General features: G+C 66.6%; 54 protein-coding genes (2 of these 54 cut by a window edge). 28 read left to right on the forward strand and 26 right to left on the reverse strand.

Features of this window, described 5'->3' with window-relative positions; translation table 11 throughout:
• Both EAE28_RS15895 and EAE28_RS15900 read right to left on the reverse strand, forming a co-directional pair.
• A protein-coding gene (locus EAE28_RS15895; protein ID WP_246022386.1) for a propanediol utilization protein crosses the window boundary here: on the reverse strand, positions 1-388 show its 5' end (the start). 419 nt of this gene lie to the left of the window's left edge; the window shows 388 of its 807 coding nt (coding positions 1-388); the start codon lies at positions 386-388; the stop codon falls past the left edge of the window.
• Positions 389-668: 280 nt separating this feature from the next.
• Entirely contained in the window at positions 669-1,823 is a 1,155-nt protein-coding gene (locus tag EAE28_RS15900) for a polysaccharide biosynthesis/export family protein (RefSeq protein WP_164736661.1), read from the reverse strand.
• A 280-nt stretch (positions 1,824-2,103) separates the two neighbouring features.
• On the opposite strand from EAE28_RS15900, the gene EAE28_RS15905 reads away from it, so the two are divergent.
• From EAE28_RS15905 to EAE28_RS15915, 3 genes are all read left to right on the forward strand, one after another.
• Complete coding sequence (locus tag EAE28_RS15905) at positions 2,104-3,777, forward strand: FAD-binding dehydrogenase (protein WP_127108027.1); 1,674 nt, start codon at positions 2,104-2,106, stop codon at positions 3,775-3,777.
• Positions 3,778-3,849: 72 nt separating this feature from the next.
• Positions 3,850-4,533, forward strand: coding sequence for a haloacid dehalogenase type II (locus EAE28_RS15910; protein WP_127108029.1), 684 nt, complete (start codon positions 3,850-3,852; stop codon positions 4,531-4,533).
• A gap of 51 nt (positions 4,534-4,584) precedes the next feature.
• Entirely contained in the window at positions 4,585-5,805 is a 1,221-nt protein-coding gene (locus EAE28_RS15915; protein WP_127108031.1) for an MFS transporter, read from the forward strand.
• Positions 5,806-5,916: 111 nt separating this feature from the next.
• Here the strand turns inward: EAE28_RS15915 and EAE28_RS15920 are convergent, their stop codons facing one another.
• Positions 5,917-6,642, reverse strand: coding sequence for a helix-turn-helix transcriptional regulator (locus EAE28_RS15920; RefSeq protein WP_164736662.1), 726 nt, complete (start codon positions 6,640-6,642; stop codon positions 5,917-5,919).
• A 143-nt stretch (positions 6,643-6,785) separates the two neighbouring features.
• On the opposite strand from EAE28_RS15920, the gene nthA reads away from it, so the two are divergent.
• From nthA to EAE28_RS15940, 4 genes are read left to right on the forward strand one after another with little or no spacing between them, the layout of a single operon-like run.
• A complete protein-coding gene (gene nthA, locus EAE28_RS15925; RefSeq protein ID WP_127108227.1) occupies positions 6,786-7,394 on the forward strand; it encodes a nitrile hydratase subunit alpha in 609 nt (202 codons plus the stop codon).
• A complete protein-coding gene (gene nthB / locus EAE28_RS15930) occupies positions 7,391-8,047 on the forward strand; it encodes a nitrile hydratase subunit beta (protein WP_127108035.1) in 657 nt (218 codons plus the stop codon). The genes nthA and nthB overlap by 4 nt, the downstream gene beginning before the upstream one ends.
• Positions 8,034-8,330 carry a nitrile hydratase accessory protein gene (locus EAE28_RS15935; protein ID WP_220443948.1) on the forward strand — a complete coding sequence of 99 codons (297 nt, stop codon included), beginning with the start codon at positions 8,034-8,036 and terminating at the stop codon, positions 8,328-8,330. Before nthB ends, EAE28_RS15935 begins: the two co-directional genes overlap by 14 nt.
• 46 nt (positions 8,331-8,376) lie before the next feature.
• Positions 8,377-9,279: a DMT family transporter gene (locus tag EAE28_RS15940; RefSeq protein WP_127108039.1), complete on the forward strand. Its 903-nt coding sequence runs from the start codon at positions 8,377-8,379 to the stop codon at positions 9,277-9,279.
• Here the strand turns inward: EAE28_RS15940 and EAE28_RS15945 are convergent.
• Positions 9,276-10,412 (reverse strand): WD40/YVTN/BNR-like repeat-containing protein, encoded by a 1,137-nt coding sequence (locus EAE28_RS15945; protein ID WP_127108041.1) that lies wholly within the window; start codon positions 10,410-10,412, stop codon positions 9,276-9,278. The two genes, EAE28_RS15940 and EAE28_RS15945, sit on opposite strands and share 4 nt — an antisense overlap.
• A gap of 127 nt (positions 10,413-10,539) precedes the next feature.
• Between EAE28_RS15945 and EAE28_RS15950 the strand changes: the two genes are divergently transcribed.
• The 4 genes from EAE28_RS15950 to EAE28_RS15965 are packed head-to-tail and all read left to right on the forward strand — an operon-like array spanning position 10,540 to position 13,328.
• Complete coding sequence (locus tag EAE28_RS15950) at positions 10,540-11,166, forward strand: TetR/AcrR family transcriptional regulator (RefSeq protein ID WP_127108043.1); 627 nt, start codon at positions 10,540-10,542, stop codon at positions 11,164-11,166.
• 19 nt (positions 11,167-11,185) lie between these two features.
• Positions 11,186-12,634, forward strand: coding sequence for a class I adenylate-forming enzyme family protein (locus tag EAE28_RS15955; protein ID WP_127108045.1), 1,449 nt, complete (start codon positions 11,186-11,188; stop codon positions 12,632-12,634).
• Positions 12,631-12,975, forward strand: a complete 345-nt coding sequence (locus EAE28_RS15960) for a MaoC family dehydratase (protein WP_127108047.1) — start codon at positions 12,631-12,633, stop codon at positions 12,973-12,975. Before EAE28_RS15955 ends, EAE28_RS15960 begins: the two co-directional genes overlap by 4 nt.
• Positions 12,972-13,328 carry a hotdog family protein gene (locus EAE28_RS15965; RefSeq protein ID WP_127108049.1) on the forward strand — a complete coding sequence of 119 codons (357 nt, stop codon included), beginning with the start codon at positions 12,972-12,974 and terminating at the stop codon, positions 13,326-13,328. The genes EAE28_RS15960 and EAE28_RS15965 overlap by 4 nt, the downstream gene beginning before the upstream one ends.
• 221 nt (positions 13,329-13,549) lie before the next feature.
• On the opposite strand, the gene EAE28_RS15970 is transcribed toward EAE28_RS15965, so the two are convergent.
• The 6 genes from EAE28_RS15970 to EAE28_RS15995 all read right to left on the reverse strand — a co-directional run bounded on the left by EAE28_RS15970 (position 13,550) and on the right by EAE28_RS15995 (position 19,200).
• Positions 13,550-14,329, reverse strand: coding sequence for an alpha/beta fold hydrolase (locus EAE28_RS15970; RefSeq protein WP_127108051.1), 780 nt, complete (start codon positions 14,327-14,329; stop codon positions 13,550-13,552).
• Positions 14,326-15,372, reverse strand: a complete 1,047-nt coding sequence (locus tag EAE28_RS15975; protein ID WP_127108053.1) for a branched-chain amino acid ABC transporter permease — start codon at positions 15,370-15,372, stop codon at positions 14,326-14,328. The genes EAE28_RS15970 and EAE28_RS15975 overlap by 4 nt, the downstream gene beginning before the upstream one ends.
• Positions 15,373-15,375: 3 nt before the next feature.
• A complete protein-coding gene (locus EAE28_RS15980; RefSeq protein ID WP_127108054.1) occupies positions 15,376-16,422 on the reverse strand; it encodes a branched-chain amino acid ABC transporter permease in 1,047 nt (348 codons plus the stop codon).
• Positions 16,419-17,141 (reverse strand): ABC transporter ATP-binding protein, encoded by a 723-nt coding sequence (locus tag EAE28_RS15985; protein ID WP_127108056.1) that lies wholly within the window; start codon positions 17,139-17,141, stop codon positions 16,419-16,421. Before EAE28_RS15985 ends, EAE28_RS15980 begins: the two co-directional genes overlap by 4 nt.
• A complete protein-coding gene (locus EAE28_RS15990) occupies positions 17,134-17,895 on the reverse strand; it encodes an ABC transporter ATP-binding protein (protein ID WP_127108058.1) in 762 nt (253 codons plus the stop codon). Before EAE28_RS15990 ends, EAE28_RS15985 begins: the two co-directional genes overlap by 8 nt.
• Positions 17,896-18,024: 129 nt before the next feature.
• Positions 18,025-19,200: a substrate-binding domain-containing protein gene (locus tag EAE28_RS15995; protein WP_127108060.1), complete on the reverse strand. Its 1,176-nt coding sequence runs from the start codon at positions 19,198-19,200 to the stop codon at positions 18,025-18,027.
• 208 nt (positions 19,201-19,408) lie between these two features.
• Here EAE28_RS15995 and EAE28_RS16000 point away from each other — a divergent pair, with 208 nt between their 5' ends.
• On the forward strand, positions 19,409-20,983 hold the full coding sequence (locus EAE28_RS16000; RefSeq protein WP_127108229.1) for an ABC-F family ATP-binding cassette domain-containing protein: 1,575 nt from the start codon (positions 19,409-19,411) through the stop codon (positions 20,981-20,983).
• Here the strand turns inward: EAE28_RS16000 and EAE28_RS16005 are convergent.
• Positions 20,980-21,441, reverse strand: coding sequence for a MarR family winged helix-turn-helix transcriptional regulator (locus tag EAE28_RS16005; protein WP_127108062.1), 462 nt, complete (start codon positions 21,439-21,441; stop codon positions 20,980-20,982). The two genes, EAE28_RS16000 and EAE28_RS16005, sit on opposite strands and share 4 nt — an antisense overlap.
• 263 nt (positions 21,442-21,704) lie before the next feature.
• Here EAE28_RS16005 and EAE28_RS16010 point away from each other — a divergent pair, with 263 nt between their 5' ends.
• The 12 genes from EAE28_RS16010 to lpxK all read left to right on the forward strand — a co-directional run bounded on the left by EAE28_RS16010 (position 21,705) and on the right by lpxK (position 33,812).
• Entirely contained in the window at positions 21,705-22,403 is a 699-nt protein-coding gene (locus EAE28_RS16010; RefSeq protein WP_127108064.1) for a fumarylacetoacetate hydrolase family protein, read from the forward strand.
• Positions 22,400-23,044: a maleylacetoacetate isomerase gene (maiA, locus tag EAE28_RS16015; RefSeq protein ID WP_220443949.1), complete on the forward strand. Its 645-nt coding sequence runs from the start codon at positions 22,400-22,402 to the stop codon at positions 23,042-23,044. The genes EAE28_RS16010 and maiA overlap by 4 nt, the downstream gene beginning before the upstream one ends.
• 163 nt (positions 23,045-23,207) lie before the next feature.
• Positions 23,208-24,245, forward strand: coding sequence for a TRAP transporter substrate-binding protein (locus EAE28_RS16020; RefSeq protein ID WP_127108066.1), 1,038 nt, complete (start codon positions 23,208-23,210; stop codon positions 24,243-24,245).
• A 148-nt stretch (positions 24,246-24,393) separates the two neighbouring features.
• Complete coding sequence (locus tag EAE28_RS16025; RefSeq protein WP_127108068.1) at positions 24,394-24,987, forward strand: TRAP transporter small permease; 594 nt, start codon at positions 24,394-24,396, stop codon at positions 24,985-24,987.
• The gene (locus EAE28_RS16030; RefSeq protein WP_127108070.1) at positions 24,984-26,297 is read left to right on the forward strand and encodes a TRAP transporter large permease; all 1,314 of its coding nucleotides are present in this window, start codon (positions 24,984-24,986) and stop codon (positions 26,295-26,297) included. The genes EAE28_RS16025 and EAE28_RS16030 overlap by 4 nt, the downstream gene beginning before the upstream one ends.
• Before the next feature lie 134 nt (positions 26,298-26,431).
• Complete coding sequence (locus EAE28_RS16035; protein ID WP_127108071.1) at positions 26,432-27,196, forward strand: SDR family NAD(P)-dependent oxidoreductase; 765 nt, start codon at positions 26,432-26,434, stop codon at positions 27,194-27,196.
• 3 nt (positions 27,197-27,199) lie between these two features.
• Positions 27,200-27,667, forward strand: coding sequence for a MarR family winged helix-turn-helix transcriptional regulator (locus tag EAE28_RS16040; RefSeq protein WP_127108073.1), 468 nt, complete (start codon positions 27,200-27,202; stop codon positions 27,665-27,667).
• Positions 27,639-29,426: a feruloyl-CoA synthase gene (locus EAE28_RS16045; protein WP_127108075.1), complete on the forward strand. Its 1,788-nt coding sequence runs from the start codon at positions 27,639-27,641 to the stop codon at positions 29,424-29,426. The genes EAE28_RS16040 and EAE28_RS16045 overlap by 29 nt, the downstream gene beginning before the upstream one ends.
• A gap of 163 nt (positions 29,427-29,589) precedes the next feature.
• Positions 29,590-30,927, forward strand: coding sequence for a TldD/PmbA family protein (locus tag EAE28_RS16050; protein ID WP_127108077.1), 1,338 nt, complete (start codon positions 29,590-29,592; stop codon positions 30,925-30,927).
• Positions 30,914-31,726 (forward strand): inositol monophosphatase family protein, encoded by an 813-nt coding sequence (locus EAE28_RS16055; protein ID WP_127108079.1) that lies wholly within the window; start codon positions 30,914-30,916, stop codon positions 31,724-31,726. The genes EAE28_RS16050 and EAE28_RS16055 overlap by 14 nt, the downstream gene beginning before the upstream one ends.
• Positions 31,726-32,832: a 3-deoxy-D-manno-octulosonic acid transferase gene (locus tag EAE28_RS16060; protein ID WP_127108081.1), complete on the forward strand. Its 1,107-nt coding sequence runs from the start codon at positions 31,726-31,728 to the stop codon at positions 32,830-32,832. The genes EAE28_RS16055 and EAE28_RS16060 overlap by 1 nt, the downstream gene beginning before the upstream one ends.
• Entirely contained in the window at positions 32,829-33,812 is a 984-nt protein-coding gene (gene lpxK, locus EAE28_RS16065; RefSeq protein ID WP_127108233.1) for a tetraacyldisaccharide 4'-kinase, read from the forward strand. The genes EAE28_RS16060 and lpxK overlap by 4 nt, the downstream gene beginning before the upstream one ends.
• Before the next feature lie 95 nt (positions 33,813-33,907).
• On the opposite strand, the gene EAE28_RS16070 is transcribed toward lpxK, so the two are convergent.
• The 11 genes from EAE28_RS16070 to EAE28_RS16120 form a co-directional block, all read right to left on the reverse strand.
• Positions 33,908-35,365, reverse strand: coding sequence for a cobyric acid synthase (locus tag EAE28_RS16070; protein WP_127108083.1), 1,458 nt, complete (start codon positions 35,363-35,365; stop codon positions 33,908-33,910).
• Positions 35,366-35,597: 232 nt separating this feature from the next.
• On the reverse strand, positions 35,598-36,740 hold the full coding sequence (locus EAE28_RS16075) for an amidohydrolase (RefSeq protein WP_127108085.1): 1,143 nt from the start codon (positions 36,738-36,740) through the stop codon (positions 35,598-35,600).
• Positions 36,741-36,764: 24 nt separating this feature from the next.
• Entirely contained in the window at positions 36,765-37,787 is a 1,023-nt protein-coding gene (locus EAE28_RS16080; protein ID WP_127108086.1) for a 3-hydroxyacyl-CoA dehydrogenase family protein, read from the reverse strand.
• Positions 37,784-38,701, reverse strand: coding sequence for a helix-turn-helix transcriptional regulator (locus tag EAE28_RS16085; RefSeq protein WP_127108088.1), 918 nt, complete (start codon positions 38,699-38,701; stop codon positions 37,784-37,786). Before EAE28_RS16085 ends, EAE28_RS16080 begins: the two co-directional genes overlap by 4 nt.
• A 105-nt stretch (positions 38,702-38,806) precedes the next feature.
• Positions 38,807-39,226, reverse strand: a complete 420-nt coding sequence (locus EAE28_RS16090; RefSeq protein ID WP_127108090.1) for an acyl-CoA thioesterase — start codon at positions 39,224-39,226, stop codon at positions 38,807-38,809.
• Complete coding sequence (boxA, locus tag EAE28_RS16095; RefSeq protein ID WP_127108092.1) at positions 39,226-40,419, reverse strand: benzoyl-CoA 2,3-epoxidase subunit BoxA; 1,194 nt, start codon at positions 40,417-40,419, stop codon at positions 39,226-39,228. The genes EAE28_RS16090 and boxA overlap by 1 nt, the downstream gene beginning before the upstream one ends.
• A 243-nt stretch (positions 40,420-40,662) precedes the next feature.
• Positions 40,663-42,114: a benzoyl-CoA 2,3-epoxidase subunit BoxB gene (boxB, locus tag EAE28_RS16100; protein ID WP_127108094.1), complete on the reverse strand. Its 1,452-nt coding sequence runs from the start codon at positions 42,112-42,114 to the stop codon at positions 40,663-40,665.
• 116 nt (positions 42,115-42,230) lie between these two features.
• Positions 42,231-43,889, reverse strand: a complete 1,659-nt coding sequence (gene boxC / locus EAE28_RS16105) for a 2,3-epoxybenzoyl-CoA dihydrolase (RefSeq protein ID WP_127108096.1) — start codon at positions 43,887-43,889, stop codon at positions 42,231-42,233.
• A gap of 142 nt (positions 43,890-44,031) precedes the next feature.
• Complete coding sequence (locus EAE28_RS16110; RefSeq protein WP_127108098.1) at positions 44,032-44,463, reverse strand: DUF309 domain-containing protein; 432 nt, start codon at positions 44,461-44,463, stop codon at positions 44,032-44,034.
• Positions 44,460-45,275, reverse strand: a complete 816-nt coding sequence (locus EAE28_RS16115; RefSeq protein ID WP_127108100.1) for an alpha/beta fold hydrolase — start codon at positions 45,273-45,275, stop codon at positions 44,460-44,462. Before EAE28_RS16115 ends, EAE28_RS16110 begins: the two co-directional genes overlap by 4 nt.
• A complete protein-coding gene (locus EAE28_RS16120) occupies positions 45,272-46,822 on the reverse strand; it encodes a benzoate-CoA ligase family protein (RefSeq protein WP_127108102.1) in 1,551 nt (516 codons plus the stop codon). Before EAE28_RS16120 ends, EAE28_RS16115 begins: the two co-directional genes overlap by 4 nt.
• Before the next feature lie 226 nt (positions 46,823-47,048).
• Between EAE28_RS16120 and EAE28_RS16125 the strand changes: the two genes are divergently transcribed.
• The 3 genes from EAE28_RS16125 to EAE28_RS16135 are packed head-to-tail and all read left to right on the forward strand — an operon-like array spanning position 47,049 to position 50,120.
• On the forward strand, positions 47,049-47,642 hold the full coding sequence (locus EAE28_RS16125) for an NAD(P)H-dependent oxidoreductase (RefSeq protein WP_127108104.1): 594 nt from the start codon (positions 47,049-47,051) through the stop codon (positions 47,640-47,642).
• Between the two features lie 3 nt (positions 47,643-47,645).
• Positions 47,646-49,559 carry a cation:proton antiporter domain-containing protein gene (locus EAE28_RS16130; RefSeq protein ID WP_127108106.1) on the forward strand — a complete coding sequence of 638 codons (1,914 nt, stop codon included), beginning with the start codon at positions 47,646-47,648 and terminating at the stop codon, positions 49,557-49,559.
• Between the two features lie 60 nt (positions 49,560-49,619).
• Positions 49,620-50,120, forward strand: a complete 501-nt coding sequence (locus tag EAE28_RS16135) for a pyridoxamine 5'-phosphate oxidase family protein (protein WP_127108108.1) — start codon at positions 49,620-49,622, stop codon at positions 50,118-50,120.
• Between the two features lie 4 nt (positions 50,121-50,124).
• On the opposite strand, the gene EAE28_RS16140 is transcribed toward EAE28_RS16135, so the two are convergent.
• The 3 genes from EAE28_RS16140 to EAE28_RS16150 are packed head-to-tail and all read right to left on the reverse strand — an operon-like array spanning position 50,125 to position 54,088.
• The gene (locus tag EAE28_RS16140) at positions 50,125-51,042 is read right to left on the reverse strand and encodes a YihY/virulence factor BrkB family protein (RefSeq protein ID WP_127108110.1); all 918 of its coding nucleotides are present in this window, start codon (positions 51,040-51,042) and stop codon (positions 50,125-50,127) included.
• Positions 51,039-51,710, reverse strand: a complete 672-nt coding sequence (gene pdeM, locus EAE28_RS16145; RefSeq protein ID WP_127108112.1) for a ligase-associated DNA damage response endonuclease PdeM — start codon at positions 51,708-51,710, stop codon at positions 51,039-51,041. The genes EAE28_RS16140 and pdeM overlap by 4 nt, the downstream gene beginning before the upstream one ends.
• Positions 51,707-54,088 (reverse strand): ligase-associated DNA damage response DEXH box helicase, encoded by a 2,382-nt coding sequence (locus EAE28_RS16150; RefSeq protein ID WP_127108114.1) that lies wholly within the window; start codon positions 54,086-54,088, stop codon positions 51,707-51,709. The genes pdeM and EAE28_RS16150 overlap by 4 nt, the downstream gene beginning before the upstream one ends.
• Before the next feature lie 126 nt (positions 54,089-54,214).
• Between EAE28_RS16150 and EAE28_RS16155 the strand changes: the two genes are divergently transcribed.
• On the forward strand, positions 54,215-55,201 hold the full coding sequence (locus EAE28_RS16155; RefSeq protein WP_127108116.1) for a zinc-binding metallopeptidase family protein: 987 nt from the start codon (positions 54,215-54,217) through the stop codon (positions 55,199-55,201).
• Positions 55,202-55,206: 5 nt separating this feature from the next.
• Here the strand turns inward: EAE28_RS16155 and EAE28_RS16160 are convergent, their stop codons facing one another.
• Positions 55,207-56,136, reverse strand: the 3' portion of a protein-coding gene (locus EAE28_RS16160; RefSeq protein WP_127108118.1) for a PQQ-dependent sugar dehydrogenase. Its footprint extends 201 nt past the window's final position; 930 of the gene's 1,131 nt are visible here — the last part of the coding sequence; its start codon lies off the right edge, out of view — the gene reads right to left on this strand; it ends in the stop codon at positions 55,207-55,209.

Below are 56,136 nucleotides of genomic sequence, written 5' to 3' on the forward strand. Positions count from 1 at the left end.
GGGGCAGCATCAGCGGATCGCTGGCGCCTTCAGCGGCGACACAGGCGCGGGCCAGATCCTCAACGGCACCCGAGAACCCCAACCACCGCGCCAACGCCACCAGCGCAGCGGTGGATGACCCCGCCCCGCCCCCCTGTGGCATCAGGGCGCGGATCGGCGGCAGCGCTTCGGGCACCGCCAGCCCCAACGCTGCGCAGAGCGCGCGTACCCGGCGCGGGCCGAGAAGGGTGTCATCGCCGGTGCTGCCAATCTCGACCCACAGCGCCGGGCAGGGCAGCGAAATCAGCACGACCGGCCCGTCGCTGCCCAGACGGCCCTGCATCAGTTCGCCAAAATGCCCGGCCACACGCAGCGGCGCGGTCTGAGCGCTGGGCAGAGGGTTGGTCATCACGTCTCGCATCGCGCTGCCTGAGGTTCGGATGCCTTACTGCGGTCTTTCCGACCATACGGCAAGGGCTGGCAGGGTGTGCCGGACGCGCACCATGGTTCCGCTCTGCTTGAACCGCCTGCGCTTAGGCGGCATGCCCGAAAGCGACCTCTCCCTGACCATCGCCGCCTTTGGTCGGGCTGGCGTCGGGTGACCGGTTCGGACGGCGGCGTGTCGTACCAAAAGCAAAGACCCGCCGGTTCCCCGGCGGGTCTGTCTGAGCGATCAGGCGTTGACGCCGTCAGTTCAGGTTGTTCACGGTGGCCGCAGCGGCACGCAGGACAGACATCGACTGCGTGATCAGCGGCAGCGAGGATTCTGTCGCCAGCACCACGTCGCCGGGCTGGATCTCGAATTGCTCGGCGGCAAAGAGGCCATCAGCCGAGGTCAGGTCGAGCGTGAAGATCACCTCTTGCTGACGCGGGAAAGGCCCCGTCGGGCGCACGGCCTCGGGCGGGTACTGACGCATGACCATGACGCCCTCGAGGTTGGCCCGTGACGTGGACAGGCCGCCAATCGTGGACAAAGCATCCAGAGCGCTGATCGTCTCGCGCTCGAAATAAACGACACGCTGGGTGCCCGCCGCGCCAAGCGCGATGTAGCTGCGATGATCCTCTTCGACCAGAATGCGGTCGCCGCCACGTAGCTGGATGTCATGGGCAGGGTCCGAGAACAGCTCACGGGCCGGGATCGCATAGGCGGTTCCGGCGCGGTTCAGCCGCACCAGCGGATTGCGCAGGGAAGACGCGATGCCGCCCGATTCAGCCAGCGCGCTCAAGATGGTCGGGCTGATTTCGGGCAGGGCCAGACGACCGGGGCGGGCAACGCCGGTCACCATGTCGATGGTGTTGCCTGCGCCGGGGGTGACGGTCAGTTGCACCTGACCGTCGGGGACGATCGGTGCCATCTGCTCCTGAATGTCGCGGCGCGCCATTTCGGCGGATTGCCCGGCAACGCGCACTTCGCCGACATAGGGCACAAAGACACGGCCTGCGGCGGATACGGGCACGTTTTCCATCCGCACGACCCGTTGCTCTGTCGTGGTCAGCAACGAATCCGGCTGGCTGTCCCAGACCGCGATGCTCAGCAAATCGCCAGCGCGGATGATGCGCGCGGTCGCTGACGCGCCCGTCGTGGTCCAGTTGTGGCGCAGTTCGGGATGGGCCAGCGGCCAGCTGTTGAGTTCATCCAGCGCGGCACGGCTGACGGCAAAGACCTGAACCTCGTTCGCAGGGTCATCGGTTCCGCGCAGAATCTCGCTTTGCAGCGCAGCGCCGCGCGGCATCGAGCAGCCCGCAACCAGTGCCGGGATCATCAGCGCGGCGATGGCGATGCGCGCAAAATGCAGCCCGTGTCGCCCATTCCCCGGCTCAAATCGAAGGGTGGTGTTGGTCATTGTCATCGCCACTGTCGCCTGCCTATTCCCTCAAGCAGCCCCGACCCTTTCCGGGTCTCTTTCCCTTCGGGTGAACGAAGGACGGGCGTGCGTAGGCGAGACGCTACTGCGGTTCGACGTCTGCGACAAGCGCTCTGGCGGCAAACACCCCGCAGCGGGGAGTTGGTGCAACAGTTTGCCGCCGACGGCCACGGGCGCGCAGGGCGGGCGTTGCATGGGCTAGGCAGAGGCGTTTGGGCGCATTAGCGTTGCATCAACGCATCGCCAGGGGGGGCGTCGCATGGGGGATCAACGCTATCAGGCGGATGTAGCCGTCGTCGGGGGAGGTCTGGCCGGCTTGACGGCAGCCTGCGAGTTGGCCGCGCGTGGCAAGCGGGTGCTGGTGCTGGATCAGGAGGGGCCGCAAAATCTGGGCGGGCAGGCGTTCTGGTCGCTGGGCGGGCTGTTCATGGTCGATACGCCCGAGCAACGACGGCTCAGGATCCGCGATTCTCACGCGTTGGCGCTGAATGACTGGCTGGGATCGGCACAGTTCGACGGCCCGCAGGACTACTGGCCGCGCAGGGTTGCCGAGGCCTATGTCGAGTTCGCCGCCGGTGGCATGCGCGACTGGCTGGCGGGGATCGGTATGCGCTGGTTCCCGGTCGTCGGCTGGGCCGAGCGTGGCGGCGCGCAGGCCGGGGGGCACGGCAATTCGGTGCCGCGTTTCCACATCACCTGGGGCACGGGACCGGGGGTGCTGGCACCCTTCGTGCGGATGGCGCGCGCGTATGAGGCGGCGGGCACGCTGGTCTTTGCCTTTCGCCACCGCGTCACCGCGATCACCCGCAAGGCCGGGTTGATCGCCGGGGTTGGTGGTGAGGTGCTGGAGGACACGCAGGTCGAACGCGGTCAGAAATCGAGCCGCGTGGTCACCGCGTCGTTCGAGGTCGAGGCCGATGCCGTCATCGTCACGTCGGGCGGGATCGGTGGCGATTTCGAAAAGGTGCGGCGGGCATGGCCGGTTGATCGCCTCGGCCCGGCACCTGCGCGCATGGTTGCCGGGGTGCCCGCGCATGTCGATGGCGCGATGATCGATGTCACCGCACAGGCGGGCGCGGGGCTGATCAATACCGACCGGATGTGGCATTATTGCGAAGGCATCCGCAACTGGGCGCCGATCTGGCCCGAGCACGGCATCCGCATCCTGCCTGGCCCCTCGTCGCTGTGGTTTGACGCGCTGGGCACGCGGATGGAAGCGCCGTTCCTGCCGGGGTTCGACACGCTGGGAACGCTGAAGCGCATCCTGTCGACGGGGCATGCGCATTCGTGGTTCGTGCTGACGCAGGGCATCATCAAGAAAGAATTCGCGCTGTCGGGGAGCGAGCAGAACCCCGATCTGAGCTCGGGCAAATGGCGCGAGGTGCTGAAGGCGCGGCTGGGGTCCGGCGGCAAGGCGGCAGCGCCGGTCGAGGCGTTCAAGGAACACGGGGCGGATTTCGTCGTGGCGCAGACGTTTGACGAGCTGGTCGCGGGCATGAACCGGCTGGCAGGCGAAATGGGCGATCCCTTGCTCGACGGCGCCACGGTGCGCGCGCAGATCGAAGCCCGCGACGCGCAGGTCGCCAACCCGTTCTCGAAGGACGCGCAGATCACCGCGATCAACGGCGCGCGGCGCTATCTGGGCGACAAGCTGATCCGCACCGCCAAACCACATCGCGTCCTTGACCCTGCCCACGGCCCGTTGATCGCCGTGCGCCTGTCGGTGCTGACCCGCAAGACGCTGGGGGGCATCCACACCGATCTGGACGGCGCGGTGCTGGACGACGCGGGCGACCGGATCGAGGGGCTGTTCGCCGCGGGGGAATGCGCCGGGTTCGGCGGCGGCGGGTATCACGGGTTCAACGCGTTGGAGGGGACGTTTCTGGGCGGCTGCCTGTTTTCAGGCCGCAGCGCGGGGCGGGCGGCGGGGTAGGGGGGCTAGCCCCCCTCGGCCCGTGCCGGGCCTCACCTCCCAGCGTATTTTTAGCAAGATGAAAGGGCGACGATGATCAAGGCCTGTGTGTTTGATGCCTATGGCACGCTGTTTGATGTGGGCGCGGCGGCGCGGATCGCAGCGGGCGAGCCGGGGGCTGAGGGGTGGGCCGGGAAGTGGCCGCAGATCGCGGCTGACTGGCGGCGCAAGCAATTGGAGTACACCTGGCTGCGCGCGGTGGCCGGGGCGCATGCGGATTTCTGGCGCGTGACGCAGGACGGGCTGGACTGGGCGCTGGAGAATGCCGGGCTCAGCGATACAGGCCTGCGCTCGCGGCTGTTGCAGCTGTACTGGGATCTGGCCGCGTTTCCCGAGGTTCCGGCGATGCTGGCCGCGCTGGCGGCGCAGGGGCAGCGGCTGGCGATCCTGTCGAATGGCTCGCCGGGGATGCTGGACGGGGCGGTGCGCTCGGCCGGGTTGGGCGGGGTGTTCGAGGCGCTGTTCTCGGTCGAGAGCGTGGGGGTCTTCAAGCCGGACCGCCGGGTTTATGAACTGGTTGGTGCGGGGCTGAAACTGGCACCCCAAGAGGTGCTCTTTGTGTCATCGAACGGCTGGGATGCCTGCGCGGGTGCGGCGTACGGCTTTGCGACGGTGTGGGTAAACCGCGATGGCGCGCCTCGCGACCGGCTGTTCGGCAGCCCGCAGCATTTGCTGTCGGATCTGGCCGCGCTGCCGGGGTTGGTGGAAACCCTTTAACCTGTAAAGTTTGCGCTGGCAGCATCGGTTTGCGCTGCCTAAGGTGCGGGCATGAGCCAGATTTTCGACACCCGCTATTCATGGTCCCGCCTCGCCCTGTCGCTGGGGATTGCCACCGTCGGCAACGTCGGCATGTGGTCGATCATCGCCTTGTTGCCCGCCGTTCAGGCCGAATTCGGCGGCGGTCGCGGCGATGCCTCGGTGCCCTATACGCTGACGATGGCGGGGTTTGCGTTGGGCAATCTGGTGCTGGGCCGGGTGGTGGACCGCTTCGGTGTCAGCGTAGCGCTGTCGCTGGCGGCGCTGCTGTCGAGCTTTGGTTACGTGCTGGCCGCGCTCAGCCCGACGATATGGTTGCTGTCGGGCGCGCAGTTCCTGATCGGGCTGGGGACGGCGTGTTTCTTTGGGCCCTTGCTGGCTGATATTTCCCTGTGGTTCCGCAAGCGACGCGGCATCGCTGTCGCCATCGCGGCCAGCGGCAACTATCTGGCCGGGGCGATCTGGCCGCTGGCGCTGTCCGGTGTGCTTGCGGCGAGCGGCTGGCGTGCCGTCTGTTGGGTGCTGGCCGCCCTGGTCCCCGTCGTGGTCATCCCCGCCGCGCAGTTCCTGCGCCGCCGGGTGCCTGCCGAAAGCATGACCGCCACCGCGCAGGCGACCAGCCTGATCCCGCGCCGCGCCCCCTACTCGCCGCGCACGCTGGCGTGGATGCTGGCACTGGCCGGGATCGGCTGTTGCGTGGCGATGTCGATGCCGCAGGTGCATCTGGTCGCCTTCTGCGTGGACCTTGGCTATGGCCCTGCCGTCGGGGCCGAGATGCTCAGCGTGATGCTGATGGGCGGCGTGGTGTCGCGGCTGATCTCGGGATTCATCACCGACCGGCTGGGCGGCATCCCGACGTTGCTGATCGGCTCGGTCGGGCAGATGATCGGGCTGTTCTTGTACCTGCCGTTCGACGGGCTGGTCTCGCTTTACGTCGTCAGCCTGATCTTTGGCCTCAGCCAGGGCGGCATCGTGCCCGCCTATGCGATCATCGTGCGCGAGTACATGCCGGCGCGCGAAGCCGGTGCGCGGGTGGGCTTTGTCATCATGGCAACCATCGTCGGCATGGCGCTGGGCGGCTGGATGTCGGGCTGGATCTATGACGTCAGCGGGTCGTACACGATGGCCTTCGTGAACGGCATCGCATGGAACCTGCTGAACATCGTGGTGATCCTCACCATCCTGCTGCGCAGCAGGCCGGGACGGGCCACGGGGGCGCTGGCCACAGCGTGAACGACAAAAAAAGGGACGGTCCAAAGGACCGCCCCGACTTTGAAAAAAACTATATCAATGTGTCAAAGCTTAACTCTGCCGCCGCCGCACGCAACTGTGACTTCTGACAGGTCAGGTCGGTAAAAGGTGCTGTGCGACCGCAATGGCGATCGCCTCCGCGCGCGAGCGGGCAGCAAGCTTGCGCCGCGCATTGTCGAAGTGAAACCGCACGGTGCGCACGCTGATCGCGGCCGATTGGGCAATTCCCGCGTCGCTCAGACCCTGTCGCGCCAGAACCAGAATCTGGGTTTCGCGCGGGCTGAGCGTCTCGGTCACCTCGCCGACGCTCTGCGCGGCACTGAGCGCGCGCAGGCGGTCATGGGTATGCTCGGCGATAAACTGTAGCCGGGCGCGGATCTCGGGCGTGGGTTCGGGGGCGTTGCCGACAAGACAGCAGACCCCGGTATAGCCCCGCGCGCGAAACACCGGCACGATCAGGCCGCTGGGCAACCCGAGTCCGGCGGCGAAATCGAGCACCTCCAGCTCTTCTTCCGTGGGCGCGAAACCCATGCGGCCCTGTCGCAGCTCTGTCACCGTAAAGGTCTGGCTGGTCTGCGCCAGCGCGCGCAGCGTCGGGTCGCGGCGGCCGAACTGCCGGTCGAAATAGGCGGCGCGCCATTCCTCGGGCCAATTGGTGACCATGAAGCTTGACGGATAGGGATCCTGCGGATGCGGCACCGCGCCAATGGCATAGACCGAGTAGCCCAGCGGCGTGATCAGCGCGAGCATCTCGGCACAGACCGCGCCGATGCTGTGCATTGCGCAGATCCGTGCGGGATACTGGAAGATATCGGTCACGCCCTGTGGCATCCTAATGCTGTCCTTTGCCTGCGAGCCTGCCACAGCAAGGCCTGAACGCCTAGCACCCAGAGGTCGCATATCCCGGCTTTTCCGGGCTGGCACGATGGCCTAGCATGAAGGTTCACAACCGGGTGCCCGCCATGCCGCATGACCACCACGACCATGACAATCACCTTGATCCGATGGACGCCCGCGTTCGCGCGCTAGAGACGATCCTTGTGCAAAAGGGCCTCGTTGATCCCGCCGCCGTGGACGCGATCATCGAAACTTACGCGCACAAAGTCGGCCCGCAGAACGGGGCGGCGGTGGTTGCGCGGGCGTGGAGCGAACCTGCGTTCGCCGACTGGCTGGCGCGCGATGCGACGGCGGCAGTGGGCGCGATGGGGTTCACCGGACGGCAGGGCGAGCATGTGAAGGCGGTGTTCAACGCGCCCGGTCTGCATCACGTCATCGTCTGCACCCTGTGCTCGTGCTATCCGTGGAGCCTGCTGGGCCTGCCGCCCGTGTGGTACAAATCGCCCGCCTATCGCTCACGCGTGGTGATCGAGCCGCGCGCGGTGCTGGCCGAGTTCGGGCTGGTTCTGCCCGAGGCCACGCAGCTGCGCGTCTGGGATTCCACCGCCGAGCTGCGCTATCTGGTGGTGCCGATGCGCCCTGAAGGAACCGAGGGCTGGACGCCCGAGCAACTGGCCGAGCTGGTCACGCGCGAGAGCATGATCGGCACCGGGCTGGCACGGGTGCCGGCATGAACGGGCCGCATGATCTGGGCGGCAAGATGGGCTTCGGTGCGGTCGCGCCCGAGGCAAACGAGCTGCTGTTTCACGCCGATTGGGAAGCCCGCGCACTGGGCGTGGTGCTGGCCTGTGGCGCGCTGGGGAAGTGGACGCTGGATGAAAGCCGACATGCGCGCGAGAGTCTGCCGCCGGTGGTTTATTATGCTTCGAGTTATTACGAAATTTGGACCCGTGCGTTGGAAGTCCTGTTGCAGCGTCACGATCTGCTGACGGCTGAGGAACTGGCCGACGGTCAGGCGCAAACGCAAGATCCCCACCCCAAGCGCCTCTCGCCGCAGGCGGTGCCCGGCGCTCTGGCGCGCGGTGGCCCCTGTGACCGGCCGGTCGCAACCGCGCCGCTCTTTGCGCCCGGCGACCGGGTGCGCTGCCGCAACGCGCATCCGCGCGGCCACACGCGGGTGCCGACCTATCTGGCCGGGCATACGGGCGTGGTGGAGTCCGAGCACGGCGGTTTCGTGCTGCCCGACACCAACGCGCATGGGCAAGGCGAGCAGCCGCAACGCCTGTACACCGTCGTGTTTGATGGGGCCGAGGTGTGGGGACCGGACAGCGAGCCCGGCCTGACGATCAGCGCCGATCTGTGGGAGGGGTATCTTGAGCGCGCCTGACCAGCCCTTTCTGGCGCCGTGGCAGGCGCAGGTCTTTGGCCTGACCGTCGCGCTTAGCGAGGCGGGACTGTTCAACTGGCCCGACTGGACGCAGGCGCTGGGCGCGCAGCTTGCGACGGGGGCCGAGTATTGGGACGCCTGGCTGCAGGCGCTTGAGGTCATCCTGACGCAAAAGGGCGTCGCCGTGCCCGATGAGATCGCCGCTTTGGCGCACCGCTGGCAGGACGCCGCGCATGCCACGCCGCATGGCCAGCCGATCCTGCTTGAAAACGCATCCGGCTAGTCTGTACAGGACTGTTCATAATGCGGATCGCGTGGTAGCGAGGGCTATGCAGAACCGTAATCTTCCCACGCCCGGCCTGGGCCTTGCCACCCTCGGCGTCGTCTTCGCGTCGGTGTGTTTCGGCCTTGTGCCGCTGTTCGCCCGCTCGCTGACCGACGCCGGGATGCCGCCCCACGCCGTCGCCTTTGCGCGCTACCTGCTGGCCAGCGCGCTTCTGGCACCGCTGGCGTGGCGGGTGCGCGATCAGGGGCGCACGCTGTTCTGGGCGCTGGGGGTCGGTGTGCTGATGGGGCTGGGGTGGACCTCGTATGTCAGCGCGGTGCAGGTGGTGCCAGTGTCGACGGCGGGCGTGCTCTACATGACCTATCCCGCCTTTGCGCTGCTGTTCGCGTGGCTGCTGTTCGGCGAGCGTCCCGGCGGTCGCGCGATCTTTGGCGCGGCGATGATCGTTGCCGCTGCTGCGCTGGTCACCACCCCCGGCGCGGTTGCGCCCGAGTTGCTGCCCGCCTTGCTGCTCTCGCTCGCCGCGCCCGCCGGGTTCGGGCTGGGCATCGCCGTGCTGGTGCACCGGCTGAACGCGATCCCGGTGCTGGTGCGCATCGGTGTTATCTCGCTGGGGTCGGTGCTGGGCCTGCTGCCGCTGGTGCTGGCGACGCCCATCGCGCAATTGCTGCCGGTCGATGGCTATGGCTGGCTGATGGTGCTGGGAATCGGGCTGGGAACGGCGCTGGTGCCGCAGCTTGTCTATACCGTCTGCTCGCCCATCGTCGGCACCGCACGCACCGCCATGGCGGGCAGTATCGAGCTGCCGGTGATGTTCGCTGTCGGCTGGCTGGGCTTTGGCGAAGCGCTGCACCCGGCGCAGGCAGTGGCCTGCGTGCTGGTGCTGGCGGCGATCCTGCTGACCCCGGCGCGCCAGCCGCGCAGCATCGCCGCCGAACACGATTAGGCGCGGTGCATCACCTCGACGCCCAGCACGGTCGGCAGGTGGCGCGCGATCTCGCTCCAGCTGTCGCCATCGTCGGTTGACGCGAACACGCTGCCCGAGTTGGTGCCGAAATAGATCCCGGCCTTGTCCGCCTTGTCCGTCGCCATGGCCTGCCGCAGCACGGTGAAATAGGCGTCGTCGGGCAGGCCGTCTCGCATCGGCTCCCAGCTGTCGCCCGCGTTGCGAGAGCGCCAGATGGTCGCCTTGCCCTCTGGCGGCGTGCGCCCGCCCCATTCGCTGAGCGGCAGCACATAGAGCGTGTCAGGATCGCTTGGGTGGGCCGCAACGGGGAAGCCGAATTTTGACGGCAACCCGTCGCTGATCTCATCCCAGCTGCGCCCCTCATCCCTGCTGCGGAACACGCCGGTGTGGTTTTGCATATAGAGCGTCTGGGCGTCCGCGCTGCGCGTGATGTTATGCACGCACAGGCCAATATCGGACTCGCATTGGCCGGTGACCGGGTGCGGCGTGGCGGACAGGTTGGTGCGCCGGTTGCGCCGTTCCCATGTCGCGCCGCCATCCTCGCTGGCAAAGACCCCGGCGGACGAGATGCCAACCAGCAGCTTCTCGCCCTCGCCCAGAATGGTGTGCAGCACCAGCCCGGCGCCGCCCGGCTCCCAGCTGTCGGCCGAGGGATGATCGGACAACCCCTGCACCCGCTGCCAGCTGTCGCCATTGTCATGGCTGGCGTACAGCGCCGCCGGCTTTGCCCCCGCATAAAGCGTGTCGCCCACCCGGCCCAAGGCCCAGAGCGCGGTGATCTCACCCTTGAACGGCGCGTCCGGTCCCGGACCGCGTCCCAGCATTTTGCGGAAGTCTTCGTTCTGCGCCAGCATCACGTCCATATGGCCATTCGCCAGCATCATATGCGTCCAGCTGGCCCCGTGATCATGGGATCGGAAAACCGCCGAGCCTTGCCATTCTCCGCCCGCTGCGGCCCAGATCGTGCCGGTCTGGGGATCGCCAAGCGCATGGGCGACCGGCCAGCCGTCGCAGAACGGCCCGGACAGCGTCCAGTCCTTGCGGGCTTCGTCCGAGTCGACCAGAAACAATCCCTTGCTGGTGGCTACAAGCACCGTCACCTGTCCGCCCATTACCCTCTCCCGTGCAGAATCGGCGAGAGGAAGCGTAACATGGGTTTTGGCGCGGGCAGGGGGAAATTTCTTGACAGTTTCCCGGCCGCCTTCAATATGACGAATGATTCATGTTTCAGGAGCGCCCATGCCCGAGGCCAGCCCCAACCGCCCGGCACCTGCCCGCCCGCGTACCCCCAAACCCCGCACGCGGCGCGGACAGGACACGCGCGACTCGCTGATCAAGGCGGCCGAGGCGGTGATCGGCGAGGTCGGCTTCGCTGCCGCCTCGATCGCGGACATCACCCGCCGTGCCGGGATCGCACAGGGGACGTTCTATATCTACTTTCAGTCCAAGGACGAGGTATTTCGCGAACTGGTGCTGGAAATGGGCAAGCTGACCCGTGGCTTTCTGGCCGATGCCGTCGCCGATGCTCCCGACCGTCTGACCGCCGAACGCCGGGGTTTGCGCGCGTTTCTCAGCTTCGTGGCCGAGCGCCCGGCGCTTTACAACATCGTTATGGAGGCGCGCTTTGTCGCCCCCGATGCCTACCGCGCCTATTACACCACCTTCGCGCGCGGCTATGCCCAGAACCTCGCCGCCGCCGCGCGCGAGGGAGAAATCCGCGACGGCGATGCCGAGGTCCGCGCCTGGGCGCTGATGGGCATGGCCGTGACGCTGGGCGAACGCTTCGCGATCTGGGAGAGTGAGGTTGATCCCGATGCGCTGGTGACCGAGGTGTTCGATATGTTGGAACGTGGGTTGAAACCATGAAACGGAGCGGGTTGCCGCCATGGGCCTGATCCCCGACCTTGCCGCCCGCCGCGCCCAGCTGACGCCGGAGGCGCTGGCATTCCGGGACCATGAGACGGGCGAGGTGTGGTCCTTTGCCCGCGTTGATGCCGCCGCCGCCCGGCTGGGTGCGGCGCTGCTTTTGCGCGTGCCTCGTGGTGCGCGGGTGGCGATCCTGTGCCACAACCGGCCCGAATTCTTCGTGGCCCTCTTCGCCTGTCAGAAGGCCGGACTGATCCTTGCCCCGCTTAACTGGCGTCAGCCGGTGGCCGAGCTGAAGCCGGTGCTCGAAAGCGTCAGTTGCACGCTTGTGCTGCACGACGAAACCTTCGCCGAACCCGCCGCCGCTCTGGGCGTGCCGGTCATGGCGTTGGAAATCCCGGATGGCCCGGCCCTGCCCCCGGTGCAGGTCGATGACGCGGAGCCGTGGTACGTGCTCTTTACCTCGGGCACCACGGGGACGCCAAAGGCGGTGATCCAGACGCCGCGCATGGTGGTCGCGAATGCGATGAATATCGCGCAGGCGATGGGGCTGGTGGCCGAAGACCGCACGCTCAACTTCCTGCCGCTGTTCCACACCGGCGGGATCAACCTGTTCACCATGCCGATCTTCCTGTGGGGCGGCTCGTCGCTGGTGCTGCGCAAGTTTGACGCGCAGGCGCTGGTGGCGCTGATCGCCCAAGGTGCCGTCACGCAGTTCTTCGGCGTCCCGGCGATCTATCAGGCGCTGATGCAGATGGACCTGTCGGGCGTGGATCTGTCGCGCCTGCGCGGCTGGGCCTGCGGCGGCGCGGCGCTGCCCGAGGCCACGATCCGCTTTTTTGCCGACAGGGGCGCGGTGATCTGCAACGGGTTTGGCATGACCGAAACCGGGCCGACCGGCTTCCTGATCGACCGCGCCGCGGCGATCACCAAGATCGGCTCGGTCGGCAAACCGCAGATGATGACCGAAGCACGCCTCGACGGCGTGGCGGATGGCCAGCCGGGCGCAGGCGAGCTTCTGCTGCGCGGGCCCACGGTGACACCGGGCTATCTGGACAACCCAGGCGCGACGGCGGCGAGCTTTACAGCAGACGGCTGGCTGAAATCCGGCGACGTGGCTGAGCGCGACAGCGACGGTTATTACCGCATCATCGACCGGATCAAGGATATGTATATTTCGGGCGGCGAGAACGTCTATCCGGCCGAGGTGGAGAAGGTGCTGATCACCCACCCGTCGGTACTGGACGCCGCCGTGATCGGGGTCAGCGATGCCAAATGGGGCGAGAGCGGCGTTGCCTTCCTCATCGCCCGGCCCGGGCAGCCGGTGGATCCTTACGCGCTGACCGGCTGGCTGCGCGAAAGGCTGGCGGGGTACAAACTGCCCAAGGCATTTCACATCGTCACCGAGTTTCCCCGCACCGCCGCTGGCAAGGTGCGCAAGCCCGAGCTGCGAAAGCTGGTGCCATGATCGAAGCACAGTGGACACCAACACAAGCCGAGTTCGACGCCTTCGCGCGGATCTCGGGCGATGATAACCCGATCCACGTCGATCCTGCCTTCAGCGCCCGGACCCGGTTCGGGCGCACGGTCAGCCACGGGATGCTGATCTACGCCAAGCTCTGGGCGATGGTGCGCGAGACCCGCCCGGGCGTAACGCCTGTGTCGCAGGCGATGATGTTTCCGAACCCGGCCTATGCAGGAGAGCCGCTGGTGTTGCGGCTGGAGGAGGGCGAGGACGGCCTGACCCTGACCGCGACCCGCAAGGCTGACGGCGCGGTCTGCTTTCAGGGCCGTGCGGTGCTGGTATGAAAGTTGGTGAAGTTGCCGAAACCACCCGCCGCTACAGCGCGCAGGACATGGCCGATTTCGCGACCCTCACCGCCAGTGCGCCGCCGGACCATGTCCCCGAACCGCTGATCGCTGCGCTGTTCTCGTATCTGCTGGGGGTCAGGCTGCCGGGGGCTGGCACCAATTATCTCAAACAAAGCCTCGCCTTCACTGGTCGTGCCGCAATCGACACCACGCTGACCGCGCGCGTTGAAATCACTCGTGTGCGGCCCGAAAAACACCTCGTCGATTTGCGGACCACCTGTCATAGCGCTGATGGGACGCTGATCTGTGACGGCCGAGCGCTGGTGCTGGCGCGCGACGTCACTACCTGAGGGATCTTGCGGAGCGGCTGCGCCGCACGCCTCTTGAGCGCCGCATGCGCGGCGCGCGTCAGGGGGCTTTCAGCCCCCTCTTCGGCCAAGGCCGAATTCACCCCCGAGGATATTTAAAGAGCAAAGAAGCGCGCTTAACTCTTCGTTAAGGCTTCTCTTTGCTCTGGAAATATCCTCCAGGGGGGGGCCGGGGGGATGGAAAATCCCCCCGGGGTCGCGGCTTAAGCCGTGCTTTGGAAATGGGAGATGACCTCGGCTGTGGTGGTCGGGTCTTCGAGATTGGGCGCGTGGCCGCAGCTGTAAAGAGTCAAGGCGCGGCCGAGCCGGCTGTGTTGCGCGATCCAATGGCCGGTTGCCGTTGGGTAAACCCGGCTTTGCGCGCCGTGGAGGGCGAGCAGGGGTTGGCGGATGACGGACAGCTGCTCGCGCAGGTCCACAGCCGTCAGCGAGTCCCAGAAGCGTGTCATTTGTTCCGGATCCTGCGCGCGGATGCGGGTCTCGGCCTTGGCGAGGGACATCAGGGGACAGCCTTCGGGGCGGGCGAACATGCCTTGGGCGATGGCGTGGGCCGAGGCGGGCCAGTCCTGACGGAAACGCCGGGCGCTGCGGTTGGCCTTGTCGCGGGTCTGCCCGCGCATAGCGAAGTCCCAGCCGGGGGCGGGGAGCGGGCAGGGAGACATGTCGAGCGAAATCATGCGGGCGATGCCCTTTCCGCCCTGCGCGAGATAGGACCAGCCGATGAGCGCGCCGAGGGACCAGCCGACCAGCGTGGCACCATGCAGCCCGTGGTCGTCGATCAGGTCGCGCAGTTGCGCCACGCCACCCTCGACCGACGGCTCGTACCCCGTGGTTCCGCCGTGGCCGGGCAGATCGGGGGCATAGCAAGCCCCCTCAAGCCGCTGTGCCACCGGCCCCCAGATGTCGCCCGTCATCGTCCAGCCGTGCAGCAGGATCACCGGCGCGCCCGCGCCCCAGCGGTGCAGCGCCGTGGCCGGTGTCACCGCGTGCCCCTGAGCCGTCCGACGATGCCGGTGGGGAAGAAATAGACCGAAAGGATGAACAGCACACCCAGCCACAAGAGCCAGCGGTCGGGGCTGAGCAGGTCGGGGATCAGGGGCAGCGAGGCCGTCGCCTCGGACAGCCCGCCCATCAGCGATTTGAGGTAGTTCTGCGCCAGCACGAAGATCGCCGTGCCGACCACCGCGCCATACATCGTGCCCATGCCGCCGATCACCACGATGAGCAGGATGTCCATCATGATCTCCATCCCCAGTGTCGTCGCCGGGCCGACATAGCGCAGCCAGAGCGCGAACAGCGACCCGGCCAGTGCGGCGATCATCGCCGACAGGCAGGTGGCCATAGCGCGATAGAGCACGACGCGGTAGCCGATGGCCTCGGCGCGGAAGGCGTTCTCGCGGATGGCTTGCAACACGCGGCCAAAGGGCGAGTTCACGATCCTGAGCATCAGGAGGAACAGCGCCAGACAGGCGGCAAAGACCACGTAGTAATTGAGGATCTTGCCGGTGATCCGGGTGCCGAACACCTCACCCAGCCGGAAAGCCGGGGTCAGTTCGCGCGGGATGCGGATGTTCATGCCATCCTCGCCGCCGGTAAAGCCCGACAGCTGGCTGACCAGCACCGCCACGGCCGAGGCTATTGCCAGCGTGATCATCGCAAAGAAGATCGCCCGCACGCGCAGCGACAAGAGCGCCACCAGCAGCGCCACAACGCCCGCCACCGCCATGCCGACCAGCGCGCCGATGAGCAGCGCGCCATAGCTGGTGCCCATCCGGTCGGTGGCGATAGCCACACCATACGCGCCCATACCAAAGAACATCGTATGCGCAAAGCTGACGATGCCGCCATAGCCGAGCAGCAGGTCATAGCTGGCGACCAGCACGATGAAGATGCAGATCCGTGCGGCGGTCTCCAAGGACCGCGAACCGGGGAACAGGAAGGGGGCAAAGGCCAGTGCCACCAGTACCGCTATCAGCAGCACCGAGAGCACGATGCTTTTGGGGGGATCACCTGAGAGAAGCCGCATGATTTATTTCGCCTTTACCACAGGGACCATGCCCATGGGCCGCCACATCAGGATCGCCACCATCAGCGCGATGTTGGAAATCAGCGCCAGTTTGGGTTCCAGAAAGGCGGCGTAGTTCTGCACCAGACCCACGGTCAGCGCGCCGATGAAGCAGCCCTCGACCGAGCCGAGCCCGCCGATGATCACCACGATGAAGACAAGGATCATGATCTCGTTGCCCATATGGGCGGTGATGACCTCCTGATAGAGCGCCCACATCACCCCGCCGAGGCCCGCCAGTGCCGAGCCGGTGACAAACACGCCGACAAACACGCGGGTGATGTTGTAGCCGAGCGCCTGCACCATCTCGGGGTTCTCGACCCCGGCGCGCACGATCAGCCCCAGCTTGGTGCGGCGCAGCACGGCGCGCAGGGACAGGAAGACCAGCAGCCCGACGGCAACCGCAACCAGCCGGTATTTCTCAAGCGCCGCGCCGGCGAAAGTGATCGCGCCTTTGAGCGTTTCGGGCCGGGCGATGACGATCTCATGCCCGCCCCAGATCACGTAAATCAGCTGTTCGGCGACGATCAGGCCGCCCATGGTCACCAGGATCTGCTTGAGGTGCGAGCCATAGACCGGGCGCACGATGAAGCGCTCAAACGCAAAACCGATGCCGCCGGTGACGATCATTGCGGCCATGACGGCCCCGGTGATGGCCAGCAGGTTGAGCAGCAGTGAGGGCGCGCCGGTCATCGTGCCGAGTGCCAGCAGCACCGAGGTGCCGACGAACGCGCCGAACGAGATGAACGCGCCGTGGCCAAAGTTGATGACGTCCATCAACCCGAAGACCAGCGTCATGCCCGAGGCGATGACGAAGATCATCATGCCCATGGCCAGACCCGAGACGGTCAGCGTTAGCCATGAACTGCTTGAATCGATAGCGAAATACCCCAGCACCATCAGCACCGGCACCAGCAGATACGGCAGCCAGGGTTTCAGCCGCTCGGACAGCGGCAGGCGGGTGAGGGTGGGGGCGTGGCTGGGCGCAGCGCCCGGGGATTGCGCGCTCATGCGTGCTCCATTTTCAGGCCCATCAGGCGTTCTTGCAGGGCGGCGTCGGCTTTGAGTTCGGCCATTGCGCCGGACCAGATGATCTTGCCGTCGTCCATGACCACGACATGATCGCCCAAGGCGCGGGCGAGCGAGAAGTTCTGCTCGACCATCAGGATCGACGCGCCGCGCGCTTTGAGATCCTTGAGCGCACGGGCGAGGGTGGCGACGATGGCGGGGGCGAGGCCTTTGGAGGGCTCGTCGATGAGGTAAAGCTCGCGGTCCTCGACCACCGCGCGGGCGACGGACAGCATCTGCTTTTGCCCGCCCGACAGCGTACCCGCCGCCGAGTGCCAGAAGGTTTTCAGCGCGGGAAAGGCGCCGAAAATCCACTCCAGCCGTTCAGGGTCAGGCGCGCCGGTGAGGGCGGCGAGGCGGATGTTTTCCTCGACCGTGAGGTCGGAAAAGATGCCCATATCCTCGGGCACGAAGCCGATACCGCGCCGGGCGATCTGCGAGGGGGTCTGTCCGTTGATGGCCGCGCCGTCGAGCAGGATTTCCCCGGCATGCGGCTTCCACAGGCCCATGATGGTGCGCAGCGTCGTGGTCTTGCCCGCGCCATTGCGGCCCAGCAGCATGGTCACACCGCCGCGCGGCACATCGAAGGTGACGCCGTGCAGGATGTGGTATTGCGCGATGTCTGTCTTGACGTCGCGCAGGGACAGGATGGGGTCAGACATCGGTCAGTTCCTTGCCCAGATAGGCCTCTTGCACCACGTCCGAGGCCATCACCTCAGCCGGCGCGCCATCGGCCACCAGTGCGCCGTTGTGCAAGACGATGATCCGGTCGGCGAGGGAACGGATCACGTCCATCTTGTGCTCGACCAGCAGGATGGTGGTGTCGGCTTCGGCCTTGATCCCGGCGATCAGGTCCAGAATGACCGGCGCTTCCTCGACCGACATGCCGGCGGTGGGTTCATCGAACATGAAGACGCGGGGCTTGAGCGCAATCATCGCCGCCACTTCCAGCTTGCGCTGGTCGCCGTGGCTGAGCGCACTGACGGTCTGGTGCGCCAGCGAGGTCAGGCGCACGCGGTCGAGCACCGCTTCGGCCTCGGCGATCAGGTCGCGGTGGCCCATCGCCATGGTCCACAGATTGAACCCGCGCCGCTCGCGCGCCTGTACGACCAGCCGGACGTTCTCCAGCACCGTCAGGCGCGGGAAGAGGTTGGTCAGCTGGAACGCGCGGCCCAGACCGGCCTCGGTCCGCGCGGCGACGGGAAGGCGGGTGATGTCCTGCCCCAGCAGCTCGACGCGGCCCGAGGTGGCGCGGATCTGGCCGGAGATCAGGTTGAAATACGTGGTCTTGCCCGCGCCGTTCGGCCCGACGATGGCGGTCAGCTGGCCGGGGGTGAAGGCGCAGCTCACATGGTCCACGGCGACATGGCCGCCAAAGCGCACGGTCAGATCCTTGGTGACAAGCGAGGGCTGCATGGGGGCTCCCTTGGTTCGGAGATGCGAGGCTTGGGCCGGTCGCCTGTGGCGCGCGGCGGATGCCTCCGGCGGGGATATTTAGAGACAGATGATGGGGGGCGGCGGCGCGGGCGGCCGCCCCCGGTCAGATCACTGGTTGCGGATCGGGATATCCATCATGTCCGGCGTGATCTCACGCACCAGATCGGGGATCGCCCATTCCACGTCATCCTCGACCCGGATGCGGAAGTGGTACATCGACTGCATCGCCTGATGGTCCTCAGGCCGGAACCACATGTCGCCCTTGGGGGTCTCGAAATGCATGCCTTCCATGGCCGCGATCAGCTCTTCGGTGTCGGTCGAGCCACCGGTTGCGCGCAGGGCTTCCACAACCGCGATGCCCGACGCCATGCCGCCCGCAGTAAAGAAGTCGGGCGGGGTGCCGAAGCGGGCCATGTGCTGTTCGACCAGCCAGTCGTTCACCGGGTTCTGCGGGATCTCATAGTAATAGTAGGTCGCGCCCTCCATGCCCGGGAAGTCGCGGTAGCCGACCATCGCGGGCAGGATGTTGCCGCCGGTGGCCAGCTGGATGCCGAAGCGCGACGGGTCCATCGCCTGAATGCGGCCCATCGGGTTGCCGCCCCCGGCCCAGATCACGAACAGACGGCGGTCGCCCTCGTGCTCTTGCAGCGCGTTGAAGATGCGCTCGGCGGCGGCGGTGAAGTCGGTGGTGTCGGTGGGCACGTATTCCTCGTGCACCAGCTGCGCGGGGGTATCGGCCAGCGCCTCGCGGAAGGCGGCGATGCCGTCACGGCCAAAGGCATAATCCTGCGCCAGCGTGGCGACCACGACGCCCTCTTGCCCCAGCGCAATGGCGTTCGAGATCGCGTCCTGGCTTGAGTTGCGCCCGGTGCGGAAAATGTAGCGGTTCCACTCGCTGCCGGTGATCGAGTCGGCCACGGCGGGTTCGACCAGCAGGATGCGCTCGTATTCTTCGGCCACGGGCAGCATCGCCAGTGCCACGCCCGACGACGTCGGACCCACGGCAATCGCGGCGTCGTCGTCGCCAAAGGCCTGCGCCAGCAGGGCGCGGCCCAGATCGGGGCGCAGCTGGCTGTCGTATTCGGTCACCACCAGATCATGCCCGTCGATCTGCATGGTGCCTTCGGTGGCGTATTCGATCCCCAGCATCAGCCCGGTCTGGCTTTGCGCGGCATACGCCTCGAGCGCGCCGGTGGAGTCGTGGATATGGGCAATGCGGATCTCATCGGCCACGGCGGGTGCGGTGGCGAGCGCGATGAACGCGGCGCTTAACATCAGTCTCATCGTTTCCTCCCTGTCATAAACATGAACGATGATTCATGTTTCATTTAGGGATGCCGGGGGAATCCTCACCTGTCAAGAAATCTTTGGGGAGCGGGGCGCTTTCCCTTGATCTGCGTGGGGCAGGGCTTAGGTATTGTGTCCCCAAACGGAGACTTCATCATGGACCAACATCGCGCCGTCATCGCCCAACCGATCACGAACCGCGAGTCTGTCCATGTCTGTCACCCTGTCCCGTCTGAACTGGTCCACCCCTGAGGGGACCGCGCTTTTCACCGATCTTTCCCTGTCCTTCGGCGCTGAACGCACCGGCCTTGTCGGGCGTAATGGCACTGGCAAAAGCACGCTGCTGCGGCTGATCGCCGGGGCGCTGGTGCCGGTCTCGGGCACGGTGCAGGTCACGGGCCGCGCCGCGCTGCTGCGCCAGAGCTTTGCGCCCGTAGAAACCCTTGCTGACCTCTTCGGCGTCCGCGAGGCCCTGGCCCTGCTGGACCGGGCCGAGGCGGGCGAGGCCAGCGCTGACGAGCTGGCCGAGGCTGACTGGACGCTGCCGTCCCGCATCGACGCTGCCTTGTTGCGCTGCGGGTTAGACATCGCGCCGGGCACGCCGCTTGCCAGTCTCAGCGGCGGGCAGGGGACGCGGGCCGCGCTGGCGGCGGCGGTGTTCGATGAGCCGGCGGTGTTGCTGCTGGACGAGCCGACCAATAACCTTGACGCGGACGGGCGGAGCGCCGTGCTGGACCTGCTGGCGGGCTGGTCCGGGGCGGCGATCGTGGTCAGCCACGACCGCGCGCTGCTGGACCGGATGGATGCCATCGTCGAACTGACCACGCTGGGTGCGGCGCGGTTTGGCGGGACTTACAGCGACTACCGCGCCCGCAAGGACATCGAGCTGAACGCAGCGGCGCAGGATCTGGCAACCGCGTCGCGCGCGCAGGACGAAGCCGCGCGCCGTGCCCGGCAAGCCGCCGAGCGCAAGGCGCGCAAGGACGGTGCGGGCAAGCGGTCACGGGCGGCGGGCGGACAGCCGAAAATGCTGATGGACAAGGCGCAGGAGCGCGCAGAAGCCAGCGGCGGGGCGAATGCCCGCCTGCGCGATGCCCGCGCGGCGGCGGTGGCCGAGGCCAGCGAGGCCGCGCGCGCCCGTATCGAAATCCTCCAGCCGCTGCGCATGGACTTGCCGCCGACGGGCCTGCCGCGCGACAAGGTGGTGCTGCAGGTGGAGGGCGTCACCGGTGGCTATGACCCGGCGCATCCGGTGATCCGTGATCTGTCGTTCCAGCTGACCGGGCCCGAGCGGGTGGCGATCACCGGGGCGAACGGCAGCGGGAAATCGACGTTGCTGGCGCTGATCACGGGGGCACTGCAACCCGCCGCCGGTCTGATCCACCGCCGTGTTCCCTATGCGCTGCTGGATCAGTCCGTGAGCCTGCTCAACCCCGATGAAACCCTGCGCGACGCGTTCAAACGCCTCAACCCCATTGCCGATGAAACCCAGATCCGTGCCACGCTCGCGCGGTTTCTGTTCCGCGCGGGCGATGCCTTGCAGCGGGTCGGCACGCTCAGCGGCGGGCAGCGGCTGCGCGCCGGGTTGGCCTGTGTGCTGGGCGGCGAGCAGCCGCCGGGGCTGCTGATTCTGGATGAGCCGACCAACCATCTGGATCTGGACGCGACCGAGGCGCTTGAGGCCGCGCTGACGCGGTATGACGGCGCGATGCTCATCGTGAGCCATGATTCGCGCTTTCTCGAAGCAATCAGGCCGGATCGCCGGATCGCCTTGCCCTAATCCCGCGGCCGCATCGGCGCGCGGCTGCGCTCGTTGGCGGCCAGCATCGCCTTGGTCGCCAAGGCGGTGAACTGCACCTGTTCGTCCGGGTTCAGGCCGCAGAGAATGTCGCTCTGGATCGCGTCGATCTCGGGCAGCAGCCGGTCGATCAGCGCGTGCCCCTCAACCGTCAGCGATACCTGCCGTGCGCGGCGATCCTTGCTGTTAACCATGCGCAGAACCAGCCCTTTGGCCTGCAGCCGGTCGATCACACCGCCCATCGTGACGCGGTCATGGGCAATCAGCCCGGCCAGCGTCGCCTGATCAATGCCGGGATTGTCGCGCAGCGACGCCAGCGCGGCAAATTGCACCGGCGTCAGATCCAGCCCAAGCTCGGCAATGCGGGCCTGAAAGATCGACACGGATATCTGGTTCAGGCGCCGGATCAGATGGCCCGGCATGGTTTGGATCACGGACATGCGCGCAGGATAGACAAGCGATGGCGTTTGACAAGTGGACTAATTGTTAGCACACTTCCTTTATCGGGCGTTGAGGAGGGCGAATCGAATGGTACAGTTGGGCGCGCTCATCCGCTTCCCTCTGCTCGGGGGATGAGGCGGTGTTTTCTGCCGGTTCAGGACATGCCACAACATGGCACGCCGCCGACGCGGCGCGGGGCCGCTGTCAGGCGGCCTGCCTCCATGACCGCCCGCGCGACGGGCAACGATAAGGACCCGGCCAGATGACCCAGTATCTGTTTACACCCGCGCCCGTGCGCAGCCTCAAGGTGCTGGGGCAGGCGGCCGAATATCCCGTGTCGCGCATCTTCTGCGTGGGCCGCAACTATGAGGCGCACGCCGCCGAAATGGGCGGCACCGTGGACCGCGAGGCGCCGTGGTACTTCACCAAATCGGCGGTCTCGGCGGTGTGTCTGTCGGGCGAAACACGGCCCTATCCGCCGGGCACCTCGGATTTCCACTATGAGATGGAGCTGGTCGTCGCTGTCGGTGACGCCGTGTTCAAGGCCGATCTGGCGCAGGCCGAGGCCGCGATCTTCGCCTATGGCTGCGGGCTGGACATGACGCGCCGTGACCGCCAGCAGGACGGCAAGGATAACCGCCGCCCGTGGGATCTGGGCAAGGATGTCGAGGGTTCGGCGGTGCTGACCACGCTGACCCCGGCGGCAGGCTTCGCGCTGGCCGGGCGGCGCATCCATCTGGAGGTGAACGGCATCACCAAACAGGACGCGACGCTGGACGATATGGTCTGGTCGCCCGCCGAGGTCATCAGCCACCTGTCGAACTACTACCATCTGCAACCGGGCGATATCATCCTCACCGGCACGCCCGCAGGCGTCGGCCCGGTCGTGGCCGGGGATGCGATCACCGGCGGTATCGACGGGCTCGAGCCGATCAGCCTGACGCTGGGGGCCGCCGAATGATGCGGTTTCACGGCTATTTCCGCAGCTCTTCCAGCTATCGTTGCCGCATTGCCTTCAACCTCAAGGGCCTGACGCCCGAATTTGTCCCGGTGCATTTGGTCAAGGATGGCGGGCAGCAGAAATCGGCAGCGTACCGCGCGCTGAACCCGCAAGGGCTGGTGCCAACGCTTGAGGTGGACGGTCTGGTGCTGACCCAATCGCCCGCGATTCTGGAATGGCTGGACGAGACGCATCCCGAGCCGCGCCTGCTGCCGCAGGATGCGGCAGAGCGGGCGGCGGTGCGGGCTTTCTGCGCGGTGATCGCGTGCGAAATCCACCCGCTGCAGAACCTTCGGACCTTGCAGTATCTTGAGGCTGCTTATGGTCAGGGCCCGGATGGCAAAGAGGCCTGGTGCCAGCGCTGGATCGGCGATGGTCTGGCCAGTTGTGAGGCCTTGCTGGCCAAGCGCGCGCCCACCCGCTTCGCCTTTGGCGACGCGCCGGGGATGGCCGAGATCTATCTGATTCCTCAGTTGTTTTCGGCAAAACGCTTCAAGGTTGATACCAGCGCCATGCCCCGCCTCACCGAGATCGCCGCCGCCTGCGACACACACCCTGCCTTTGCGGCGGCGCATCCGTCGCAACAGCCGGATGCCGAGTAACCAAGAACCGGGTTTATGCAAAAAATAGCACAAACTTATGCCCGGGAGCGAAATTAGTATTCGCCAGAAACGACGACTTGTGCCAACAAGTATTGGCAACAAAATGCTTCTTGTGCAATCTGATGCAAGATAGTGCCATCTGAGACTCTAGGGAGGAGATCACATGACGAAACGTACCACGCTTCTCGGCCTCATGGGGGCGACCGCGATTGCGGCGCTGACCACCGGGGCTGCGACGGCGCAGGAATTCACCCTGCGCATGCACCAGTTCCTGCCGGCGCAGGCCAACGTCCCGCGGGACGTGCTGGATGTCTGGGCTGACAACGTCGAGCGCGACTCGGGCGGCCGGATCGAGATCGAGCGTTACGCCTCGATGGCACTGGGCGGCACCCCGCCGGAACTGATGGATCAGGCGATGGACGGTATTGCCGACATCATCTGGACGGTGAACGGCTACACGCCGGGCCGCTTCCCGCAGACCGAGGTGTTCGAACTGCCGTTCATGGTGTCGGATGCCCGCGCTGCCTCGTCCGCGCTGTGGACGATGTATGAAGAGCACATGCAGGAAGATTTCGCTGGCGTGCACATGCTGGCGATGTGGGTCCACGGTCCGGGCATGTTCCACACCAACCGCCCGATCGTGCACCCTTCCGATCTGCAAGGGATGAAAATCCGCGGCGGTTCGCGCGGCGTGAACGATCTGCTGGCGCTGGTGGGTGCCGAAGCCGTCGGCCTGCCGGTGTCGGGCGTGCCCGAGGCTCTGTCGCGCGGCGTCATCGACGGCACGACGATCCCGTGGGAAGTGACCTCGGCGCTGCACGTGTCCGAACTGGTGCATAACCACACCGAAATCGAAGGCCCGGCGCTGTATGTGCTGACCTTCTCGTTCGCGATGAACCAGGACACCTACGATTCGCTGCCCGCGGATCTGCAGGAAGTCATCGACAACAACTCGGGGCTCGAGTTCTCGATCTTCGCGGGCGGCACGCAAGCCGATGCTGACGGTCCGGCGCGTCAGGTTGCTGTCGATCTGGGCAACAACATCGTCACCGTGTCCGAAGCCGATGCGCAGGAATGGGTGGACGTCGTCCAGCCGCTCTATGCAACCTGGGTTGAAGACATGAACGGTCGCGGCATCGATGGTCAGGCCCTGATCGACGAAGCCCGTCAGCTGATGTCTGACTACGAAGCTGCGCACTAAGCGGCATCCCTCGCGCAAAGACGATGGGGCGTGGCCGGACAGGCCGCGCCCCTCTCACAAAAAAGACAACGGTTCGTGGACAGCGCAGACTGACCCGCGCGCCGCCCCCAAGACGCCGGATCAACCGGTCATCCAGGGAAGAGGGACAATGTTCAAGACGATCCACAAGATCTTTTACGGGCTTGCCTGGACCATGGCAGTTGTCGGCGGCGCCTTGCTGACAGCGCTGGTGCTGATGCTTTGCCTGTCGATTCTGGGGCGCGAAGCATCGGATGTGCTGCATTCTGCCTGGATGCAGGAAAGCATGCCGGGTGTCGCGCGGTCGCTGCTGGATGCCGGGGTCGGACCGATCTTCGGCGATTATGAATTCCTTGTCGCAGGGCTGGCCGTCAGTGTGTTCTGCTTTCTGGGCTGGTGTCAGATCACCGCCGGGCACGCCACGGTGGATGTCTTCACCTCGGGCCTGAGCGACAACCAGCGCCGCTGGCTGCAAGTGTTCATCGAAATCCTTTTCGCGGGCGTTCTGGTTCTGATCGCGGTGCAGCTGTACGACGGGATGAACACCCTCGCCCGCCGCCGCTCGACCACCTTCCTGCTGCAATATCCCCTGTGGTGGAACTACGCCGCGGCCCTTGTGCCCGCCGTGATCACCGCCGCCATTGGCGTCTATGTGGCGCTTGTTCGCGTGGCCGAGGCGGTCACCAAACACTCCATCATCTCAGCCGCCGGAGCAGACCATTGAGCAACCTCGCAATCGGTATCCTGTCCTTTCCGGTCCTGCTGGGGCTGATCTTTGTCCGCGTACCCATCGGCCTGTCGATGTTCGTAACCGGGTTCGGCGGTTACTGGATCATCGACGGCTCAAGCCGCATCCCCTTGGCGCAACTCAAGAATGCGGCCTATTCGACCTTTGCCAGTGAGGCGCTGGCTGTGGTGCCGATGTTCCTGCTGATGGGCTATTTCGCCACCATCGGCGGTATGTCCTCGGCGCTGTTCAAGGCCGCGGCGGCCTTTGTCGGGCACCGCAAGGGCGGCGTCGGCATTGCCGCTGTGGCGTCCTGCGCAGGCTTCGGCGCGATCTGTGGCTCGTCGCTGGCGACGGCGGCGACCATGGGCCGCGTCGCCCTGCCCGAGCTGAAACGCTTTGGCTACGACGGGGGCATCTCGACCGCGCTGCTGGCCGCCGGTGGGACGTTGGGGATCCTGATCCCGCCCTCGGTCGTGCTGGTGATCTACGCGATCCTTGCCGAGCAGAACATCGCCAAGCTGTTCCTTGCCGCCTTCGCGCCGGGCATTCTGGCCGCGATCGGCTACATGATCGTCATCTCGATCTATGTGCGCCTTTACCCCAACCGCGCCGGCACCGCCGAGCGGATCAACTGGCCCGACCGATTCCGCCTGCTGCTGGGGGTCTGGCCCGTGTTGGTGGTGTTTCTGGCGGTGGTCGGCGGCATCTATGGCGGTGTCTTCACCCCGACCGAAGGCGCGGCCGTCGGCGCGCTGGGCACGGGTCTGATCGCGCTGGCCAACCGCGGGCTGAACTTCCGGACTTTGCTGGAAAGCTTCACCTCGACCGCCCGCTCGACCGCGATGATCTTCTTCATTGTCTTTGGTGCGGCCTTCTATAACGGCTTTCTGGCGCGGACCCGCGTGCCGCAGGCGCTCAGCGAATGGGTGCTCAGCCTTGGGCTGGCCCCGGTGATGGTGCTGGTGCTGATCCTGCTGATCTATCTGGCGCTGGGCTGTGTCATGGACAGCCTGTCCATGATCCTGCTGACCGTGCCGATCTTCTTCCCGATGATGATGGCGCTCGATTTCGGCATGTCGCAGGAACACGTCGCCATCTGGTTCGGCATTCTGGTGCTGATCGTGGTTGAGACCGGGTTGATAACACCGCCCGTGGGGATGAACCTGTTCATCATCAACGCCATGGACCGCGCGACGCCGATGACCTCGACTTACAAGGCGGTCTCGTTCTTTGTGCTGTCGGACATGGTGCGGGTGGCGATTCTGGTGGCCTTCCCGGCGATCACGCTGTTCTTGATACCGTGATGCACCGCAGCGCTGACGGAACTGAATGGGGGCCTTTGGGCCCCCATTTTCGTACCGGCGCACGCCAAGGATTGACAGATTAAACCGTTATGTCATGTAACGAATAAGCAGGTTGATTTCGGGAGGGGAACATCATGCGCATCGAGGGACAGATCGCACTGGTCACCGGCGGTGGCAGCGGGCTGGGCGAGGCGACAGCCCGCCTTCTGGCCGGGCGCGGCGCGAAAGTCGCGGTGCTGGACTATGACGGGGCCAAGGCCGACGCGGTCGCCGCCAGCATCGGCGGTCTGGGCGTGCAGGCCGATGTCGGCGACGCCGCTGCGGTCGAGGCGGCTTTTGCCACGGTACAGGATGCCTGGGGCGCCATGCCCCGCGTTGCCGTCAACTGCGCCGGGATCGGCCTTGCCGCACGGATCGTCGGGCGTGAGGGCAAGATGTCCATCGACCTGTTCGAGCGCGTGATCCGCGTCAACCTGATCGGCAGCTATATCGTCATGTCGCATGCCGTGAAGGGCATGCAGGCGCAAGACCCGCTTGAGGGCGGCGAGCGTGGTGTGGTGATCAACACCGCCTCGGCCGCGTGGCAAGACGGGCAGGTGGGTCAGGCGGCCTATGCCGCGTCCAAGGGCGGGATCGCCAGCATGTGCCTGCCCGCCGCGCGCGAGCTGGCGCAGTCGGGCATCCGGGTGATGGCCATCGCGCCGGGGCTGTTCAACACGCCGATGATGGAAAGCCTGCCGCCCGAAACCACCGCCAAGATCGTCGCCAATGTGCCCTTTCCTGACAGGCTGGGCGATCCGTCGGAATACGGGCTGATGGTCGCGCAGATTATCGAGAACCCCTATCTGAACGGCACCACGATTCGTCTGGACGGCGCCACCCGCCTGCCGCCGCGCTAAGCCATGGCCGCTTCTGACCGCACCTTGCGCGCCTTCATCGGCTACGACATGAAACGCGCGCTCAACGTGGTGCTGGGCGATCTGGGCAGCGTGTTGTCGGGGTTTGGCCTGCGGATGACGACCTATTCGTCCCTGGTTGTCATCCGCGACAATCCGGGCCTGCGTCAGACGCGGCTTGCCGAGATTCTGGTGATCGAGCGGCCCAATCTGGTGCTGATCCTCGATGATCTGGAAGAGGCCGAGCTGGTCACACGCACTCGCGCGCCGGACGACAGGCGCGCTTATGAACTGACCGCCACGCCCAAGGGTAAGCGCCTGTGTGATCAGGCAACCGCGGCGGTCAACGAGCACGACATCCGCATGACACAAGGGTTGAGCGACGAGGAGGTCGCCGCCCTGCACCGTGCCCTGCGGCAGATCGAATTGAACGGGAGGACATCCGATGACCCATCAGAAATACCGCGCCCATGACGCGCGCCGGCAAGACCGCCCGGACGGTTCGATCCTGCTGACCAGCGGGCTGACGCTGGGACCGATTGCTCGCCGCACGACTGACTGGCTGGTGGACTGGGCCGCCGCCGCGCCCGACCGGGTGTTTCTGGCCGAACGCTCGGGTGCGGGCTGGCGCGAGGTCACCTATGCGCAGGCGCTGGAGATGGTGCGCGCCATTGCCGCCTCGCTGGCCGAACGCGGGATGGGGGCACAGACGCCGATCCTGATCGTCAGCGGCAACGGCGTGGACCATGGCCTGCTGACGCTGGCCGCGCAGTATATCGGCGTACCGACCGTGCCGGTGGCCGAGCAATACGCGCTGATCCCCGGCGCGCATCCGGTGCTGGAGCGCATCGCCAGCGTGATCGCGCCGCGTATGGTCTTTGCCGATGACGCGGCCCGCTATGGCGCGGCTTTGGCCCTGCCGGTGTTCGAGGGCGTCGAGAAACTGGTGAGCACAGGCGGCGCGGCGGGCGAAACACGCTTCGATTCGCTGCTCAAAGGGCGCGGCGATGTTTCGGCACTGAACGCAGCGGTCACGCCCGACACGGTCGCGAAATACCTGATGACCTCGGGCTCGACCTCGCATCCCAAGGGGGTGCTGACCACGCAGCGGATGATGACGACCAATCAGGCGCAGCTGAAAGCCGCGCTGCCCTTCGTCGCCGACAAGCCGCTGGTCTTGTTGGACTGGCTGCCGTGGAACCATGTGTTCGGCGGCTCGCATAACTTCAATCTGGTGCTGTCGAACGGCGGCACCTTCTATATCGACAACGGCAAACCGACGCCCGCGCTGGCGCACCATACCATCGAGAACCTGCGCATGGTCTCGCCCAGCATCGCGTTCAACGTGCCGGTCGGCTTCGCCGTGCTGCGCGACGCGATGCAGCAGGATGAATCGCTGAAGCGCCAGTATTTCCAGAACCTCGACATGCTGTTTTACGCCGGGGCCTCGCTGCCGCAGGACATATGGGCGGATCTGGAAGCCATGGCGCGCGAGGTGCGCGGCGAGATGCCGCTGTTCAACTCCAGCTGGGGCCTGACCGAAACCGCCCCCGCCGCGCTGTTGCAGCACGAATTCACCCATCAGTCCGGCATCATCGGCGTGCCGCTGCCGGGCGTGACGGTCAAGCTGGTCCCGGCGGACGATGACACAAGGTTCGAGGTGCGCGTCAAGGGTGACACGATCACGCCGGGATATCTGCATGATCCTGAGAAGACCGCCGAAGCCTTTGACGAGGAAGGGTATTTCATCACCGGCGACGCAATGAAATTCGTCGAGCCGGGGGATATGAACAAGGGGCTGAAGTTCGACGGGCGGATCGCCGAGGAGTTCAAGCTGATCACCGGCACCTGGGTCCGTGCGGCAGGGCTGCGGCTTGAGGTGCTGGTCAAGCTCAAGGGTCTGGCGCAGGACGTGGTGATTACCGGGGCTGACCGGTCCGAGGTCGGTGTGCTGATCATCCCGCTGCCGGGTCTGGCCGACGGGGCACAAGAGGCTGATGGCGCGCTGATCGTCGCGCAGGCCGCCGAGATCGCCCAGCGGCTGAAGCCGGGCGCGAACGAGGGTTCGGCCCATGCGATCCGCCGGGCGATGGTGTTGGCCGAGCCGCCATCGATGGCCGAGGGCGAGATCACCGCCAAGGGCAACCTCAACTTCCGCAAGCTGCTGCTGCGGCGGGCGGAACTGGTCGAGCGGCTCTACGACAACGACGACGCAGCGACGATTGTGGTGTGAACGGACGGTGCGGTGAAACCGCACCCTACAGCGGTGGCGTAGGGTGCGGTTCACCGCACCGTCCCTTGCCCCGCCTCGCACCCCTCTGTGACCCCAATCCGGGTTTCCTTTGCACCCGCATGGCGCTAAGTCTGCTCAACCCTTCCAGCACAGGCCCAAGCCCATGTCCGCAGATCTCGCCCAAGCCCTTCTTGCCGCCGCCCGCAAGGCCGGGGCCGACAGCGCCGATGCGCTGGTGATTGAGGGCACGGCGGTTTCCATCGACGTGCGCGAGGGGCGACTGGAGCACGCCGAGCGGGCCGAAGGCCTCGACATCGGGTTGCGCGTGTTGATCGGCAAACGGCAGGCCTGCGTGTCGTCCTCGGATGCCAAGCCCGAGACGCTGGCCACGATGGCCGAGCGCGCCGTCGCCATGGCCCGCGAAGCGCCCGAAGACCCGCATGCCGGGCTGGCTGACCCCGAGCAGCTCAGCGCCCGCCGCGATGCCGAGGGTTTCGAGCTGCACGACCCTTCGCCCGAGCCCGACCCCGCCGCGCTGGAAGACGACGCCCGCCGCGCCGAGGCCGCTGCCCGCGCGATGCCCGGCATCAGCCAGATCGACCAGTCCAGCGCCAGCTACTCGCACCGCACGATCCATCTGGCCGCCTCGAACGGGTTCGCCGGGGGCTATGAGCGTTCGTCGCGCCACACCGCCTGCGTCGCCATCACCGGGACGGGCACGGCGATGGAGCGTGACTGGGCATCCGAGGGCCGGATCTTTCAGGCCGACCTTCCCAGCCCCGAGATCATCGGCCAGCTGGCCGGTGAGCGCGCCGCCGCGCGCGCGGGCAGCCGCAAGCCGCCGTCGGGCGCGTTTCCCGTGCTTTATGACGAGCGTGTCGCCTCGTCGCTGATCGGTCACCTGACCTCGGCCATCAATGGCAGCGCCATCGCGCGCGGGGCCAGCTGGCTGCGCGAGTCGATGGGCAAGGCGGTGCTGCCTGCGGGCTTTGATCTGACCGAAAACCCGCACCGCCCCCGCATCGGCGGCACCCGTGTGTTCGACGCCGAGGGCCTGCCGACCCAGCGCCGCCTCTGGGTGCAGGACGGTGTATTGCAGGGCTGGGTGCTCGACCTTGCCACCGCCCGCAAGCTGGGCATGCAGAGCACCGGCAACGCCGCGCGCGGCCCCTCGGCCCCGCCGTCGCCCAGCCTGTCGAACCTCGAACTGACCCCCGGCACCGCCAGCCGCGATGATCTGATCCGCGACATGGGCACGGGCTTGCTGATCACCTCGCTGATCGGTTCGACGATCAATTCGACGACGGGGGACTATTCGCGCGGCGCGTCGGGGTTCTGGGTAGAGAACGGCCAGATCGCCTATCCGGTCAATGAATGCACCATCGCGGGCAACCTGCGCGACATGCTGATGCGCCTGACGGCGGCCAATGACGCCCGCGCGCATCTGTCGACGCTGGTGCCGTCGCTGCTGGTCGAGGGCCTGACGATTGCAGGCGCATGACGTTTACAGCGATGATCTGGCGCTGCTGAGCGAGGCCGCGCTGGCCGCTGGCAAGATTGCCGAGCGGTACTATCGCAACGACGCCAAGGTCTGGGACAAGGGCGACGGGCAGGGCCCGGTGACCGAGGCTGATCTGGCGGTCAACGCGCATCTTCACGGCGTGCTCACCGCAGCGCGCCCCGGCTACGGCTGGCTGTCCGAGGAAAGCAACCCGCTGGGCGATCTGTCGCGGCTGGGCCACGAGACCTGCTTTGTCATCGATCCCATCGACGGTACGCGTGCCTTTATCGATGGCCAGCCGGGCTTTGCCCATGCGCTGGCGGTGATCCACAAGGGCCAGCCCGTTGCTGCCGTGGTGTATCTGCCGATGCTTGCGCTGACCTATGCCGCACGGCTGGGTGGGGGGGCGACGCTGAACGGCGCGCCGATATCGGCCAGCGCGCGCGCCGACGTTGACGGTGCGCATGTGCTGATCACCCGCCCGGCGATGGACCCGGTACATTGGCCCGGCGGCGTGCCTGCGCTGAAACGCGAGTTCCGCCCCTCGCTGGCCTGGCGGCTGGCGCTGGTGGGCGAGGGGCGCTTTGACGCGCTGGTCACGATCCGCGACAGCTGGGACTGGGATATCGCCGGGGCCGCGCTGATCGCGACCGAGGCGGGCGCAACGGTGACCGACCGCCACGGCGAGCCGTTGCGCTTCAACCGTGCCGAAGCGCGTAACCCCGGCGTGGTCGCCGCCGGGCCCGCCGTCCATGCCGGGTTGATGGCGGGCCTCACCGCGCCCCAAGGGGCGGCGTGATGCCCGGCGGTGCCTCTGGCGGGGTCTGGCTGCACACCACCGATCCCGGTCTTGCCCCGGCGCTGCATGTGCTGGCGGAACAACTGGACGATCAACCCGAAGGCCCGCGGGTCTTTGTCAGCGGCGATGCGCTGAACCCCGGGCCGGGCGACGATCCGCGGTCGATCGATGCACAGCTTGACCATTTTCCGACCCGCCTGATCGTGCTCGCCGGGACCACGCTGCCGGTACCGTTGATCGAACGCGCCAGATCGCGCGGCGTATCGCTGATGCTGGTGGATGCGCAGAGCACGGTAACCTCGGGCCGCTGGCGAATTCTGCCGGGGCATCTGCGCGGCGTTCTGGGGCAGTTCTGCCAGATCCACGCCCGCGACGCGCAAAGCGCGGCTGCGATTGCCCGCATTGTGCGCGGCGCGGTGCCGGTGCTCGAGACGGGACGACTGGCGCGCCATGCGGCCGTGCCGGGCTGCAATGTGCTGGAACTGGACGCGCTGCGCGACGAGGTCAGTACGCGTCCGGTCTGGCTGGCCCATGACCTGCCGCTGGCCGAACTGGACACCGCGCTGCTGGCCCATTCCCACGCCTTGCGCCGGGCACACCGGCTGTTGATGATCCTGCAGCCGCGCGATGTCGCGCAGGGTTCCCATATGGCGCATCGCGCCAATGAGGTCGGCTTTGCGCAGGCGCTGCGCTCGAATGAAGATCAGATCGACGAGACGACGCAGGTCTATGTTGCCGATGCAGGCGACGATCCCGGCCTGTTCCTGCGCCTTGCGCCGGTCGCCTATCTGGGTGGCTCGCTGACCAAGGGCGCGGGCACGCCCTCGCCGGTCACCGCCGCCGCGTTGGGGTCGGCGCTGGTGTTCGGGCCACATGCCGCGGCTTCGACCCGCGCGTTTCTGGACCCGCTGCGCCAGCAAGGCGGCGGGCGTCAGATCGAGACCGCCTCGGATCTCGGCCCCGCCGTCAGCGCCTTCCTGTCGCCCGAAGCCGGGGCTGACGCCGCCCTGCGCGCCTGGACGCTGGCGACCGAAGGCAGCGATGCGACATGGACGGCGACCCGCGCGATCTGCGACTGGCTGACGCTGAACCGGGGGGGCGCATGAAGGCCCCGGCGTTCTGGACCAACCCGCCCGAGCGGCCCGGCTGGCAGGCCCGGCTTCTGGCTCCGGTGGGCTGGCTGTATGCGCGGGCGACGGCGCGTCGGGTTGCGCAACCGGACCACCGCGCGACGGTGCCGGTGATCTGCATCGGCAACCTGAACGCGGGCGGTACGGGCAAGACACCGACGGTCATCGCGCTGATGCAGGCGCTGGCCGCGCGCGGCGTGACGGCGCAGGTCGTGTCGCGCGGGTATGGCGGGCGGCTGGAGGGGCCTGTGCGGGTCGATGAACGCCAGCACAAGGCGGCGGATGTCGGGGACGAGCCGCTGCTGATGGCGGCCTTCGGCCCGGTCTGGGTGGCGAAAGGCCGCGCGCTGGGCGTACAGGCGGCTGAGGCAGCAGGCGCGCAGGTCATCCTGCTGGACGACGGGTTCCAGAACCCCGGCGTGGTCAAAAGCGGCTCGGTTGTGGTGGTCGATGCAGCCGTCGGCTTTGGCAACGCGCGCTGTATTCCTGCGGGGCCTTTGCGAGAGCCGGTCGGCGCCGGGCTGGCCCGCGCGCAGGTGGTGCTGGCGATTGGCGATGCGGCGGCACAGGCGCGGTTCGCGGCGCAGTGGGGCAGGGCGCTGAGGGGCGTGCCACTGTTCACCGGCTCGCTTGAGCCGTTGAATACCGGGATGGTCTGGACCGGCCTGCGCGCGCTGGCTTTCGCCGGGATCGGGCGTCCGGGCAAATTCTTTGACACGCTGCGTGCGACCGGAGCGGATGTCGTTCGGACGCAGGCGTTGGATGACCACCAGCCCCTGACCCCGGCGCTTTTCGCCCGGCTCGAGGCCGAGGCCCGTCGCGAACGCGCCCAGCTGGTGACGACCGAGAAAGACGCGGTCCGCCTGCCGCTCGACGCGCGCCGTCAGGTGCTCACGCTGCCGGTGCGGCTGCGGATCGACGATGAAGCGGGGCTGCTCAAGCTCTTGGGTCTCTGACCTTGGTGGGGTGAAACCCCACCCTACCGGCACGCAAATCCGCGAGCGCTCACACCCTGGGCGCGTGTGTAGGGTGGGGTTTCACCCCACCATCCCTACACCCCGGCCCGCGCGATGCGCAAAAGACCCTCGCAATCGGCGTATTCCTCCAGATGGTCCGCCAGGGCCTCCAACGCTGCCTCGACACCGGCGTCATAAGACACGCCGCCGCCCTCGGCCCCAAGGCTGCGCAGGAACGCCGCGCGGAAGCCGTCGGCGCTGAACATGCCGTGCAGATAGCTGCCCATCACGCGCCCGTCGGCCCGCATCGCGCCCTCAGCCGCCCCGGCCACGGTGAACAACGGGCGCGCGCGGTCTGGGCCTTCGGTCTGGCCGATGTGGATCTCATACCCCTCGGCCACCGCACCACTGGCCACATGCGCGGCCCGCGTCAACGTCACGCGTTTCTCGGCGATCATCACGGTCTCGACGTCCAACAACCCCAGCCCGGCCACCGTCCCCGGCGCGCCCTCGATCCCCTCAGGGTCCGAGATCACCCGCCCCAGCATCTGATACCCGCCGCACAGCCCCAGCACCCGCACGCCCCGGCGCAGGGCGGCGGCCAGATCAATGTCCCAGCCCTGCGCGCGGAAATAGGCCAGATCGGCGATGGTCGATTTCGAGCCGGGGATGAGGATCAGATCCGCCTCGACCGGCAGCGGACGGCCCGGTCCGATCACCTCGACCGTGACGCCCGGCTCGGCCATCAGCGGGTCCAGATCGTCAAAATTCGCGATCCGGCTCAGCTGCGGCACGACGATGCGGAAACCACCCGTCCCGCCCGAGCGCCGCAAGTCGGCGGCGTCCTCGGCAGGCAGGCGATGGGCCTGCGTGAACCATGGGAGCACGCCCAGACCCGCCCAGCCGGTGCGTTCAGCGATCAGCGCATAGCCATCGTCAAACAGACGCGGATCGCCCCGGAACTTGTTGATCAGAAACCCCTTGATCAGCGCGTTGTCGGCCGGGTCCAGCACCGCCTGCGTCCCCACCAGCTGCGCGATCACCCCGCCCCGGTCGATATCACCGGTCAACACCACCGGCACCCGGGCCGCCTGTGCAAAGCCCATGTTGGCAATGTCGCCAGCGCGCAGATTGACCTCCGCCGGACTGCCTGCGCCCTCAACGATCACCAGATCGGCCTCAGCCTGCAAGCGCGTGAAGCTTTCCAGCACCGCGGCCATCAACTGCGGCTTCAACGCCGCATACTCCCGCGCCTTGCAGGTCGCAAACCGCCGCCCCTGCACGATCACCTGTGACCCGATGTCGGACTCAGGCTTGAGCAGGATCGGGTTCATATCGACCGAGGGCGCCACGCCACAGGCCAGCGCCTGCAACGCCTGCGCGCGGCCGATCTCGAACCCGTCGGGCGTTACGGCGGCGTTGTTGGACATGTTCTGCGGCTTGAACGGCCGAACCCGCAGCCCCTGCCGTGCAAACACCCGCGCGAAGCCAGCGACCAGCAACGACTTTCCGACATTCGAACCGGCGCCCTGGATCATCACTGTCGCTGCCATCGCTTGCCCCCGGTGGTTTCGCCAGTCCTAGCGCGGGAACAAGGAGGGGGGCTAGCCCCCCTCTGCGCGTTCCGCGCATTCACCCCCCAGGATATTTGAGGACAGATGATTAGGCTTTGTTAACCTTGTCCATCATCTGTCTCTAAATATCCACGGGAGGAGTCCAGAGGAGGGGGCGTGCCCCCTCCTCTGGCGGGGGAGCGCGAGGGGCAAGGAGCCCCTCGCTTTGGCGCTAGCCGAGCAGCTCGGTTATCGCGTGGTGAAAGATCGCGACGCCCGGTGCGATCAGACTGTCGGGGAAGTCGTAGGTCTGGGTGTGCAGGGCCGGATGGTCGGTCCCGGAGCCCAGAAACACCATCGCCGACTTTGCCGCCCCGCCGAAGCGGCCAAAGTCCTCGGAACCGCGCATCGGCATGTCGCCGCTGTCATAGCCGATGCCCTGTGCGTCCAGCGCGCGGGCGAGGACGGCGGTGGCGTCGGGGTGGTTGGTGCAGGCCTCAAACCGGTCGTGGACCGAGAAGGAGACCTCCAGTCCTGCTGCCTCTGCCTCGCGTCGGGCGAGGTCTTGGGCCTGCTCCAAAAGCGCGTCCAGATCCTCGGTCGAGAGGCCGCGCAGGGTGACCCACAGCTCGGCCTCGCCGGGCGCAATGCCGAAGGCCGGTTCGCCCATGCGCAGATGGGTGATCGTGGACAGCCGGAACCCTGCGCCCATTGCGCCGCCCGGTCCCATCGCGCGCAGCCCGTCGATCAGCGCGGGCAGGGCCGGGGTCGGGGCGCGACCCGTCTCGGGCAGCGAGGCATGCGCCGTGCCGCCGGTCAGCGTGATGCGCAGCCCCGCCGAGGCGCAATTGGCCGGACCCGGCGCGAGCCACGCCTGCCCCAGCGCCACGCCCGGCATGTTGTGCAGCGACAGCGCCCAGTCGGGCGCGATCCCGGCGAAGCGCGGGTCGGCCAGCACCGCCGCCGCGCCCGAGCCGTCCTCTTCCGCCGGTTGGAAAAGCAGCACCACGCGCCCGGTCTTGGGCCGTTTGCGCGCCAGTAGCCGCGCCAGACCCAGCAGGATCGTCGAATGCCCGTCATGCCCGCACAGATGCGCGACACCCGGCGTTTCGCTGGCATGGGGCACGTCGCCCAGTTCGACGATCGGCAGGGCGTCCAGCTCGCTGCGGATCATCACCGTGGGACCGGGCTCGCCGCTGTCATAGACCGCCGCCACGCCGTGCCCGCCCAGTTCGGTGACCACCACATCGGGGTCAGGCAGGGCAGCGGCAACGCTACGGGCGGTTTCGGCTTCAAAGCCAGAGACTTCGGGCCGCCGGTGCAGGGCGCGGCGGAACTCGGTCAGCTCGTGGATATCGGAATTTGTCAGGGTCATGCGGGCATCCTGCCGCGCGCTGCTCTAAAGGTCCAGTGCCTGCGCGGCGAAGAGCACGCCGCCCTTGTCGGCGGGAAATCCGCAGGCCAGCACCGACAGCAGGTCGATCACGCCCGGTTCGGCCACCAGCCCCTTGGCGGCCCGCAACAGCGCCGCGCTGAGGCGCACGGCGATCTCGCTGTCGCTGATCGCGCGCGGGGTCACGCCCGCGAAATGCGCCTCTTCGCGGGCCAGATCCTCGACCAGCGGGTCGATCACCCGCCCGCCGCCGCCCGGATAGCGATACCAGCCGACGCCGCCCTTGCGGCCCAGCCGTCCCTCGGGGACCATGCGGTCCACGACCGGCAGGGTGTGGCCGGTCACGCGGTGACGGGCATAGGCGCGGTCCAGCCCGCGCAGATCCTGCGCGGCGCAGGGGCCCAGGGTGAAGCCGGCGGCCTCGGCCGCTGCGTCAACCTCCCACGGCGTTGAGCCTTCGAACACCAGCGCCTCGGCCTCGTCCTCGAGCGCTGCCACCAGCACCGCCCCAAGGAAGCGCTCCACCCGCACCGGCAGCGCGCCCAGCCGCCGCGCGAGGCCCTCGGTGCGCAGGTCCGAGCCGGTGAGGATCTCGATCACCCCCTCGCCCGGCTGGTCGATCAGCGCGACCGGGGCGGGGAGTGAGGTGCGCAACGCGCCGGGGCCGAGGCTGGCCAGCAAGGCTCCCGGAGCCACCTGTGCCATGCCCCCAAAGAGCGCCGCGCGCAGGCCCGCGTCGCTGCCTGAGGCCTCGATCACCGCCTCGGCCCCCTCAGCCGCAGCCGGGTCGGTGTGAAGGGAGATGCCGGTGGCCTTGCCCGCCCGCGTCAGCGCGTCCTGCGCGCGTTCAACGTCCCAGTGGTCTTCCTCGATCAGCGCGACGGTAACGCCGGTGTCTGCCAAAGCGACCGCCAGTCCCAGCGCCTGCGGGCTGCCCCCGGCGACCGCCGCGCGGCTGAGCGCCAGCGGCGCGCCAATCGACAACCGTTCCCGCACCCGCGCCAGATGCGCCGCCCCCGGCGGGATCAATCCAGAAACCCGCGCTCGCGGATCAGGGCCAGCAGGTCAGCCTGCGACTGGGCCAGCGTGCGCCCGGTGGTGTCCAGCTTGGCGCGCGCCTGATCATAGAGCGCCTCGCGGCTGGTTAGGATGAATTTCAGCTGATCCATCGCCTCGGGGTTGCCCGCCATCGGGCGCATGTCACCCTGTCCGCGCACCCGCGCCATATGCTCGGCCGGGCTGGCCTTGACCCAGACGGTGTGGAAATGCGCCAGCAGGTTTTTATAGGTCTCGGGCTCGGACACGATGCCGCCCGCGACGGCCAGGATCATCGTGTCATGCGTGGCGACGATGCGGTTCATCGCCTGCGCTTCAAGGCGGCGGTAGCCTTCCTGCCCGTAAAAGGCCATCACCTCGTTGACCGGCATGCCCGCCTGATCCTCGATCTCGCGGTTGAGCTCGACAAAGGGAATGCCCAGCGTCTCACCAGCCAGCGCGCCCAGCGTGGATTTGCCCGCGCCGCGCAGGCCGATCAGGGCGATGCGGTGGCGGCGCGCGCTGGCCTCGGGCTGCGGGGCGAGCAGGTCGAGCACCTTGGCGCGCACATCCGACGACGCGCCACGATAGAGCTCGCTCACCCGCATCGCGTCCGAGGTCCACGGGTCATCCTCACCGACCAGCCACTCGATCCGATGGTCCAGCGCATCGGCGACGCGCTGCAAAAGCCCGATGGAGATATTGCCATCGCCCGCCTCAAGCAGCGCCAGATAGCGCGGCGAGACGCCCGAAACCTCGGACAGGACGCGGCGCGGGATGCCCTTGAGCTCGCGCGCCTTGCGCACCCGTTCGCCGACACGCAGGATCAGCCCGCGCACAGCGGCTTCGTCCCGCGTGGCGGAATCGGGGGACAGGGTTTCACCGCGAAAGTTCGTGATCTCTGACATCAGGGCGTCCGTTCGGGGCGTCCGTTTGGGAACAATAGTGCACAAGCTTAGGGGATGCCCTGCGGTCAAACAATAGGCATCCTGCGAAACGCGCGGGCGATTGCACTATTCTGCCGGGGGTTCCAGATGCTTGAGCACCAGCGCGCGCACGGCCTCGGGCGGCGGGGCTTTGCGGAACTGATCGGCGATGGTGAAGACGCAGACGAAACTGCCCTCAAAGCACACCACCCCGTCCTGCCGCCCGATCACCCGCCACGCAACCGAGGTCTCGCCCAGCCGCGTCGGCGCGACGTCGCAGATCAGCCGGTGGCGGGGCGTGATCGGGTGGCGGAAATCGAGGCTCATGTGCACGAAGGGCGTGCCGAAATTGTGGTCCATCTCCATCTGGAACCAGCCGCCGCCGAAGTGATGCTCCCACCAGCCGTTGATCGCGTCCAGCGCCCAGGCCGGGATGCGCGCGGTATAGGCGATCTTGGCCGGGTCGCAGTCACCCCAGGTGACGCGGATCTCATGGCTGTAGGGCATCAATAGGTCTCGACGTGATAACGTCCCTCGTCGCGCATGGCGTCGCGGGTTGCCTCCCAGCCAAGGCCGGTGCTTTCGGCGATGTTTTTGAACGCCAGTTCCACGCCCTGCTCCATGCCGCGCAGACCGCAGATGTAGATATGCGTCTTGGGATCGGCCAGCAGATTGGCGACGACTTCCTGCTCGACCATCATGCGGTCCTGTACGTATTCCTTTTCCACGCCCGGAATGCGGCTGAACACCAGATGCTTTTTCAGCAGACGGTCGGGCACTTTGTTCAAGGGGCCGAAATAGGGCAGGCTGTCGGGCGCGCGGGCCCCAAAGAACATGACCATATCGCCGGTGGCCCCGGCGGCGGCGCGCTGGCGGCGCATGGTGAAGCCGCGGAAGGGGGCAGCCCCGGTGCCGGTGCAGACCATCAGCAGGCGGGCGGCGGGGTCTTCGGGCATGAGGAAGGTCGCGCCGAAGGGGCCGGTGACCTTGACCTCATCGCCGATCTTCAGATCACAGACGTAGTTTGAGCACAGGCCCTGTTCCTCACGCTTCACGGTCAGCGAGAGGTTGTTGAAATTCGGCCGCTCGCCGTCGCGCGGGCTGGAAACTGAATAGAGCCGGGGCAGATGCGGCTTGCCGTTGGCGTCCACACCGGGGGGAATGATGCCGATCGACTGGCCTTCGAGCACCGGAAAGGGCTGGCCGCCGAACTCAAGGATCAGGTGGCGCACGTCCGAGCCGCTCTCGGCGCTGGTCAGGCGATAGTTGCCCTGTACCTTGGCGATGGCGGGCTTGCCGAGGTTGTACATGTTGACCGTCGGCTTGGCCGCGCTGGCCGGAGCCTTGGATTTGCCGCCAGCGCCCTTGTGGGCTTCGGCCAGCAGGGCCTCCATCGCGTCATCCAGCGCCTCGACGCTGCCGCCCTGCGCGGCAGAGGCACCAACGTCGCCCTGCGCGGGCAGGTCTTCCCAGCTGAACTGTTCTTCCAGAGTGTAGGGCGTGTTCACCACCCGCCATTCGTCGATCGAGCCGGTCGGGCAGACCGGGATGCAATCCATGCAGAAATCGCATTTCTCGGCATCGACGACGACGTTGTTGTCGTCGTGGGTGATTGCCTCGACCGGGCAGGTCATCTCGCAGGTATAGCAGCGGATGCAGATTTCCGGGTCGATCAGGTGCTGTTTGAGGGGCTTGTTCATGCGCGCGGAGTCCGGGGGTGCAGCACCGTTTCGGGAAGGAAGGCCAGCTCGAAGCGGCTCCAGCAGGGGCCGGTACAATCAGGGCAGTCGAGGCAGACCATGTGCTTGGCCGGCGTGGTGGGACGGGGCAGAGCGGTGCGGGTGGCGGGCATGGGTCCTCCGGCGGGGCTGGCGGTGGGGTGAAACCCCACCCTACGGGCGGCGCGGGTGTGTAGGGTGGGGTTCAACCCCACCCTGATCGTCTCAAGCCATGTAGAGCTTCACATACTCAAAGTCACCGGGCTTGTTGTCGATCCCGACTTTCGGGGCCGAGATCCAGCTGGCGTATTGCCCCGGCTCGGTGACCGGCTTCATCAGCGACTGGATGAAGTCACCATCCGCGCGGGTCGGCAGCCACTCGTTGCGGCGCGCGTCGTATTCCGCGCCGGTCAGCAGCGATCCATCGGGGGCAAAGGGCTTGCCCGCGAAGACGCCGATCTGGCGGTGGAAGGCTTCATGCGGCAGCTTCAGCTCGAACTGGACGCCGTTCTTCTCGATGATCTTGTTCCAGCGCCCGATGCCGCCCGCCGCGTCGCGGGTGTAATCGTCGCGCAGGCGCATGTTGATCGCGGTCAGCGCGGGCACTTCCTTGCGCACCAGCTGACCGTCTTCAAAGTTCCACACCGGGTAGGTGTCGTTGTGCAGCTTGTGGTCGTCGGTCAGGCGGTGCTCCATGTAGCGCCCCTTGATGCCCGAGTTGAACGCGTTGGCCGCGTTGGTCGAGACTTCCTGACCGAACAGATCCAGCGACAGCGTGTAATGCAGGTTCAGCTTTTTCTGGATCGTCGGCAGGTCGATGACCCCCAGCGCGCGGATTTTCTCGATCTCGTAGGGATCGTCGATGCCGTGCTCTTTCATCACCTGACAGGTGCGCTCGATCGTGCGGCCCACGCCGGTTTCGCCCACGAACATGTGGTGCGCTTCCTCGGTCAGCATGAACCGGCAGGTGCGGCTGAGCGGGTCAAAGCCCGATTGCGCCAGACTTTCCAGCTGCATCTTGCCGTCGCGGTCGGTGAAATAGGTGAACATGAAGAACGACAGCCAGTCGGGCGTCTCTTCGTTGAAGGCCCCCAGCATGCGTGGCGCTTCTTCCGAGCCCGAGGAGCGGATCAAGAGATCGTCGGCTTCTTCGCGGCCATCCTTGCCGAAGTATTTCTGCAGCAGATACACCATCGCCCAGAGGTGACGGCCCTCTTCCACGTTCACTTGGAACAGGTTGCGCAGGTCATAGAGCGACGGCGCGGTCAGACCGAGGAAACGCTGCTGCTCGACCGAGCCCGGCTCGGTATCGCCCTGAATGACGATCATCCGCTTGAGCATGTTGCGGTACTCGCCCGGCACTTCCTGCCAGGCGGGCTGGCCGGCGTGCTCGCCACAGGGGATCAGGCGACCCTCGACCTCGGGCGCCAGCAGGATGCCCCAGCGGTATTCGGGCATCTTCACATAGTCGAATTTGGCCCAGCCCTTGGGGTCGACCGACACGGCCGTGCGCAGGTAGACATCCGATTTCTGGAACTGCTGCGGGATCAGGTCATTCCACCAGTTGATGTAACCGGGGTGCCATTTCTCCAGCGCCTTGAGGACGCGCTTGTCGTTGGACAGGCCGACGTTGTTGGGGATCTGCGTGTCATAGCTGACATTGATGAGGTCGATCATGGGGTTCCTCCAGGGGTGCTGGGCACGGGGAAGGTGGGTTGAAAACCCACCCTACAGAGTGACGGGACCGGCAGCGCCGAGGCCCGTAGGGTGGGGTTTCACCCCACCGAGGCGTGCTACACGCGCTGCATGTTGTAATCGCCGCGCACGCCCGAGCCATAGCGCTGCAAAGCGCCATCGGGGCCGGTCGCGTTCGGCCGGATGAAGATCCAGTTCTGCCACGCGGTCAGGCGGCCAAAGATCCGGGTTTCCATGGTTTCCGGCCCGGCAAACCGCAAGTTGGCTTCCATGCCGGTCATCGCGTCGGGGCTGAACGAGGCGCGCTCTTCCATGAAGATGCGGATCTCGTCTTCCCAGTCTATGTCGTCATAGGCCTCGGTCACCAGCCCCAGCTCCATCGCATCGTCGCTTTCCAGCGCCTCGCCGATCTTTGCCTGCAACGTGTCCACCGTTTCCGGCTCACCCAGAAAGCGGGTTTGCAGGCGGGTCAGGTCATTGCCCATCGGGAAAGGGCCGAAATTGGCATCCGACAGCGTGACCTTTGCCACCGGGCGGTTGTCGCCGTCGAACTCGCCTTCCATCATATAGGCACGGTCCGAGGCCCAGAGCAGTTCCGCCAGGAACCCAGCAAAGCACGAGCCATTCTCGACCAGCGCCACCAGCGAGCGCGATGTCATGTCGACGCGTTTCAGAACGCGCTTCCAATAGGTCAGGATTTCGTTGACCAGCCAGTCGCTTTTGTTGGCCAGCAGGAAGGCCTCATGCGCCAGCACGGCTTCAGAGTCGCCCTGCGTGCGGAACACCACCAGCCCCAGCTCCATCTCGTTGAGACGCAGTTGCAGGATCGCATCGTCGAATTCGCGCGCCAGACGCAGCATCCAGCCCTGATCGCCCTGCGCATGCAGCGCCTCCAGCGAGGCGGGCACGTCCTGATCCGGGCCATTCAGCGTGATGGTGGCCTTGCGACCCTCGGCGTCCACCGCAACCTCGACCAGCGAATAATGGATCGAGCCATCCTCGGCGAAAGTCCGGTTCAGCGGGGTCAGCGCGATGCCCTTGCCCGTCGCCTTGTCCGAGGCCGCCGCGAATTCGCGTGCCCGCTCGGCCACCGTCTCATCGAATTTGGAATTGGCGATGACCTCATCGACCAGACGCCAGTCTTTCGCCCGCTTGCCCTTCACGCCCTCTTCCAGCGTGCAGAACACATCGGCCAGATCACGGCGCACCTTGCGCTTGTCTGTCACGCGGGTCAGCCCGCCGGTGCCCGGCAGCACGGCGAGCAGCGGCACTTCGGGCAGCGACACGGCCGAGGCGCTGTCGTCGGTCAGCATGATATGGTTGCACGCCAGCGCCAGCTCATAGCCGCCGCCCGCGCAGGCCCCCTTGACCGCTGCAATATATTTCTGGCCGCTGTCCGCTTCGGCAGCCTCGAAGGTATTGCGCGTCTCGTTGGTGAATTTGCAGAAATTCACCTTGTGCGCGTGGCTGGCGCCGCCCAGCATGCGGATGTTGGCCCCGGCGCAGAACACCTTGTCCTTGGCCGAGCGCATCACCACGACCTTGACCTCGGGATGCTCGAACCGCATGCGCTGCACCACATCGGCCAGCTCGATATCGACGCCCAGATCGTAGCTGTTCAGCTTGAGCTGGTAGCCGTCGAACAGACCGGCGTTTTCGTCCACGTCCATGAACAGGTTCGCAACCGCGCCGTCATACTCCACGCGCCAATGGCGATAGCGCGACGGGTCCGTCTGGAAGTCGATTCGCTGGGTCACTGGGGGTCCTCCCTGGGGTCCGTCATGCTGCCTGAGTGTTGAGATGCACAATAGTGCCTGTATGGTGCTGCGTAAATACCTATTAGGCTAGCGCACACCGCAATCTGCGGCATATTGCGGGCTCCAAATGCATTTTAATGCACTATACTGCGCATTCCGTCTGAACCTGCTCCCGCAGAGCTGACACCTGCCCCACGCTCACCCCCATCAGCGATTCGCGGCCGCTGCTGTAAGCTTCCCGCAATGCCGCCTCGGCCAGCGCCAGAATGCGCCGCGCCGCGCCCTCGCGGCCCATCCGGCGCTTCAATCCTGCGTTTGCCAGCTGGATCAACCCGCGCAGCAGATGCCGCTCGGCGCTGGCCGGGGGCAGGGCGGCCCAGACGGGTTCCCAGAACTCGTGCGCCTCCCAGTAGTACCGCCGCGCGAAGGCGTCGAACCCGGCCAGAAACGCCGGGGATTGCGCAAGCTCATCGGCCGCCAAACCGTCCAGCCCCGCAATCAAGCCTGCGAAAAACGCCTCATCCGGGCGCGCGTTGCGGCCCGGATGATGGGGTTCTGGCGGTAAAGGGGTCACGCGCGTTCGGGCTGCGCCGCCTCATGCGCGAGCAGGCGCTGGGTGAAGGCACGCACGGCACCGAGCACCGCTTCGGGCTGATCGAACTGCGGCGAGTGGCGGCAATCGTCGGGCACCAGCACGTCCACCGGGGCGTAGGAGCGGCTGACGACCTCGTCCACCTGCCTGAGCGTGCCGTACTGGTCGTCCTTGCCTTGAATCACCAGGGCCGGGACGCGCAGGAAGTCGATCACCTCGCTGACATCCCAAGCCGCGAAATCCGGGTTCAGCCAGCCGTCGTTCCAACCCTTGAAGGTCGCCGCCGGATCGCGGTGATATTTGCCCATCTTCTCGGCCATATCCCCTTGCGCGAAAGCCTCGCGCGCCAGCCGGATCTGCGCCAGACCCATCTCTTCGGTGAAGAAATGCGGTGCCATCAGCACCAGCCCGCGCACGCGGAAATCGACCACGCGCCCGGCATACTCTGCCGCGATCGTCGCACCATCGGAATGGCCCATCAGGATGACATGCTCAGCCCCGATCGCATCCAGTACCTCAGGCAGCACATCGACCGCGTGGCGGGTCATGTAATCGACCGGGAAGGGCAGCTCGGCTGCATCCGAATGGCCGTAATTCGCCCGCGAATAGGCGAAGACAGGCAACCCGGTGGCCTGCGACAACCGCTCGGGGAAATCGCGCCACAGCGCCAGACATCCCAGTCCTTCGTGCAGCAGCACGATCACCGGACCTGCGTCAAACGCCCCCCAGGCGGCCCACTCCAACCGTTTGCCGCCTGCGGTTACCCAGCCCTTGCCCTCTGCCCAGTTGATCATTCTGCCGCCTCGACATCACGCAATTTGAAACGCTGGATCTTGCCGGTCGCCGTTTTCGGCAATTCATCCACAACCGTCACCCAGCGCGGGTATTTCCACATGCCGATCTTGCCCTTCACATGCTCTTTCAGCGCCTCGCCATCGACCGAGGCCCCCTCTTTCAGCACGATGAACGCCGCCGGTTTCAGCAGATCCTGCTCATCGGCCCGCGCCACAACGGCGGCTTCCAGGATGCCGGGGAACTCGACCAGGGCCTGTTCCACCTCGAACGGCGAGACCCAGATGCCCGAGACCTTGAACATATCGTCCGTGCGCCCGCAGTAGACATAGCGCCCGTCCTTGGTGCGCTCGTATTTGTCGCCGGTGCGGGTCCAGTGGCCCTGAAACGTGCTCAGGCTCTTGTCGCGGCGGTTCCAGTAACCCTCGGCGCTGGACGGGCCACGCACCAGCAACTCGCCGACCTCATCGGCGGCCACGTCTTCGTCATGCTCATCGACCAGCCGCACCTCATAGCCCGGCACCGCCACGCCCGAGGTGCCATAGACGATGTCGCCGGGGCGGTTGGACAGGAAGATGTGCAGCATCTCGGTCGAACCGACGCCATCGACGATTTCGGCCCCCCACAGCTTTTCCCAGCGCTGGCCGATGTCGCGCGGCAGCGCCTCGCCAGCCGACGTGCACAGGCGGATGCAATGATCGGGCTTGGTGCCCTGCTTTTCCTGCGCGGCAACCAGCGCGGCGTAGAGGGTCGGCACGCCGCAGAAGATCGTCGGCTTTTCCTTGGCCATGATCGCGAAAACCCCGTCAGGCGTGGGCCGCCCGCCGAACAACACCGCCGTCGCGCCGACGGACATGGGAAAGGACATGCCGTTTCCCAGACCATAGGCGAAGAAAAGCTTGGCGACGGAAAACACCGTGTCATCCTCGCGGATGCCCACCACCTGCGCGCCAAAGGTGTCGGCGGTCGCTTTCAGGCTGGAATGGATATGCCGCACGCCCTTTGGCATGCCGGTCGAGCCCGAGGAGTAGAGCCAGAACGCCAGCTCATCGCCGCCCGCCTCAACGGTTTCCACCGGCTCGGCCCCATCCATGAAGGTGTCGAAGCTGACGCATTCCGTCCCGTCGCAAACCCGCTCGCCGCCGATCACCACCACGGCGCGCAGAAAGCGGTTGCCATCGATGGCGGGTTTGACCGCGTCCCACATCTGTTCGGACACCACCAGAATCGACGCGCGGCTGTCGTTCAGGATGGCCTCATAGACCGAGGCGCTGAGCAGCGTGTTCAGCGGCACCGGGATCGCGCCGGCCTTGAGCGCGCCCCAGAACACCACCGGAAATTCCAGCTGGTCGCGCACGATCATCGCGATGCGTTCCTCGCGCCGGACGCCGTGGCGATAAAGCGCGCCCGCGAAACTGGCGCTTTGCGCGGCAAGGTCGCCATAGGTCAGGCTGCGCTGCGCACCGTCTGCTTCGCGAAACGCGGTCTTGGCTGCCCGGCCCTCGTCCAGGTGGCGGTCCACGAAATAGACGGCTGCGTTCTCGTTCATCGGTGCTCTCCTCCCGCGCGGGCGCGGCCCTCCTCAAGGCCGGGCGCGGAATCACGCCGCCGCTATGCTTTATAGTGCAACAATGAGGGCGCAACGCAAGAAGATTGTTTGGCGGGTGCAGTTTTTTGCACATGCCCCCGCGCAAGGCGTTCCGGTGCAGATGCAGCATTGCCCCGCCAGCCGTTTGCAGGTCAGATAGACGGCGATTTCAGCGAACAGGCCCCCTATGTCCCGAGTTCTCCACTACGCCGCGCACCCCGGTCTGAGCACCTCGCGGATCAACAAGGCGATGGTGCAACAGGCGCGTGCCGTGTCGGGGATCACCACACTGGATCTGTACGAAGAATACCCGCGCTACGACATCGACATCGAAGACGAGCAACAGCGCCTGCTGGAGCATGACGTCATCGTGCTGCAGTTCCCGCTGTTCTGGTATTCCTGCCCGGCGCTGGTCAAGGAATGGCTGGATCTGAGCTGGGAACACGGCTTTGCCTATGGCCATAACGGCGACAAACTGGCGGGCAAGCGGCTGATGCTGGCGATCACGACTGGCAGTCCGCAGGACGCCTATCGACCGCAGGGCTATCAGCACCACGAAATCCGTCAGTTCCTGCTGCCGTTCGAGCAGACCGCCCATCTTTGCCAGATGCGTTTTGTCACGCCCTATGTTCTGCACGGCGCGCTGCATGCCGACCCGCTGGCACATGCGCAGGGCTTTGCGCGCTTGCTGGAAGCCTTGCGCGACGACCGGCTGGATCTGGACCGCGCGCAAGAACTGACCATCCTGACCCATGACACCCTGCCGATCGTAGAGGTCTGAGCCATGTCCGATTTCCTGCTGCTCGCCTTTCTCTTTCTGGTCGCCGGGGTTGCCGCCGTTCCCATCGCCTCGCGGCTCGGGCTGGGGTCGGTGCTGGGTTACCTGATCGCCGGGATCATCCTCAGCCCGATGCTGGCGGTGCTGAATGTCGATGTCGTCTCGATCCAGCATTTCGCCGAATTCGGCGTGGTGATGATGCTGTTTCTGGTCGGGCTGGAGCTGGAGCCAAAGATGCTCTGGGCCATGCGCAACCGGCTGCTGGGGCTGGGCGGGTTGCAGGTCGGCGGCACAACCGCGCTGATCGCCGGGGTGGTCTGGTGGTTCGGTGCCGACTGGCGCATCGCGCTGGCCTGCGGGCTTATTCTGGCGATGTCGTCCACCGCCATCGTGCTGCAGACGCTCAATGAAAAGGGGCTGATGAAAGGCGACGGCGGGCAGGCCAGTTTCTCGGTGCTGCTGTTTCAGGACATCGCCGTCATCCCCATTCTGGCGCTGGTGCCGCTGCTGGCGATGCCCGGCGCGCATCATGGCGGGGGCGATGAAGGGCACGGCGCAAGCCTGTCGCTGGTTGCCGGCCTGAGCGGCTGGCAGACCACGCTGGTCACCGCCGGGGCCATCGCGCTGGTGATCGCGGGCGGGATGTTCCTGACCCGCCCGGTGTTCCGCTACATCGCGCAGGCCCGCCTGCGCGAGATCTTCGTCGCCACCGCGCTGATGTTCGTCGTCGGCATCGCCTTGCTGATGACGCTGGTCGGCCTGTCCCCGGCGCTGGGCACTTTCCTTGCCGGTGTCGTGCTGGCCAACAGCGAATACCGGCACGAGCTGGAATCCGACATCGACCCTTTCCGTGGTCTCTTGCTGGGCCTGTTCTTCATGACCGTCGGCGCGGCCATCGACTTTGGCCTGCTGTTTGGCGATTTCGCAGTGATCATCGGCATGACCGTCGGCGTCATGCTGGCCAAGGCCCTTGTGCTGCTGATCGCCGCCCGCGTCTTTGGTCTGCGCGGGTCCGAGAAATTCCTCTTTGGTCTGGGGCTGGCGCAGGCCGGAGAGTTCGGCTTTGTGCTGACCTCCTTTGCCGTCGCCAACGCAGTCCTGCCCGATGATCTGGCCCCGCGCATCATGCTGGTGATCACCCTGTCGATGATGCTGACGCCCGCGCTGTTCATCCTCTATGACCGCGTGATCCGCCCGCGCTATGACCGCGAAGAACCGCGCGATGCCGATGAGATCACCGAACCCGGCATCGCCATTGTTGCCGGTCACGGGCGCTTTGGCGGTGTGGTGAACCGCATGCTGCTGGCCGCCGGGTACGAGACGACGGTGCTGGACTACTCCGCCGCGCATCTCGATATGCTGCGCTCGTTCGGTGTGCGCGGGTTCTACGGAGACGCGACGCGCCCCGATCTGCTGCACGCGGCGGGGATCGACGAGGCAAAGCTGCTGATCATCGCCATCGACGACAAGGATCAGGCGACCGAGCTGGCGCATTACGTCCACCACAACCACCCGCATATCCACATCATCGCCCGCGCCCGCGACCGCCGCCATGTGTACCAGCTCTTTGCCGCCGGGTGCCGCGACATCATCCGCGAGACCTTCGACAGCTCGGTCCGTGCCGGGCGCTCGGCCTACGAGGCGCTGGGTATGCACCCGTTCGAGGCCGAGCGCCTCGCGCGGGCTTTCGTCAAAGAGGATCGTCACGCGCTCTATGAACTGGCGCAGCTATGGGATCCTGCGGTGCCCGATCACATCAACGAGCCGTACCGCCTGAAAGCGCGCGAGCTGATGACCGACGCGGATCTGCGGGCCCGGGGCGGGGCGTTCCGCGAACGCTCGGCGCGGGGATGGGTGCCGCCAACAGAGCAGGATCAGGCGGAGTCGAGCGCGCGCGACGAAGCACCTGAAGGGCCGTGATGGAACAATTTGCACTACTCTGCGTTGCATTGGTGAACCCCTTGCTCGCGAGGACACGCCATGAATGCCTTTACGAAGATCAATAACGACCCGCGTCAGGCCCTGATCACCGGTGTCGATAACATCCGCGCCGGTATGCTGGGGGTCGAAGGCTCTGAGCATCCGATGCATCCGATGACGCATTATGCCGACTGGACGAACGACCGCCTTTGGTTTCTGACCTCGCGCAGCACCACGCTGGTGCGTGAGCTGATCCCCCGGGCGCGGGCGAATTTTTGTGTCATGGACCAAAAGGCCGGGTTTGATGCCTGCCTGATCGGCATGCTGTCGCAGGATCTGAACCGCGAGTATCTGGACGCGCTCTGGTCGCCCTTGGCTGCTGCCTGGTTCAAAGGTGGTAAATCGGACCCCGACCTGACCATGCTGCGGTTCGATCTGACCGAAGCGGCCCTGTGGTGCAGCAGCACGGGCGTGCTGAATTATGGCTTCGAGATCCTCAAAGCCAATCTCAGCGCGGACAGCACACCGGATCTCGGCGTGCACCACGTCTTGCAGTTCTGAGCGGTCAGTCCGTCGGAATGGTCTCTTTGGGACCGACGGGCGCTGCGGTGCTTGACAGCTCGGCAGCGTCTGCCGGATGCGTGCTGTCCTCAAGCGCCGCGTTCAGCTCGGCCCCCAAAAGCAGCACATAGGCCGACAGCCAGAGCCATGTCAGCAACACGATGACCCCGGCGAGCGCGCCGAAGCTTTCCTGATAGCTGGCGAAATTCTCGGCGTAGATCGAAAATCCTGCCGAGGCGATCACCCACATCAGACAGGCGACGACAGCACCGGGCCAGATCCACTGCCATTGATGGTGGCGGCGGCTGGGGCCAAAGCGATAGATCATCGCGATGCCGCCGGTGCTGAGTGCGAACAGGGCAACCCAGCGCGCAAAACCGATCGACGCCTGCGTTGCCACGTCCAGCGGCAGCCATTTCAACAACACCGGGATCACCGCAATCGCGCCCAGCCCCAGAATGACCCCGCCGACGACAAACATCGACAGGATCACGATGGTGAACCAGCGGAGCAGAAAGCTGCGCGCCTCGACCCGGTTGAAGGCCACGTTCAGCCCCTGAATCAGGTGCCGCATGCCGCGCGCCGTCGAATAGAGCGCGACCAGAATGCCGATGCCCGCCGCCAGACCCAGACTGCTACTGTCCGACCCGGTCACACCGCTGGCCTGATCCATGATGAGTTGCGCCGCTGAGGGCGGCATGGACGCCGTCGCCTCGGCCAGCGGTCCCGTGATCTCGGCCGAGTCAAAGAAGATCCCCAGAATCGCCATGATCGAGGCCAGCGCCGGGAAGATCGCCAGCAGCGCGTAAAACGCGATCCCGGCGGCCAGCAGGCCGATCTGATCCTCGCCGATGCCGACATAAAGCCGCATCGCAAAACCGCGCAGAGACGAGCGGCGGGCCGGTATCGGAGAGTCGGTCATACGCGCTGCCTTCGGTCTTTTCGCCCTGTCGGGCGGGTCAGGGGACAGGCCAGCAGCCGCGCCCCGGTCAACAGCGCCAGACCCGGCCCCACCAGAGACGCCAAGGGCTCGACACCGCAATCGAGACCGCCGGTATACGTGCCAAAGGCCGGAAGGACCAGATGCTCGGCCCCGATCAGGAACGCTGGCCGCGCTTGCCCGGCCAGTCGTGCCTTGGGGTGGTAGTGGCCCGAGATGTCGGGGCCAGCGCCCGCGATGTGGCGCAGGGTCACGCCCTGCTCGGTGATTTCGTCGGCTACGGTGCCGAAACCAGGCAGGGCGGCGGCATCATGGTTGCCGGTGATCCACAGCCAGTCGCGCCCTTGGGCCATCGCCGCCAGCCGCGCGGTTTCCTCAGCCCGCAGCGCCTCAGGGGCCAGCGCATCCTCGAACGCGTCGCCCAGACTGATCACCCGCGCCGGGTTCAGCGCGTGCAGCTCGGCCTCAAGCCGCGCCAGCGTGTCCGTCGTCTCGTGCGGGGGCAGCAAGGCACCGCCGCGCGCCGCCATCCGCGCCGACTTGCCCAGATGCAGATCGGCCACGATCAGCGTGTCACACTGCGGCCAGTACAGCGCGCCTGAGGCCCGCGCCTGCACCCTGACCCCGGCAAAGACCACATCGCGGATCATGACAGCCCCGCCTCGCGCATCAGCCGTTCCGCTTCGCGCGCCATTTCCCGCTCGCGCCCCTCACCCTCGACCGAGACGCGGCCGATCTCCATCAGCACCGGCGCCGCCAGCGGGGTCACATGCGGCGGCCTTGCGTGGTCGATGATGGGGTTGGTGCGCAGCATATCCTCGATCCGGTCGAAATCCACCAGACCCCGCCGTGCCTCGTCCGCCGTGATGCGCAGCAAGAGGTGCCCGGGGTCGTGTCGCCTGAGCGTGTCATGGATGATGTCCGAGGAAAAGGTCGCCTGCCGCCCGCTGCGCCGCTGACCGGGCAGATTGCGCGGCAACAGCCCTGCCACGGTCGCTACGCTGCGAAATGTCCGTTTTATCAGCGAATTGCCCGCCAGCCAGCCGTCCAGCCCGGCTTTGAGCACCTCTGGCTGCAACAGGGCGGCGGCATCCTTCACCGGATCGGTGGACCAGATCAGCAGCGCGTAATCGGTGGGGGTAAAGCCCAGAGGGCCCAGCCCCAGCGCCTCCATCTGCCGGGTCAACAGCAGGCCCAGCGTCTGATGCGCGTTGCGCCCGGCAAAGCCATAGAGGCAGAAAAACCACCGATCGCCGCGTGGAAATGTCTCGCAGGCCAGCACCCCGTCACGCGGCAGCACCGACAGACGGCGCTGCATCTCCAGCCAGTCGGCGATGTCGGCAGGCAGCTGATCCCAGCGCGCAGGATCGCCGATCAGCGCCTGCACCCGGTGCGACAATTGCAACGAACTTGCCATCTTCACGCCGCTGAACACCGCGATGCGCGGGTTGCGGGTGGGTGTGTGCTGGACCTCGACGATCATGTCGCGCAACCGCTCGAACCGCACCACCTTGCCGCCGATCAGAAATGTATCGCCCGCCTCAAGCGTCGCCGCGAAGCTTTCCTCGACCTGCCCCAGCGGCGCACCCCCGCGCGAGCGCGCCAGCCGTACCTGCAAGGTCTCGGAGGCGGTGATCGTCCCGATGTTCATGCGGATCAGCCGCGCCGCCCGGGGATCGCGCAACTGCCACAGCCCGCCGCGCAGCATCAGCCGTTGCCAGCGGTCATAGGCTTTCAGCGCATAGCCCCCCGTGGCGCACAGATCGAGACAGGCGTCGAAATCGTCCCGCGTCAGCGCCGCATAGGGCCCGGCGCTGCGAACCTCGTCAAACAGCGCCTCCGCCTCGAACGGCCCGGCGCAGGCGGTCAGCAGGATCTGCTGACACAGCACATCCAGCGGCCCTGGTCCGCGCGGGCTGCCATCCAGAACGCCCTCATCCACCGCCTGCAACGCCGCCACACTCTCGATCACCTCGAACCGATTGGCCGGCACCAGCCGCGCGCGGGATGGCTGATCGTAGCGGTGGTTCGACCGCCCGATCCGCTGCATCAGCCGCGTCACCAGCCGGGGCGCGCCGACCTGCAGCACCAGATCCACATCGCCCCAGTCGATCCCCAGATCCAGCGAGCCGGTGCACACCACCGCCCGCAACGCCCCCGCCGCCATCGCCTGTTCCACCCGTTGCCGCGCCTCGCGCGACAGCGAGCCATGGTGCAGTCCGATGGGCAGATTGGCGTCGTTCACCTCCCACAGCGCCTGAAAGAACAGCTCGGCCTGCGCGCGGGTGTTGACGAAAACCAGCGTCAGCCGCGCCTGCGCAATCGCCGCCATCACGTCGGGCACCGCGTAATGCGCGCCGCCGCCGGACCAGGGCGCGGGCGCGCGGGTCGCCAGCATGGCAATGTCGGGCGCGGGGCCGGGATCGGCGCGCAGGATCACCGCGCCGCCCATGAACGCGGCCAGCCCCTCAGGATCGGCCACCGTCGCCGACAAGCCGGTCACCGCCAGCCCCGGCGCAAGCGTCTTGAGCCGGGCGATGCCCAGCATCACCTGATCGCCGCGCTTACCTTCGGCCAGCGCGTGAATTTCGTCGACGATCACCCGCTTGAGACCCGCAAAGATCTTCGGCGCTTCAGGGTAAGACAGCATCAGCGCCAGACTTTCCGGCGTGGTCAGCAGGATATTCGGCGGATCAACCCGCTGCCGCGCGCGTTTCGCGCCCGAGGTATCCCCCGTCCGGTCCTCGATCCGGATCGGCAGCCCCAGCTCAGCAACCGGCGCAGCCAGATTGCGCGCGATGTCGGCGGTCAGCGCCTTGAGCGGCGACAGGTAGATCGTGTGCAAACCCTTGCCGCCCCCGGCCAGATCGACCAGCGACGGCAAGAACCCCGCCAGCGTCTTGCCCCCGCCTGTCGGCGCGATCAGCAGCGTGTTTCCGGTCGCCGCCAGCAGCGCCAGCTGATGCGGGTGGGGAGACCAGCCTCGGGCGGCGAACCACTCGGCAAAGCGCGGGGGCAGGGTGCTCATGCGGCGAACAACCTTGTGCGCGCGGCTTTGAGCGCCCATTGTAACCCCAAACCCCCACAGCCTGCGGAACAACCCGCCTGCTCAACCGTTGTGTGGGGGTGCGTCTTCACCATGTCAGGGGCCTTCATGCGCCGTTTCCGTTGCCCATCGTGCCAGCACGAGGTCTTCTTTCCCAATACCGCCTGTCTCTATTGCGGCTCTGTGCTGGGCTTTGCGCCCGGTGGAGGCTTCGCGCTGATCGGCGACGATAACCCCGCCTGCGCCAACCGCGCCACCATCGACTGCAACTGGATCGCGCCGGAGCCGGGCGCGCTGTGCCTGTCGTGCCGCCACACCACCGTGGTGCCGGATCTGACGGTCGAGGGCAATATCGAGAAATGGGCCCGCATCGAAACCGCCAAGCGCCGCCTGATCCGCCTGCTGTACCGGCTGGAACTGCCGCTCAACGACGACGAGGGCAACCCGGCCCCGGTGTTCGAGCTGAAAGGCGATCCCATCGATACCGGCAAGCCGCGCGTGCTGACCGGGCATGAGAACGGCACCATCACGCTCAACATCGTCGAGGCCGACGATGCCGAGCGCGAAGCCATGCGCAGCGCCATGGGCGAGCCGTATCGCACGCTGTCGGGCCACGTCCGCCATGAGGTCGCGCATCATTATTTCGAAGCGCTCACCGGCAACGACCCGGCCCAACGCGAGGCCCTGCGCGCGGTCTTTGGCGATGACCGCGCGGATTACGGCGAGGCGCTGAAAGCGCATTACGAGAACGGCCCGCCCGCCGACTGGGCGCAGAGCTTCATCTCGTCCTATGCCACCGCGCATCCCTATGAGGATTTCGCCGAGACCTGGGCGCATGTGATGCATGTGCTCGACGGTCTGGAAACCGCGCGGGCGTTTTCTCTGGTCGGGGCGGATCTGCCCGAGGATCTGCACGATCTGGCGCTCAGACCGATGGAGCGGCTGGCGGAATCCTGGGTGGCGCTGTCGGTGTCGCTGAACGCGGTCAATCAGGCGATGGGGCACGAGACGTTCTATCCGTTCGTCCTGTCCCCCACCGTCATCGCCAAGATGGAGGCGATCCGCGCCCTGATAACCCGCAACTGGCAGCTCTGATCCCCTCAGTCCCGCGGGGTCAGGCGGAGCAGCTGGCCGGGGGCGTCGTCCTCGATCAGCCAGACCGCCCCGTCGGGGGCCATGGCCACATCGCGGATACGGGCGTCCATGTCCCAGCGCTCGGCCTCGTCGGCCTGATCGCCGTCAACCGTGACGCGCACCAATCCCCGCGCGGCCAGCCCGCCGATCAGCGCCGAGCCTTGCCAGTCGGGGAACAGATCGCCGGTGTAGAACACCATCCCGGCAGGGGCGATCACGGGCGTCCAGCTCAGGCGCGGGGCCTCGAACTCGGGGCGTTCTTCGTGGTCGGGGATGGCCGAGCCGCTGTAATTGCTGCCATTCGACACCACGGGCCAGCCATAGTTCAGCCCCGGCGCAATCAGGTTCAGCTCATCGCCGCCGCGCGGTCCCATCTCGTGCAGCCAGAGGTTTCCGTCGGGCGCAAAGGCCAGCCCGTAGGGGTTGCGGTTGCCCAGCGTCCATAGCTGCGCCGCCACGCCGACCTCATCGGCAAAGGGGTTGTCCGCCGGGGTCGAGCCGTCCAGCATCAGCCGCAGCACCTTGCCGCGCGCCTGCGCCGGATCTTGCGCGCTCTCGGACAAGGTGCGCTCGCCCAGCGTCAGGAACAGATGCTCGCCCGCCGGGTCAAAGGCGATGATCGCGCCGGGATGCCCGCCGCCACCGCCCTGCGGCTGACGCCACAACTCCTCGACATCGCGCAGGCTTGTCCCGTCCAGCCGCGCGCGGGCCAGCACGATCTGGCTGCCGTCCTCGCCGGGCGCGGCATAGGTCAGATAGATCAGCCCGCTCTGCGCGAAATCGGGGGCAGGGGCGACATCATGCATGCCCAGCTGGCCCTGCTGATGAACCTCTGGCACGCCCGAAATCTCGGTCTTCTCACCCTCGGGCGTCACCACGAACAGATGCCCTGCGTG

It is taken from the genome of Pararhodobacter zhoushanensis (assembly GCF_003990445.1).
In the GTDB taxonomy this organism is placed as follows: domain Bacteria; phylum Pseudomonadota; class Alphaproteobacteria; order Rhodobacterales; family Rhodobacteraceae; genus Pararhodobacter; species Pararhodobacter zhoushanensis.

What these genes read in the sequence shown, in the direction of transcription:
- EAE28_RS15905 (WP_127108027.1), top strand. Translation starts at nt 2,104, where the DNA reads ATGGGGGATCAACGCTATCAGGCGGATGTAGCCGTCGTCGGGGGAGGT.
- EAE28_RS15910 (WP_127108029.1), top strand. Translation starts at nt 3,850, where the DNA reads ATGATCAAGGCCTGTGTGTTTGATGCCTATGGCACGCTGTTTGATGTG.
- EAE28_RS15955 (WP_127108045.1), top strand. Translation starts at nt 11,186, where the DNA reads ATGGGCCTGATCCCCGACCTTGCCGCCCGCCGCGCCCAGCTGACGCCG.
- EAE28_RS15975 (WP_127108053.1), bottom strand. Translation starts at nt 15,372, where the DNA reads ATGCGGCTTCTCTCAGGTGATCCCCCCAAAAGCATCGTGCTCTCGGTG.
- EAE28_RS16035 (WP_127108071.1), top strand. Translation starts at nt 26,432, where the DNA reads ATGCGCATCGAGGGACAGATCGCACTGGTCACCGGCGGTGGCAGCGGG.
- EAE28_RS15995 (WP_127108060.1), bottom strand. Translation starts at nt 19,200, where the DNA reads ATGAGACTGATGTTAAGCGCCGCGTTCATCGCGCTCGCCACCGCACCC.
- EAE28_RS15980 (WP_127108054.1), bottom strand. Translation starts at nt 16,422, where the DNA reads ATGAGCGCGCAATCCCCGGGCGCTGCGCCCAGCCACGCCCCCACCCTC.
- EAE28_RS16125 (WP_127108104.1), top strand. Translation starts at nt 47,049, where the DNA reads ATGTCCCGAGTTCTCCACTACGCCGCGCACCCCGGTCTGAGCACCTCG.
- EAE28_RS15950 (WP_127108043.1), top strand. Translation starts at nt 10,540, where the DNA reads ATGCCCGAGGCCAGCCCCAACCGCCCGGCACCTGCCCGCCCGCGTACC.
- EAE28_RS16085 (WP_127108088.1), bottom strand. Translation starts at nt 38,701, where the DNA reads ATGTCAGAGATCACGAACTTTCGCGGTGAAACCCTGTCCCCCGATTCC.
- pdeM (WP_127108112.1), bottom strand. Translation starts at nt 51,710, where the DNA reads ATGATCCGCGATGTGGTCTTTGCCGGGGTCAGGGTGCAGGCGCGGGCC.
- EAE28_RS16150 (WP_127108114.1), bottom strand. Translation starts at nt 54,088, where the DNA reads ATGAGCACCCTGCCCCCGCGCTTTGCCGAGTGGTTCGCCGCCCGAGGC.
- EAE28_RS16155 (WP_127108116.1), top strand. Translation starts at nt 54,215, where the DNA reads ATGCGCCGTTTCCGTTGCCCATCGTGCCAGCACGAGGTCTTCTTTCCC.
- EAE28_RS16025 (WP_127108068.1), top strand. Translation starts at nt 24,394, where the DNA reads ATGTTCAAGACGATCCACAAGATCTTTTACGGGCTTGCCTGGACCATG.
- maiA (WP_220443949.1), top strand. Translation starts at nt 22,400, where the DNA reads ATGATGCGGTTTCACGGCTATTTCCGCAGCTCTTCCAGCTATCGTTGC.
- boxB (WP_127108094.1), bottom strand. Translation starts at nt 42,114, where the DNA reads ATGATCGACCTCATCAATGTCAGCTATGACACGCAGATCCCCAACAAC.
- EAE28_RS16135 (WP_127108108.1), top strand. Translation starts at nt 49,620, where the DNA reads ATGAATGCCTTTACGAAGATCAATAACGACCCGCGTCAGGCCCTGATC.
- nthA (WP_127108227.1), top strand. Translation starts at nt 6,786, where the DNA reads ATGCCGCATGACCACCACGACCATGACAATCACCTTGATCCGATGGAC.
- boxA (WP_127108092.1), bottom strand. Translation starts at nt 40,419, where the DNA reads ATGAACAAGCCCCTCAAACAGCACCTGATCGACCCGGAAATCTGCATC.
- EAE28_RS15940 (WP_127108039.1), top strand. Translation starts at nt 8,377, where the DNA reads ATGCAGAACCGTAATCTTCCCACGCCCGGCCTGGGCCTTGCCACCCTC.
- EAE28_RS16075 (WP_127108085.1), bottom strand. Translation starts at nt 36,740, where the DNA reads ATGACCCTGACAAATTCCGATATCCACGAGCTGACCGAGTTCCGCCGC.
- EAE28_RS16040 (WP_127108073.1), top strand. Translation starts at nt 27,200, where the DNA reads ATGGCCGCTTCTGACCGCACCTTGCGCGCCTTCATCGGCTACGACATG.
- EAE28_RS15965 (WP_127108049.1), top strand. Translation starts at nt 12,972, where the DNA reads ATGAAAGTTGGTGAAGTTGCCGAAACCACCCGCCGCTACAGCGCGCAG.
- EAE28_RS15915 (WP_127108031.1), top strand. Translation starts at nt 4,585, where the DNA reads ATGAGCCAGATTTTCGACACCCGCTATTCATGGTCCCGCCTCGCCCTG.
- EAE28_RS16010 (WP_127108064.1), top strand. Translation starts at nt 21,705, where the DNA reads ATGACCCAGTATCTGTTTACACCCGCGCCCGTGCGCAGCCTCAAGGTG.
- EAE28_RS16140 (WP_127108110.1), bottom strand. Translation starts at nt 51,042, where the DNA reads ATGACCGACTCTCCGATACCGGCCCGCCGCTCGTCTCTGCGCGGTTTT.
- EAE28_RS15900 (WP_164736661.1), bottom strand. Translation starts at nt 1,823, where the DNA reads ATGACCAACACCACCCTTCGATTTGAGCCGGGGAATGGGCGACACGGG.
- EAE28_RS15960 (WP_127108047.1), top strand. Translation starts at nt 12,631, where the DNA reads ATGATCGAAGCACAGTGGACACCAACACAAGCCGAGTTCGACGCCTTC.
- EAE28_RS16090 (WP_127108090.1), bottom strand. Translation starts at nt 39,226, where the DNA reads ATGCCCTACAGCCATGAGATCCGCGTCACCTGGGGTGACTGCGACCCG.
- EAE28_RS16115 (WP_127108100.1), bottom strand. Translation starts at nt 45,275, where the DNA reads ATGATCAACTGGGCAGAGGGCAAGGGCTGGGTAACCGCAGGCGGCAAA.
- lpxK (WP_127108233.1), top strand. Translation starts at nt 32,829, where the DNA reads ATGAAGGCCCCGGCGTTCTGGACCAACCCGCCCGAGCGGCCCGGCTGG.
- EAE28_RS16050 (WP_127108077.1), top strand. Translation starts at nt 29,590, where the DNA reads ATGTCCGCAGATCTCGCCCAAGCCCTTCTTGCCGCCGCCCGCAAGGCC.
- EAE28_RS16120 (WP_127108102.1), bottom strand. Translation starts at nt 46,822, where the DNA reads ATGAACGAGAACGCAGCCGTCTATTTCGTGGACCGCCACCTGGACGAG.
- EAE28_RS15985 (WP_127108056.1), bottom strand. Translation starts at nt 17,141, where the DNA reads ATGTCTGACCCCATCCTGTCCCTGCGCGACGTCAAGACAGACATCGCG.
- EAE28_RS16045 (WP_127108075.1), top strand. Translation starts at nt 27,639, where the DNA reads ATGACCCATCAGAAATACCGCGCCCATGACGCGCGCCGGCAAGACCGC.
- EAE28_RS15945 (WP_127108041.1), bottom strand. Translation starts at nt 10,412, where the DNA reads ATGGGCGGACAGGTGACGGTGCTTGTAGCCACCAGCAAGGGATTGTTT.
- EAE28_RS16070 (WP_127108083.1), bottom strand. Translation starts at nt 35,365, where the DNA reads ATGGCAGCGACAGTGATGATCCAGGGCGCCGGTTCGAATGTCGGAAAG.
- EAE28_RS15990 (WP_127108058.1), bottom strand. Translation starts at nt 17,895, where the DNA reads ATGCAGCCCTCGCTTGTCACCAAGGATCTGACCGTGCGCTTTGGCGGC.
- EAE28_RS16060 (WP_127108081.1), top strand. Translation starts at nt 31,726, where the DNA reads ATGCCCGGCGGTGCCTCTGGCGGGGTCTGGCTGCACACCACCGATCCC.
- EAE28_RS16130 (WP_127108106.1), top strand. Translation starts at nt 47,646, where the DNA reads ATGTCCGATTTCCTGCTGCTCGCCTTTCTCTTTCTGGTCGCCGGGGTT.
- EAE28_RS16005 (WP_127108062.1), bottom strand. Translation starts at nt 21,441, where the DNA reads ATGTCCGTGATCCAAACCATGCCGGGCCATCTGATCCGGCGCCTGAAC.
- nthB (WP_127108035.1), top strand. Translation starts at nt 7,391, where the DNA reads ATGAACGGGCCGCATGATCTGGGCGGCAAGATGGGCTTCGGTGCGGTC.
- EAE28_RS16020 (WP_127108066.1), top strand. Translation starts at nt 23,208, where the DNA reads ATGACGAAACGTACCACGCTTCTCGGCCTCATGGGGGCGACCGCGATT.